At 56.6% G+C, this 57,671-nt stretch carries 48 protein-coding genes (1 of these 48 cut by a window edge); 25 read left to right on the top strand and 23 right to left on the bottom strand.

Going from position 1 to position 57,671, the window contains the following annotated elements; translation table 11 throughout:
* A protein-coding gene (locus tag HDF14_RS12970) for an alpha-galactosidase D (RefSeq protein ID WP_313899561.1) crosses the window boundary here: on the top strand, positions 1–1,805 show its 3' portion. It extends 298 nt beyond the left edge of the window; only the last 1,805 of its 2,103 coding nucleotides appear in the window; its start codon lies off the left edge, out of view; the stop codon is at positions 1,803–1,805.
* A 72-nt stretch (positions 1,806–1,877) separates the two neighbouring features.
* Here HDF14_RS12970 and HDF14_RS12965 read toward each other — a convergent pair whose 3' ends face one another.
* Positions 1,878–2,936: a LacI family DNA-binding transcriptional regulator gene (locus HDF14_RS12965; protein ID WP_183977274.1), complete on the bottom strand. Its 1,059-nt coding sequence runs from the start codon at positions 2,934–2,936 to the stop codon at positions 1,878–1,880.
* Between the two features lie 362 nt (positions 2,937–3,298).
* On the opposite strand from HDF14_RS12965, the gene HDF14_RS12960 reads away from it, so the two are divergent.
* The 3 genes from HDF14_RS12960 to HDF14_RS12950 are packed head-to-tail and all read left to right on the top strand — an operon-like array spanning position 3,299 to position 7,720.
* Positions 3,299–5,332 (top strand): hypothetical protein, encoded by a 2,034-nt coding sequence (locus HDF14_RS12960; protein WP_183977272.1) that lies wholly within the window; start codon positions 3,299–3,301, stop codon positions 5,330–5,332.
* A 31-nt stretch (positions 5,333–5,363) separates the two neighbouring features.
* A complete protein-coding gene (locus tag HDF14_RS12955) occupies positions 5,364–6,500 on the top strand; it encodes a hypothetical protein (protein ID WP_183977270.1) in 1,137 nt (378 codons plus the stop codon).
* The gene (locus tag HDF14_RS12950) at positions 6,497–7,720 is read left to right on the top strand and encodes a hypothetical protein (protein ID WP_183977268.1); all 1,224 of its coding nucleotides are present in this window, start codon (positions 6,497–6,499) and stop codon (positions 7,718–7,720) included. The genes HDF14_RS12955 and HDF14_RS12950 overlap by 4 nt, the downstream gene beginning before the upstream one ends.
* Before the next feature lie 30 nt (positions 7,721–7,750).
* Here the strand turns inward: HDF14_RS12950 and HDF14_RS12945 are convergent, their stop codons facing one another.
* The 4 genes from HDF14_RS12945 to HDF14_RS12930 form a co-directional block, all read right to left on the bottom strand.
* Positions 7,751–8,476 (bottom strand): SGNH/GDSL hydrolase family protein, encoded by a 726-nt coding sequence (locus HDF14_RS12945; protein ID WP_183977266.1) that lies wholly within the window; start codon positions 8,474–8,476, stop codon positions 7,751–7,753.
* 51 nt (positions 8,477–8,527) lie between these two features.
* Positions 8,528–10,774 (bottom strand): alpha-galactosidase, encoded by a 2,247-nt coding sequence (locus HDF14_RS12940; RefSeq protein ID WP_183977264.1) that lies wholly within the window; start codon positions 10,772–10,774, stop codon positions 8,528–8,530.
* A gap of 11 nt (positions 10,775–10,785) precedes the next feature.
* Positions 10,786–13,215, bottom strand: coding sequence for a glycoside hydrolase family 95 protein (locus HDF14_RS12935; protein ID WP_260698221.1), 2,430 nt, complete (start codon positions 13,213–13,215; stop codon positions 10,786–10,788).
* A gap of 147 nt (positions 13,216–13,362) precedes the next feature.
* Entirely contained in the window at positions 13,363–16,860 is a 3,498-nt protein-coding gene (locus HDF14_RS12930) for a TonB-dependent receptor (protein ID WP_183977260.1), read from the bottom strand.
* A 372-nt stretch (positions 16,861–17,232) separates the two neighbouring features.
* Here HDF14_RS12930 and HDF14_RS12925 point away from each other — a divergent pair, with 372 nt between their 5' ends.
* Positions 17,233–18,882: a sodium:solute symporter family transporter gene (locus HDF14_RS12925; RefSeq protein ID WP_183977258.1), complete on the top strand. Its 1,650-nt coding sequence runs from the start codon at positions 17,233–17,235 to the stop codon at positions 18,880–18,882.
* A 50-nt stretch (positions 18,883–18,932) separates the two neighbouring features.
* On the opposite strand, the gene HDF14_RS12920 is transcribed toward HDF14_RS12925, so the two are convergent.
* On the bottom strand, positions 18,933–19,733 hold the full coding sequence (locus HDF14_RS12920) for an IclR family transcriptional regulator (protein ID WP_183977256.1): 801 nt from the start codon (positions 19,731–19,733) through the stop codon (positions 18,933–18,935).
* 190 nt (positions 19,734–19,923) lie between these two features.
* Positions 19,924–20,394, bottom strand: a complete 471-nt coding sequence (locus HDF14_RS12915; RefSeq protein ID WP_313899560.1) for an enolase C-terminal domain-like protein — start codon at positions 20,392–20,394, stop codon at positions 19,924–19,926.
* 393 nt (positions 20,395–20,787) lie between these two features.
* Here HDF14_RS12915 and HDF14_RS27205 point away from each other — a divergent pair, with 393 nt between their 5' ends.
* The 4 genes from HDF14_RS27205 (at position 20,788) to HDF14_RS12895 (ending at position 23,571) form a co-directional block, all read left to right on the top strand.
* Positions 20,788–21,171, top strand: coding sequence for a histidine biosynthesis protein HisIE (locus HDF14_RS27205; RefSeq protein WP_183977254.1), 384 nt, complete (start codon positions 20,788–20,790; stop codon positions 21,169–21,171).
* Between the two features lie 15 nt (positions 21,172–21,186).
* A complete protein-coding gene (locus HDF14_RS12905) occupies positions 21,187–21,378 on the top strand; it encodes a hypothetical protein (RefSeq protein WP_183977252.1) in 192 nt (63 codons plus the stop codon).
* Positions 21,379–21,602: 224 nt separating this feature from the next.
* The gene (locus tag HDF14_RS12900) at positions 21,603–22,850 is read left to right on the top strand and encodes a DUF362 domain-containing protein (RefSeq protein WP_183977250.1); all 1,248 of its coding nucleotides are present in this window, start codon (positions 21,603–21,605) and stop codon (positions 22,848–22,850) included.
* 22 nt (positions 22,851–22,872) lie between these two features.
* A complete protein-coding gene (locus HDF14_RS12895; RefSeq protein WP_260698220.1) occupies positions 22,873–23,571 on the top strand; it encodes a hypothetical protein in 699 nt (232 codons plus the stop codon).
* 1,357 nt (positions 23,572–24,928) lie between these two features.
* On the opposite strand, the gene HDF14_RS12890 is transcribed toward HDF14_RS12895, so the two are convergent.
* On the bottom strand, positions 24,929–28,315 hold the full coding sequence (locus HDF14_RS12890) for a vitamin B12-dependent ribonucleotide reductase (protein WP_183977248.1): 3,387 nt from the start codon (positions 28,313–28,315) through the stop codon (positions 24,929–24,931).
* 540 nt (positions 28,316–28,855) lie between these two features.
* Here HDF14_RS12890 and HDF14_RS12885 point away from each other — a divergent pair.
* The gene (locus HDF14_RS12885) at positions 28,856–30,367 is read left to right on the top strand and encodes a glycosyltransferase family 39 protein (RefSeq protein ID WP_313899559.1); all 1,512 of its coding nucleotides are present in this window, start codon (positions 28,856–28,858) and stop codon (positions 30,365–30,367) included.
* Positions 30,368–30,480: 113 nt separating this feature from the next.
* On the opposite strand, the gene HDF14_RS12880 is transcribed toward HDF14_RS12885, so the two are convergent.
* Positions 30,481–30,957: an HNH endonuclease signature motif containing protein gene (locus HDF14_RS12880; protein WP_183977246.1), complete on the bottom strand. Its 477-nt coding sequence runs from the start codon at positions 30,955–30,957 to the stop codon at positions 30,481–30,483.
* Between the two features lie 88 nt (positions 30,958–31,045).
* Positions 31,046–31,333, bottom strand: a complete 288-nt coding sequence (locus HDF14_RS12875; protein ID WP_183977244.1) for a Dabb family protein — start codon at positions 31,331–31,333, stop codon at positions 31,046–31,048.
* 76 nt (positions 31,334–31,409) lie between these two features.
* On the opposite strand from HDF14_RS12875, the gene HDF14_RS12870 reads away from it, so the two are divergent.
* The 3 genes from HDF14_RS12870 to HDF14_RS12860 are packed head-to-tail and all read left to right on the top strand — an operon-like array spanning position 31,410 to position 33,648.
* The gene (locus HDF14_RS12870) at positions 31,410–32,030 is read left to right on the top strand and encodes a thioredoxin family protein (RefSeq protein ID WP_183977242.1); all 621 of its coding nucleotides are present in this window, start codon (positions 31,410–31,412) and stop codon (positions 32,028–32,030) included.
* 56 nt (positions 32,031–32,086) lie between these two features.
* Positions 32,087–32,737, top strand: a complete 651-nt coding sequence (locus tag HDF14_RS12865; protein WP_183977240.1) for a carbonic anhydrase — start codon at positions 32,087–32,089, stop codon at positions 32,735–32,737.
* Positions 32,734–33,648 (top strand): bestrophin family protein, encoded by a 915-nt coding sequence (locus HDF14_RS12860; RefSeq protein ID WP_183977238.1) that lies wholly within the window; start codon positions 32,734–32,736, stop codon positions 33,646–33,648. The genes HDF14_RS12865 and HDF14_RS12860 overlap by 4 nt, the downstream gene beginning before the upstream one ends.
* 58 nt (positions 33,649–33,706) lie before the next feature.
* On the opposite strand, the gene HDF14_RS12855 is transcribed toward HDF14_RS12860, so the two are convergent.
* A complete protein-coding gene (locus HDF14_RS12855) occupies positions 33,707–33,967 on the bottom strand; it encodes a hypothetical protein (RefSeq protein WP_183977236.1) in 261 nt (86 codons plus the stop codon).
* 136 nt (positions 33,968–34,103) lie between these two features.
* On the bottom strand, positions 34,104–34,988 hold the full coding sequence (locus HDF14_RS12850) for a magnesium transporter CorA family protein (RefSeq protein WP_183977234.1): 885 nt from the start codon (positions 34,986–34,988) through the stop codon (positions 34,104–34,106).
* 269 nt (positions 34,989–35,257) lie between these two features.
* On the opposite strand from HDF14_RS12850, the gene HDF14_RS12845 reads away from it, so the two are divergent.
* Positions 35,258–35,881, top strand: coding sequence for a DUF2007 domain-containing protein (locus HDF14_RS12845; RefSeq protein ID WP_183977232.1), 624 nt, complete (start codon positions 35,258–35,260; stop codon positions 35,879–35,881).
* Positions 35,882–35,961: 80 nt separating this feature from the next.
* Here the strand turns inward: HDF14_RS12845 and HDF14_RS12840 are convergent, their stop codons facing one another.
* The gene (locus tag HDF14_RS12840) at positions 35,962–36,813 is read right to left on the bottom strand and encodes a JmjC domain-containing protein (protein ID WP_183977230.1); all 852 of its coding nucleotides are present in this window, start codon (positions 36,811–36,813) and stop codon (positions 35,962–35,964) included.
* Between the two features lie 203 nt (positions 36,814–37,016).
* A complete protein-coding gene (locus tag HDF14_RS12835) occupies positions 37,017–37,805 on the bottom strand; it encodes an ABC transporter ATP-binding protein (protein ID WP_260698218.1) in 789 nt (262 codons plus the stop codon).
* 24 nt (positions 37,806–37,829) lie between these two features.
* Between HDF14_RS12835 and HDF14_RS12830 the strand changes: the two genes are divergently transcribed.
* The 5 genes from HDF14_RS12830 to HDF14_RS12810 all read left to right on the top strand — a co-directional run bounded on the left by HDF14_RS12830 (position 37,830) and on the right by HDF14_RS12810 (position 43,010).
* Complete coding sequence (locus tag HDF14_RS12830) at positions 37,830–38,435, top strand: hypothetical protein (protein ID WP_183977228.1); 606 nt, start codon at positions 37,830–37,832, stop codon at positions 38,433–38,435.
* A 560-nt stretch (positions 38,436–38,995) separates the two neighbouring features.
* Entirely contained in the window at positions 38,996–40,543 is a 1,548-nt protein-coding gene (locus tag HDF14_RS12825; protein ID WP_183977226.1) for a beta strand repeat-containing protein, read from the top strand.
* Between the two features lie 76 nt (positions 40,544–40,619).
* Complete coding sequence (locus tag HDF14_RS12820) at positions 40,620–41,033, top strand: hypothetical protein (protein ID WP_183977224.1); 414 nt, start codon at positions 40,620–40,622, stop codon at positions 41,031–41,033.
* A complete protein-coding gene (locus tag HDF14_RS12815) occupies positions 41,033–41,713 on the top strand; it encodes a C39 family peptidase (protein ID WP_183977222.1) in 681 nt (226 codons plus the stop codon). Before HDF14_RS12820 ends, HDF14_RS12815 begins: the two co-directional genes overlap by 1 nt.
* A gap of 16 nt (positions 41,714–41,729) precedes the next feature.
* Entirely contained in the window at positions 41,730–43,010 is a 1,281-nt protein-coding gene (locus HDF14_RS12810; protein ID WP_183977219.1) for a transporter, read from the top strand.
* 17 nt (positions 43,011–43,027) lie between these two features.
* Here the strand turns inward: HDF14_RS12810 and HDF14_RS12805 are convergent, their stop codons facing one another.
* Positions 43,028–43,495 carry a hypothetical protein gene (locus HDF14_RS12805; protein WP_260698217.1) on the bottom strand — a complete coding sequence of 156 codons (468 nt, stop codon included), beginning with the start codon at positions 43,493–43,495 and terminating at the stop codon, positions 43,028–43,030.
* 130 nt (positions 43,496–43,625) lie between these two features.
* Between HDF14_RS12805 and acpS the strand changes: the two genes are divergently transcribed.
* From acpS to HDF14_RS12785, 4 genes are all read left to right on the top strand, one after another.
* Positions 43,626–44,006 (top strand): holo-ACP synthase, encoded by a 381-nt coding sequence (acpS, locus tag HDF14_RS12800; RefSeq protein WP_183977217.1) that lies wholly within the window; start codon positions 43,626–43,628, stop codon positions 44,004–44,006.
* 221 nt (positions 44,007–44,227) lie between these two features.
* Positions 44,228–45,313 (top strand): MlaD family protein, encoded by a 1,086-nt coding sequence (locus HDF14_RS12795; protein ID WP_183977215.1) that lies wholly within the window; start codon positions 44,228–44,230, stop codon positions 45,311–45,313.
* A 358-nt stretch (positions 45,314–45,671) separates the two neighbouring features.
* On the top strand, positions 45,672–46,940 hold the full coding sequence (locus HDF14_RS12790; RefSeq protein ID WP_183977213.1) for a beta-propeller fold lactonase family protein: 1,269 nt from the start codon (positions 45,672–45,674) through the stop codon (positions 46,938–46,940).
* 105 nt (positions 46,941–47,045) lie between these two features.
* Positions 47,046–48,401, top strand: a complete 1,356-nt coding sequence (locus tag HDF14_RS12785) for a lactonase family protein (RefSeq protein ID WP_183977211.1) — start codon at positions 47,046–47,048, stop codon at positions 48,399–48,401.
* 138 nt (positions 48,402–48,539) lie between these two features.
* Here the strand turns inward: HDF14_RS12785 and HDF14_RS12780 are convergent, their stop codons facing one another.
* Together HDF14_RS12780 and pyrH are read right to left on the bottom strand one after the other, a co-directional pair.
* Positions 48,540–49,730 carry an acyltransferase family protein gene (locus HDF14_RS12780; protein ID WP_313899558.1) on the bottom strand — a complete coding sequence of 397 codons (1,191 nt, stop codon included), beginning with the start codon at positions 49,728–49,730 and terminating at the stop codon, positions 48,540–48,542.
* A gap of 185 nt (positions 49,731–49,915) precedes the next feature.
* Positions 49,916–50,620 (bottom strand): UMP kinase, encoded by a 705-nt coding sequence (pyrH, locus tag HDF14_RS12775; RefSeq protein WP_183977209.1) that lies wholly within the window; start codon positions 50,618–50,620, stop codon positions 49,916–49,918.
* Positions 50,621–50,810: 190 nt separating this feature from the next.
* Here pyrH and HDF14_RS12770 point away from each other — a divergent pair, with 190 nt between their 5' ends.
* Together HDF14_RS12770 and HDF14_RS12765 are read left to right on the top strand one after the other, a co-directional pair.
* Positions 50,811–51,272, top strand: a complete 462-nt coding sequence (locus HDF14_RS12770) for a hypothetical protein (protein WP_183977207.1) — start codon at positions 50,811–50,813, stop codon at positions 51,270–51,272.
* Between the two features lie 533 nt (positions 51,273–51,805).
* The gene (locus HDF14_RS12765; protein WP_183977204.1) at positions 51,806–52,768 is read left to right on the top strand and encodes a hypothetical protein; all 963 of its coding nucleotides are present in this window, start codon (positions 51,806–51,808) and stop codon (positions 52,766–52,768) included.
* A gap of 103 nt (positions 52,769–52,871) precedes the next feature.
* On the opposite strand, the gene HDF14_RS12760 is transcribed toward HDF14_RS12765, so the two are convergent.
* The 6 genes from HDF14_RS12760 to rplM all read right to left on the bottom strand — a co-directional run bounded on the left by HDF14_RS12760 (position 52,872) and on the right by rplM (position 57,338).
* Positions 52,872–53,456, bottom strand: coding sequence for a beta-class carbonic anhydrase (locus HDF14_RS12760; RefSeq protein ID WP_183977202.1), 585 nt, complete (start codon positions 53,454–53,456; stop codon positions 52,872–52,874).
* A 71-nt stretch (positions 53,457–53,527) separates the two neighbouring features.
* A complete protein-coding gene (locus HDF14_RS12755) occupies positions 53,528–53,968 on the bottom strand; it encodes a hypothetical protein (protein ID WP_183977200.1) in 441 nt (146 codons plus the stop codon).
* A 355-nt stretch (positions 53,969–54,323) separates the two neighbouring features.
* Complete coding sequence (locus HDF14_RS12750; RefSeq protein ID WP_183977198.1) at positions 54,324–54,986, bottom strand: translation elongation factor Ts; 663 nt, start codon at positions 54,984–54,986, stop codon at positions 54,324–54,326.
* A gap of 145 nt (positions 54,987–55,131) precedes the next feature.
* Positions 55,132–56,067 carry a 30S ribosomal protein S2 gene (gene rpsB / locus HDF14_RS12745; protein ID WP_183977196.1) on the bottom strand — a complete coding sequence of 312 codons (936 nt, stop codon included), beginning with the start codon at positions 56,065–56,067 and terminating at the stop codon, positions 55,132–55,134.
* A gap of 295 nt (positions 56,068–56,362) precedes the next feature.
* Positions 56,363–56,758, bottom strand: coding sequence for a 30S ribosomal protein S9 (rpsI, locus tag HDF14_RS12740; RefSeq protein ID WP_020712730.1), 396 nt, complete (start codon positions 56,756–56,758; stop codon positions 56,363–56,365).
* 76 nt (positions 56,759–56,834) lie between these two features.
* Complete coding sequence (rplM, locus tag HDF14_RS12735; protein ID WP_183977193.1) at positions 56,835–57,338, bottom strand: 50S ribosomal protein L13; 504 nt, start codon at positions 57,336–57,338, stop codon at positions 56,835–56,837.
* Between the last annotated feature and the right edge of the window lie 333 nt (positions 57,339–57,671).

The following is a 57,671-nucleotide window of genomic DNA, read 5'->3' as shown; positions in this document are numbered from 1 at the left end:
TCGCGATGATCCAGCATATTCACGCCAACGGGCAGAAGTTCGGGATGTACCTGAACCCTGGCGTCGGCACCGATCAGGTCGCAGCCAATAAGCCTATCCTCGGAACTCCCTATCACCTACAGGACATCATTGTGAAGCCGGCAACCATCGCCAACGCCTTCGGCGGAGGCGACAAGATCGACTACACCAAACCCGGAGCGCAGGAGTACATCAACTCCGTTGTCGATCTCTACGCCTCGTGGGGTGCGGACTTCATCAAACTCGAAGCTGTCACGCCGGGCTCCTATAACGACGACACCAGCATCGACAATCGCCCCGACGTAGCCGCATTTTCAAAGGCGATTGCGCAGAGTGGACGTCCAATCTGGCTAACAATATCCTGGGCGCTCGATCAGGATTACATCGCAGACTGGCAGGCGACCAGCAACGCGCGGCGCATCGAAGGCGACGTAGAGTGCGAGGGAGATTGCCCCTTTCTGACGGAGTGGAATCGTATCCAAGTTCGCTTCCTCGATCTTCCGAGTTGGGAGTCGACCGCGGGACCCACGCTCGGATGGAACGATCTGGATTCTCTTGAGATCGGTAACGACGCGACCGATGGCATCACCCCGCTGGAGCAGCAGACGGCGATGAGCCTCTGGGCCATGGCCAACGCTCCGCTCTCCATTGGCGGCGATCTAACGAAGATGTCAGCGACAGGCAAGAAGATTCTCGGCAACGACGAGGTGATCGCCGTCGACCAGTCGGGCCATCCCGCGAAGCAGGTTCGCGCAGGCTTTACGCCGATCTGGGCGTCGAATCTGGGCAATGGCGAGTATTACGTTGCTCTCTTCAACCTGAACTCCATTCCGACGCGCGTGAGCCTGCCGTGGAGCGATCTCGGCTTCGCCGCTACGCTTACCACGCGGGACCTGTGGAGCCACACAGAGCTCGGACCGTCGCTGCTTGAATACTCAACCGTTGTCCCCGGTCATGGCGTTCGTCTGCTAAAGGTGCGCGGTGTAGTGAAGGTCCCTCCGGCCAAGTCCACCAGCTATGAGGCGTACCAGGCCACGCTCACCGGATCAGCCCAGGTCGCCGATTGTCCTCTGTGCTCGGAGGGCAAGAAGGTTGGTTTCATCGGCATCGGCCCGAACAACAACGTTTTCTTCGACGATGTGAAGGTCGATCGCGACGGCGTCTACAACATGGAAGTCGACTCGGCTACGAACGGTACCCGCTCTTACATCATCAATGTCAATGGAGGTCCCGCAATCACTCTCAACTCCAGCGGTGGAAGCGGCAACGTTCCCTCCAAGCTGACGATTCCCGTGAAGTTGAAAAAAGGCGACAACAGCATCGAGTTCGGAAACCCCATCAGCTATCCTCCCGATCTCGACCGTATCGTGATCAGTGGAAATGGGACCGCGCCCTATCCCGAGACGCAAACCTACGAAGCGGAGCTGGCAGCGCTCAGCGGCTCTGCAAGCGCTGGGTTCAACGGCAACGCCTCCGGTCTGGCGAAGGCGGGCAACATCGGGGGCGGGCCCGGAGACAGTGTGACATTCGCGGATGTCGAGGTGCCATCCGCTGGTACCTACAACCTTGAAATCGATTACTTCACGCAAGGGCCACGGTCGTTCTCCGTCACCGTAAACGATCAGCCGGCCAAAGAGCTCGACCTCAATGGATACAGCTTTGGCACGCCGACGAGCACTGTTATCCAGGTCCAGCTTACGGCCGGCAAGAATCAGATCGTGTTCGATAACCCCTCGAACTACGCTCCTGATTTGGACTCAATCACCATTTCGCCACTAGTCTTCTAGTCGTTACTCAACGCTTCGGGCCTCTTCGAAAATAGAAGGGGCCTTTTTTCGTTTGCATCGAGAGCAGCTCAGCTAGCGAGACTTCGTCATTTTACGAAGTGGACGGCCTGTCGATTGACGAACGATAAGTTCAACCGGAATGTATAGCTGCCTGCCGAGACCGTTTCGCCCGACCCGCATCTCCTCCAAAGCTCCGTGACAGCTTTGGGCGATAAGCTTGCGAGAAACGCTCATGGTTGTCAGACTCGGCGATACCAGATCGTCCAGTTCGATGCCATCGAACCCGACTATAGAGATCTCATTTGGGACAGAGATGTTCAATGTACGTGCCGCCCGAAGAGCTCCCAGCGCAGTCAAATCATTGACTCCAATGACAGCAGTTGGCCTGTCCGCCAGGAGCATGAGGTTGCGCAACTCACGGTCTCCTCCGTCCGCACGATAGTTTCCATAGCGGACATACTCATGGCGGACTGTAATTCCGTGCATCTTGAGGGAGGCTTGAAAGGCATCCAACCTCAACTTCGAGATCATGAGCCCCGATGAACCGCCAATGAAAGCGATTTTTCGGTGCCCAAGGTCCTTCAAATAACCGATCGCCTGCCTCATTCCCTCCTCATGCATCAGACTCACGTCACTGAAGCAAGGGCCAGTTCTGCGGCTATCAATGGCCACCGTTGGAACCTTGCGAAGCGTCAGCAATTGATACGGCTCCAGTTCGTCGAGCGATGGTAGAACCACGACTCCGTCGACAAGTCTCATTAGCAACTGACGGACCGATGTAAGCGCTCCACCAACACTGGCCTCTGCGTTCGCCAGCAGAACAACCTGCCCGTTGGCTGAGGCGAGAGCCTCAAATTCTCGAAGAAATTCTGAAAAGAATGGGTTTGTCAGGTCCGGAACGATAACGCCGATAGCATGGCTCTGCCCATACTTTAGTGTGCGCGCTGAGATGTTTGGGACGAAATTAAGTTTCGCTACTGCGCGTCGCACCACGAGCGCGGTCTCCTCTGTCACCAGCGAGGAGCCGTCCAGAGCGCGCGAGACCGTGGCTACTGACACTCCTGCGTGTCTCGCCACATCTCGCATCGTCGCAGGCTTTTTAGGTCCTGATTTCTCGGCATTCTGGCGCATGGATTCCGTCTCCGCGACAAAAACTCTGTTGCTGAACTTCAAATCGAGACGATGAATCTCCCGCTCAGTCTACCCGATTGTCGAGAGCAAACCGGACGAAACGATCCGTTAGGAACGCTTTGCGAAGTTGACACACTTCAAAGCGCCGCTATATTGTGAGTTTGCATGTAACCGGATACATTTTAGAGTGTAAAACAGTCGTCAGGTTGACTGACCTGATGCTTTGACTGCAATCGGGTGGTCGCAGACCTCTTTTTGAGAGAGCATCCATGATTCTGAATCGAACTTCCGCGGCATCATTAGTCTTCTCTCTTGCTCTCGTGTGTGGGGCGACCAATTGCATTCGCGCGCAGAGCTCTAACGTGCCCTACGCGGAAACTGTCGCGGTGAAGGTCGATTCCAGGACGGGAGAGATCACTCTGAGATGGCGGGACGGGAGCGAGTTACAGGGGCTCACGTCAAATGTAACTCTTACAGACGGACGTTTGCTTACCACTGACACCTATACGGGTCATAGAGTCATCAGCGGCTCGCACGAGATCACGATCGAACATACTAAGCTCGGGCTGCCTACACTGATTCAGCGTGTCTATATCCCAGCCGGAAAGCCGTGGGTAGAGATCCAAGCTGAACTGGATTCCTCGACCACCCCTGTTGCGACCAATCGCTTCGTCGCTGTGCGGGTACATGGGGAAGGAGCATTCCAAATCGTGCATGAGGACGCACTGCGTGTGCTTCACGTACCGTATGACAATGACATGTGGTTTCGGTTCAATGCTGTAGCACTACAGCAACCCGACCAACGTATCACAAGCAACGAGGTGACGACGATCTACGACAACGCAAGCCGCCGCGGCTTTGTGTTTGGATCGTTGACCCACGATGTCTGGAAGACCTCGTTGACTGTGCAGGCGCAGAATGGGTCGTTGAAAGACCTCGAGGTCTTTGGCGGTTTGCAGGGGCAGCTTGGCGAACGGAGCGATACGCACGACTTTGTTGCTCATGGCGTCGTGAGCGGCAAGAAGGTGCTGTCTCCCCGCGTGATGGTGGGAGAGTTTAGTGATTGGCGCAATGGTATGGAAGCTTATGGCAAACGGAACGCCGAAATGCATCCGCCGCTCGGCTGGGCCGGTCCGCGTCCGCTGGGGTGGAATAGTTGGGCGGCATACGCAGACAAGATCAATCGCCAACGCTACATTGGCTCCGCACAGTTCGTACACGACAAGCTGAGCCCTGAAGGATTCTCGCGGAAGGCGGTCTACATCAACTTCGATGCGTTTTGGTCCAGTCTCGACGGAGTAGCGCTTGAAGACGCGATGGCCACCGTGAAGTCGATGAAATCGAGCGACGGCACAGTTTTCGAACCCGGTATCTATTGGACGCCATTTGCTGCCTGGGGCGGCGATCTCGACGCATTCGTGGAGGGTACGGATGGGAAGTATCGGTATCGCGACATTCTGCTTAAAGGGCCTGATGGCGCATTTTTGCCGACGGTCGACGGCGGCAAGCCTATTGATCCAACCGCGCCGGGCACGCGTCTGCGGACACAGTTCTATATCGACATGCTTGCGAAGATGGGCTTCAAATATCTCAAACTCGACTTTCTCAGCCACGGCGCATTGGAAGGCGTACACGCTGATCCTGCGATTCAAACCGGAACCGAGGCTTATAACCTGGGCATGCAGGACGTCGTGAAGGCGAATGCCGGGCGCATGTTCTTGAGTCTCTCCATTGCCCCACTGTTCCCTTCCGGCTATGGCCACGCAAGGCGACTCTCATGCGATACCAAAGGTCACATTAGCGGTAAAGATCAATCCACGGAATATATGTTGAATGCGTTGACGTACGCCTGGTGGACGGACGAAAGCCTGTACCTCATCGATCCTGACCACATCCCATTAGGGACCAAGGCCGATGAGGGCGCACGCAATCTCGTGGAAGCTCAAAGCCGCCTTCTATCGACGATCATCAGCGGGGGCATGATTCTGGATAGTACGCGGCTGGCGGACGATCCCGACGGGCAAGCAATGGCGCTGCAGGTATACAACAATCACGCCCTAATGAAGGTGGCCGATGAGGGGAAGGTCTTTCGCCCCGTGGAAGGCGACACAGGGGATGTTGCCGCAAAGATGTTCGCGCGACAATCTGCTCACGGATACTACATTGCCGTCTTCAATTACGACGACAAGGAGAAACACACCATCCAGGTGAATCTCGATCGCATCGATTCCAAATTCAAGGGCTCCGTTGTGCGCGATGTCGCCTCCGGTGTCTCCACACCAATGTCAGGAAGCAACATTGCAGTCGTTCTAGCACCCTCTGAGTCGCGCCTGATCGAGGTATTCGGCTCGAGCGAAGGGATGCGAAGCGACAGCAAAGCGCGAACAGTGAAGTGAGATAGACATGGGACGCGAGTGGAGCAGAGAGATGTTCCGTATGTCTTGTGAGCGAGCGATCAGCCGTCGCGAGTTCTTGCGCTCAGCCGCCGGCATTGGCACTGCTACAGCGATGTTCTTTGGATTGCCATTACGAGCGGCAGCCCTTCCTCCTATGCCTAAGACAATCGTTGTGACCTTTGGTGGCGGAGCTCGAGATGAAGAGACGTTCGCTCCTGAAGGTCAACGTTACATCCCTCGTTTGCTCGAAGAGCTTATACCACAGGCTACGTTCTATACCCAGGTAGTCAATCGGGGAATCCTAGGCCACTATGTTGCCAACGCCGGCCTTGCAACCGGTTGTTACGAAACTTTCGACAACTTCATGCCGATCGCGCCGAGCAACCCGACGATCTTCGAATACTACAGGCGGGATCGGCAACGACCAGCATCGGACGTTTGGGTGATTGCTCCCAGCAACGGCTTTGACCACATCGGCGAGAGCAATCACACGCTTTATGGCCATGGGCTCGGCGCGACAGTTGTGCTGCCCAAGCAACTGCTCACCCTCGCCAACCATCACGCCGTCGCCGACTGTGACCAGCTGCTTCGAGACAACTACGAGTCGCCTATCGCTTCACCACTTACAGCCAAACGTCAAGATTCGCTGCATGGAATGGCGGAGTTGATGAAGCTCTCGATGGACGATTTTCTCGCACATGCGCGCAAGTCCCAAAGCCCTGATGAGTTGTCGCTTTATATCGCTCAGCACGTAATGCAGACAGTAGCGCCTAGCCTGCTTTGGATCACCCTGCATGACATAGACATTGCCCATTCCGGCGCCTTCTCGCTGTACACCGAAGCAATCACCCGAACTGATAGCATCTGCGCGGATTTGTGGAAGAGTATTCAGAGCAACCCCGAGTATGCGGGCAAGACAAATCTGTTCCTACTGCCGGATTTCGGCCGGGACTCGGACATGAGCCCCGGCGGCAATGGGTTTCAGCATCACCGTACCGGCGACGCACTCTCTCGTACCACCTGGCTTATGGCAATGGGCCCAAACATCCGCCAGAGCGTTACAGTCGACCGTCCCGTGCAGTCCGTGGACCTGGTGCCTACGCTCGCACACTTACTTGGCTGCAACGCGCGATTCAGCCGCGGGAGTCTACTCACAGAGGTTCTATGATCGCCTCGCCAGCTTCGCTCCAGTCGTCCGACTTCGCGAAATACCCTTCGCAGGCGCGTGACCTCGCTCAACGATACCTGCCGACGTTGACTAGATTGCCGGTTGCCTTCCTCGCTGTGTTTCTTCGAGAGCTGATGGGTTATGACTGGCAGTTCCCTGTCGAACGCGCTGAAACAGAGGCGCAACTGCATACGTTAAGAAACAGGGGCGACCTTCCCAATCTTCAGCAGACTCTCGCTCGCTTCGATTCACTCCCGATCGCCCCATGTTTTCAACGCACTGGATGGGCCGCGCAGCCTTCCCGTGCGGTGGAAGAGATGACAGCATTTTTATGGAGCGCGGGGGCCATGGATGCCTTTCATGTGGCCGGAGCAGCTTACGGCGATCAACTCGCGCAGATTCGTGTGCAGCAGGAGAAGGTCCGGGATCGACTTTGCATCGTTATCGTTGGCCGCGATGCGACCGGCGAACAAGATCTGTTTCGTCATCTACGTCCGCATGGAATCTGCTTCGAAAATGTCAGTGCTGGAGGCGGCCTGAAGGCAGTCATGTCGCTTTTGGAGAAGCGTGCACAGGCTGACCCAGTTCCTTATGCCCACTGGTATGTAGACGGCGGAGAGACACACGATAGTGGCGCCCGAGCAGGTGTCAACTCCATCTCATACGGAGACCTCGCGCCAACGCGGCGCAACTTGCTTCAATACATGGTCACTGCACGCTCGTTAGGCTCGGTTGGTCCGGAAGAGCTGCGCAGCAGGATGATGCAGATGGGGCCGACACAACTCGGCAACTCTCAGGGCGGTTCAGACGAAGTCCTTCGCCACTTCGAATTGAGTGTACTGAAGGAGGGAGCCGGCACACAGATTTTCAGCACGACGTTCGTGCAGTGGACAGCTCGTGAGTTGTTGCGACGTGCACGTCCAGACACTTTAGTACTACGCTATGCGCCTCGACAGGCAGACCGACCGATGAATGAGCTGATTTCCGTCGAAGATGGCGAACAGGAGCTCGACCCCCGCGGATCCCTGGTTGACGCTGAGATGGGGGCCTACTACACCTGGATCAACCTGAACCGACTGCACGGTGAGGAAAACTGCCGTTTCATTTCATGGCATGAGTCAGGCACAACCGCCATCGCGGTGTCTCCGGCTCTTGCGAAAGGGACAGTTTCGACGCAGACCTGCGATGTTGAGCAACTTCTTCATTGGTCGTTGGGATAAACCACCGAACAGTATTTTCCGGAAGCCGCCTCACTTCCGCAGGGCCGTGCGAATCGTGTCGGCGGCCTGATCGCCCATAAGGGCCGCGCCAGAGTGCCCAAAATGCACTGTGTCCTCATAGGTGTCCAAGTGCTTCATCATGAGTGAATGCTGGTCATCAATCGTGACTCCAAGCGAAGAGAACAACGCTTGTGCAATCTGGTTCCGCTCGTTGATTCGCTCATTCGTGGCACCGTTGAAGGCCTGGATCTGCACGGGCGTGATCGTCGCCCAGACCAACGCATGGTGACTCGGAGCGATCTGCTCAACACTGTGCAGCAGATCAGGCAACGCAGTTTTGTACTGTGCCTCCGAGTAATCCCAGCCATGCATACCGTTGTTGAAGTGAATCACCCGGAAAGTGACATTCTCCATGGCTGCGAATTCCTCAATTTGTCGCAGAAGCCGCGGATCCCCCACTGAGGTGGACACGGCCATGAGATAGACATTCGCAACCCCTTTCAAGTCTTTCGTAACTTCAGGAAAGTAGTTACGCGTGATGGAATCTCCGAGCAGCAGCACGTTGGGAAGAGCCAGATCTGCGTGCGATGGCCGCACTTCCCACGTCCACTCAATCTCCTCCGGAATGGAAATCTGTTTCTGCGCCTCGCCGAGCAGCGTCGCGCAGGCGAGCAATGCGGTTATCGCAATGGACCAGTAAAGAGCTTTGTGGTTTCCATAGTGAGTCAGGTTGCGTGAACGCGTGGACGCGTGCAAATTATCCTCCTGATGATACCTATTTTGAACCCAGCGCATGAGCGCTCATGATTACTTCGTCCGGGTCAAGGTGAATGCCACCGCCTGAAAATCGCCGCGGAGTCTGAGATCAAGCCCATGATGCATCCAGTATGAGCCAGAAGCAGTGATGGGCGTTCCGTCGTCAACGTTTCCGGCGATCATGGATAGCGTGTAGGTTGCGTTCTCTTCGAGCCCGCGCAGCTGCACGAGTGGAAATGGATAGAGCTCGCGGCTGGAATGAAGGAAGGCAAACGTGACGGCTTGTTTGCCATCCCGTGAGACGGTCTCCGTGACGGATTGCTCGCTGTTGTTCTCCGAAGCAATCAGCCGGTAGAGAGAACCGCGCTGGACCGTTTCACGAATGGATTTGTACGCAGCTACCATCGCCCGGGCCTCGTCCACGTCTTCACGCGTCCATTTGTTCAGGTTGGCTCCGATGCCGAGCGACCCCTGCATGGACGACAAGAAGCGATACTCGAGTGAGAGCGATCGATTGTTCACCCAAGTGGGTGAATCCGTCACCCAGGCGGCCATGACTCCGGGCGAGTACGCATAGCTGAAGCCGTTCTGGATGAACAGTCGATCGTAAGCATCAGTGTTGTCCGAAGGCCAGACTTCATCGGTGAAGCGCATGACACCCAGGTCAACGCGGCTGCCGCCACCCGAGCAGGACTCAATCTCGACATTCGGATGCTTCCGCCGCAATTCGACGAGAATGGAGTAGAAATTATTGGTGAAGTCGACGTAAACGTTCTTCTCGGAGTCGGGCGCAGCCGCGGGCCAGCCGGGTTCGGACCAGTTACGGTTGTAGTCCCACTTGAGAAAGGCGATGTCATTCTCTGTTAGCAACTTGTCGAGAAAACTATAGACATACGCCCGCACATCAGGCCGGGCGAGGTTGAGCACTAACTGGTTGCGGCCCTCCGTACGCGGACGTCCCGGAAAATTCAATACCCAGTCAGGATGCTTGTGATAAAGATCGCTATTTGGGTTCACCATTTCAGGCTCAACCCACAGACCGAAATCCATGCCTAACGAGTTCACCTTATCGATGAGCGGCTTGAGACCATGGGGGAACTTTTGCTGGTTCACGTACCAGTCGCCGAGGCCGGAATGATCGTTCTTGCGTTCGCCGAACCATCCGTCATCCATCACAAAGCGCTCGACGCCGATGCTTGCCGCTTTTTCGGCGAGCACCATCTGGCCAGCCTCATTTACGTCGAATCCAGTCGCCTCCCACGAGTTATAGACGACGGGTCGCAGGTTTGGGTTGGGATGACGGGGCAAGATCGAGTCGATTTCGTAACGGTGCATCAGCCGGGACGCGCCACCGATGCCGTGGCTAGAGTAGCCTCCATAGAAGTCGGGCGTGGTCAGTTTTTCGTGAGGCTTCAGCAGATAGGCGAAGTCGAAGGCATTCTGGCCGCCGGTGACGCGTACTTGTTGGAGCTGATCCTGCTCCACAGATATTTGCCACGACCCGCTCCAACCGAGCGCCCCAAACCATATCTCACCTTGATCTTGATCGCCTGCGCCTTCGCGGTCGATAGCAAACCACGGGTTGTTTTGTGCGCCGGTAGTACCGCGGCGGCTCTCCAGCACGGTTTTACCCGGCTCTATATGCCTTTCCTGCACGTTCCACTCCCCTGCCCAGCGGCCGGTGAGATAGCGAAGCCGATAGTCTGTGCCACGTGGGAGATTCCAGGTACCAGCTGCAATCTGCTCCACCGTGAACGGAACGCCGGTGCGATTCTCTATTGTCGCCGAGCGGCGAAGGATTCCCGTCTCTCCATCGGCCTGATAGTTAAGCGTGACGTATACATCGCGTGAGATGTCTTTCGTCACGATGGAGAGACTATCTCCATCAATACGATTCGAGACGTATTTCAGTGCAAGATCCCGATTGCCATCAGGAAAGGTGATCTTCAGATCTGGGTCGACATAGAGTCCGCCTCCCCACCCTACATACTCCTGTGGAGTGACAGTAACTGGAAGTTCGAACGATGAAGGCTCCGGCATACTGTGTGCAGCGGCGAAATGATCACTTGCAGCGAGATGTCCGCCCCAGTACAAGTTCTGGAGTCCCTGCACTTCATTAATACCGAACACATAGGTGCTGTCAGCGGCGTCGATGCGAAACACACCGGTGGTGGAATCGAACTGGATGGTCGCCGGCGTAGTTTGGGCGCTCACGTTGACGGTGAAACAACTAGACAGAGCAAGCACCAGAGCGGCAATACGTAGATGAAGAGCCGAAATAACCGTACAACACTGCATGGATACAACTCCTACGTTTGGGTGCGAGAGTCGGCGACGTCGGGCGCTTTGTCGAGAAAGCTCTGCGGTCGCAACCGGACCTGCTGACCGGCTTGAAGATGAAGGTGAGTAACTTGGTCGCGATAGCGGATCGGAATTGACCCGCTTGCTCTCGCGGTGATGGTAGCTGAGCTAAGTTCGCCGTTGCGCCATTTCACGGCTACCACGTAACTTCCTCGTGCACAGAGACCGCGGAAGGACCCATTTCGCCACATTGCCGGCAACGCAGGTAGTAACTCGATCTCGCCTCCATGGGACTGCAAAAGCATCTCGGCAATCCCAGCGCTTCCAGCTGTATTGCCGTCAATCGCGAAGATATTCGAATCGGCTCCGGCTACGCCCGCACTGGAGTAGGTCATTAAATTGTCGTCCGCTGCCTTTGCGATAAGACCTACGAGATGCCGGTGAGCTTCTTCACCTTTGAGTAATCGCGCGTAGTAGACCACCAGGTTCGCTCGGCCCCACTCGCTCTGCTCCCAGTGCGGCGCGCTCATTCGACGCTGGATAGTGACTTCTGCTGCACGGGCTAAGGCAGGAGTGGTGCGCGGCGAGATCTGATGCTCGGGATAGAGCCCCGTGAGATGAGAGGTGTGCCGATGGTTCGGTTCGGCGTCCTCAAAGTCTTCCATCCACTCCTGCAACTGGCCGTGCCGGCCAATCTGCAGTGGCGGCAGCTTCGTACGAGCTGCCTCTACCCGCGAGCGCAGATCGGCGTCGATCGATAACGTAGCGCAGGCCTCCACGATCATGCTGAATAAGGCGTGGACGAATACGCGGTCGATCGTATTTCCCATCGATTCCGAGGCGTGTTGCCCGGACGGAGTGATGTACCAATTTTCTGGTGAGTCAGAAGGTCCAGTCACAAGCCAGCCATGTTTCGGCTCCTCCACCATGTAAGCGAGAAAGAACTCAGCGGCTTCACGGAGTACTGGATACGCCCGGGCGCGGAGAAATTCTGAGTCACGTGTGAACTCGTAGTGTTGCCACATCTGCGTGGCGATCCAAAGGCCGGCTGTCACTACGATGCCCCATCCTGTGCCGCCCGGGGCAGTATAACCCCATGGATTGGTGACCGTATGCGCGACCCAGCCGGGTGAGCCGTACATCTCCTGTGCAGTCGCCTTGCCCGCAGAGGCAAGACCTTCAATGAGCCCGAACAGCGGAGCATGACACTCCGAAAGATTGCAGACCTCTGTGGGCCAGTAATTTTGTTGAGTGTTGATGTCTAGATGGAAGTCGTCGGTCCACCCCATGCTGCTGGCTAGCCCATCATTCCAGATACCCTGCAGTGCAAGCGGGAGGACTGAGTCTGCGCGGGAACCCGCAATCGTAAGATAGCGGCCGTACTGGAAGAAGAGAGTAACAAGCTCAGGATCGTCACCACCATCCTCAATAGCCCTACGACGTGTATCTGTTGGCTGCAGCCGCGCGCTTTGGGAGCTTGGTCCCAGGTCCAGCGACACGCGGCGATACAGAGGACGGTAGTCCTCAAGGTGCGCCTGGCGAAGTTGCCGGAACGACTTGGCTGAGGCTTTTCGCAGAGCCTCACGAGATGCCTTCTCCGGGCTATCTCCGCGAAAGCTCGTGCCGGTAGCAAGCAGAATCATTACGGCGTCCGCGCCTGAGACGGCGATGGCCTGGCTCATCGCGGACATCGTGCCTCCGCGGGCAAGCACCTGGGCTCGAATCTGGATTGCTACCCCGTCTTGACCGCTGCTGTGCTTATCCTCGAAGCAGCTTCCTTTGAGTACTAATGTGTCTTGACCCTCTGTACTTGTGGTATTTGGAATCTCGCCCTGACTGAAGCTCATACGAAAGGAGATCGCACCTCGTTGGCTAGCGGTCAGCTGTATTGCGATTACACCGTCAGCATGGGTTGCGAAAATCTCACGCATATATTGAACGCCGCCACATTTAAAACGAACTGCAGCGATAGCATCTTTCAGGCTCAGCGATCGCTTGTACTCCACCGGCTGGTCAACGTGCTCGAATGCAAGTTGCAGATCCGGCAGCGGCAGGTTCGTACCGAAGTTCTTCATGCATCCCGGGAGGTACTTACTGCATAGCGTCTGCGCTTCGTCGTACTTGCCTGCGAAGAAGAGCTCACGTATCTCGCGGATGTGCGGGAGCGCCCCTGGATTGACCTCACCTGTTGCGGTGGCGCCGGACCACGCTGTCGAATCAGATAACGCGATCCTCTCGTTTTGAATGCCGCCGAAGACCATGCCTCCAAGACGTCCGTTGCCAACAGGCAGCCCCTCAAGCCAGCGCCTTGCCGCCTGCTTGTACCAGAGTTCTTCAGCAATTGCCGTCGAGCCATTCTCCGAAAGAGCGCCGGGGGTATGTTGCAGGGCAACCAGAGCCAGACTACCTTGCACGAAACTGCGTCTGTCGATACTCAACCACCTCTCCTCATCTGTTCGACTCCGCTTCATCCCAAAAGACGCCGATACCTCCGACCGTCGGAGGGCGCAAGGTTAGAAAACAATAGACTCCGTAGAGATGCAGGAACCAGGAGGGCCGTACAGAGAACCGGCCCTCCTGGCGAGTTAGAACGCGTACTTCAACGAGAGCTGAAGGAAGCGAGCATCAGGTGTGTTGTTCTGGAAAAACTTCGTTCCCGTGATCTGACCGGCTTGCGGTCCGATACCGGTCGCAGCAGTTCCATTCGTTGGGTTTCCATTCGTTGGGTGGTTGAGCAGATTGAAGGCATCGACGCGGAATTGCAGCGATTGTTCGCGGAAAGTGGGGAAAGTCTTGAACAACGACATGTCCACCCGCGAATAGCCGGGGCCGTAGATCTGGTTCGAGCGACCACCAAGAAATGCGACAGCGGACGCGTAATCCGTGACGACGGTTGAACCTGTAATGAGGTTTCCGGGCAACGGATTTACGAAGGCGCAGGGGTTATACCAGTTCGTCCGTGTTTTGACCTTTGTAGGACAAGAAGTCAAGCTGGGGTTATTGGCCGTGTCTGGAGTTCCACCCGACTTGAAAGGATCACCGACGAGGAGGGCACGCGCGGTTCCACCATTCGCAGTAGAGATGCTCGGCGACACAGTGAAAGGAGTGCCGGTTTGCACTGCGAAGACCACGCTTGTGGACCAGCCGCCGACGGTATATTCCGCGAGACGGGAGTTGTTCAGATACGCACGCCCCTTCCCGAACGGCAGTAGATAGTTTCCGTTCAAAGTGAAGCGGTGACGAATGTCGTACGGCGAGTTCGTCCATTCCTGTCCGTACGGAATTAGTGCCATGTTGCGGTCGCCGACTGCGGTCGAAAGTCCGCCCGCGTCGCTTGTGTCATCGAGCGCGTGCGCATAAGTGTACGTCGCAAGGAACGTCAGGCCGTGTGACGTACGCTTCTCCAGCTTGGTCTGAAGTGAGTTGTAGTTGCTGTCGCCGCCGAAGTGGATCGTTCCGATTCCGCTGAGGTCGGGGAATGGCTGGAACTGCTGCGTCGATACACCTGGAGCGAAGAGACCGCGTATCGTGTTGGGATCGTAGTAGGTCGAGAGGTGCCTGGACGAGTTGGCGACATAACTGACAGTCGCCGCAAGGTTCGGGGTGATGGACCGCTCCACCGCGAGGCTGTAGTTAATGGTGTAGGGCGTCTTGATGTTCGGATCGATACCGTGCAGACCGGGAAAGGACACAAAGTTCTGAAGTCCAACCCCTGTGGCTGCTACCAGGCCATTCTCCAGCGAGATGCCCTGAGACAACAGCGATGGACAGGCACCTAAAGCACAGTCCGGCGTTGGGAGATTGGCTCCGTTCGCCCAGGGGAAGTTCGTTCCAAGGTTGGTATTGCCCTGGCTCTGCAAACCACCGTAGAAGAGTCCGAAGCCGGCGCGGACAACGGTCTTCTCATCGGTCCGGAACGAAGCACCCAGACGCGGCGCGAAGTTAACGCTCTGTCCCGACGCCAGCCGATCGTTGTCGTTGTACTCTAGCGATACGTGATCTTTGGCCAGCACGGCGAGGAACGGCGCGCCGAGGTCCTGATTGCGTGACCGACTGGGAAGCTCGTAGATGCCCGTTCCAGTACCGACGCCCAGATTGCCTGTCGAGATGAAGTTCGCCTGGTTGCCTGCGTTCTCCTTGTATGGCTCATAGTGATCATAACGAAGGCCAACGTTGAGCGTCAGCCGTGGCGTGACCTTCCAGTCATCCTGCAAATAGGCTGCGTTGTACCACTGTGAGTCATTGATCGGAGGGCTGTTCGCAATGGCGGCAGAGTTCATCTGCCCAAGCAGGAAATCTGCCGGACCTGCGCCTGTTGTGATGGAACTCCCCACCTTGCCCGTGTACTGTCCATTGAAATAGTACTGGCCAATCGGGTTCGGAGCATAGCGATCGAAGACACGAATCGATTGAAACGACACGCCCGCCTTAAGGGAATGGTTTCCAATGGTGCGCGAGACGTTGTCCAAAATTTGATAGACATTCTGGGCCTCGTCCTGTGTGCCTACAGATCCCCACTGGTTGATCTGGATCGGGCCATAGCCGAAGTAGCCTAGTGGAATGCCACCGAGCCCGGGACCGTTGTTGGGAATGCCACCCAGCCCAAGCGATGCCGCCAGGGAGTAGTCGTTGGCGTTGGGTTGGTGGTATTGCGAGACAATCCAGTTGTAGCCAAAGCGGAACTCGTTGAGGAGGTTCGATGTGAAGGCATGGGACTCGCTGAGCATGAAGTTTTCAGCCAGATTCGTATCGTTCGCACCGCCAAAGCCGCCGCCATCCAGTACCGGACCAAGCGGCAGACCGTTCGTCTTGATCTCGTGCGCGTAGCTGAAACGCACGTAGGCCTGGTCCTTCGCGCTTATATTCCAGTCCAGTCGCTGATCCCACTGTACCGTGTTATCCGTCCGAGCGAGGTTCACACGGTAGTTGTTGTAGGTCAGTCCCGGCACGCCGAGGTTCGGCTGTGGGTACAGGTTGATGATTTTCTGCGCAACGGGATCGATCTGGTTCGGGCAAAGCGCATTGTTGACACCGTTACAGGAAAGCGTCGTCGTGCCACCCGAATTCGGGGCATAGAGCTGAACCGGCACACCCTGGTTGTTGAGGCTGGTATTCAGCAGTTCAGAGAAGTTACCCGTGCGCATCAACGCTGTTGGAACCGTGGTCGTGGTGGGTAAGGCTACCGAGATTCGGTTGGCCTCGACGTCGCCGAAGTAGAACAGATGGTTCTTCCAGAAGGGCAGGCCGATCGTTCCGCCGAACTGGTTCTGGTGATAAGGCGAGATCGTGCTTGCGTCCCAGTCCTTCGAGTCGAGATTGGTATTACGGAGATACTCCCAAAGATCACCGTGGATGGCGTTAGTTCCAGACTTTATGCTGGCGTTCATCACGGCGCCTGCGGAGTGACCAAACTCTGCGCTGAAGTTGCTTGTCTGAATGCTGAACTCGGCGAGCGCATCCGGCGGCGGGCGCATTACAAAGCTTGAGCCGTTGAGGAAGTCAATCAGATTGGTGTTATTGTCGACGCCATCCAGAACAAAGTTGTTTTGCTCGGCGCGCTGGCCGTTCGCGACGAAGTCGCCCGTACCGCTACCGCGGGTGCCTCCGAACGGAGGAGCAACGCCAGCCGTCAATTGCGCGATGTAGACCCAGTTGCGACCATTCAGCGGCGTGTTGTTGATCGTCTCGGTGCTGATGACCTGGCCTACCGCCGCTTCCTGCGTCTCCAGGAGAGGGGCACCAGTTGTCACCGTGACTGTCTCGCTTGCGGCGCCCGCTTTTAGCTTCAGGTCGATGTTCAGGCGCTGCTGTATATCGACGTGCAGGTTCGCCTCCTTCGTCGTCGAAAACCCAGGAGCGGATGCACTCAGTGTGTAGTCGCCTATCTTGATCGGAGAAAAGACGTAGACACCGCTCTCATTGGCTTGGCGTTGCAGCGCCAATCCTGTCTCCGGGCTTGTAAGCGTAACCCTCGCATTTGGAATCGCCGCACCAGAAGAGTCCTGCACGACACCTGTGATCGCGCCCTGATCCACCTGGGCATGTGCTAAACCGCATAGGGATAGAAGAAGCAGCCACGCCATTGGCCATGACTTCCCTTTCACCAGAAGACACTCTTCAGATTCTAGAACCACGTTTTCGCCTCGCATAAGTATTTGCCTCCAGCATGCGCCGTCGATTTGCTACCTCGGCGCTTTGCTTCTGACTTCAGTAATTCCTGGGACCCCTGTCTCTCGAGAGGGTTGAATCGCATGAATCGACATCTTTAGATCCCAAAATGAATCCGGTTACATTTCGAGGAGAAAAATACAGAAACTCAATCTCGTTTGTCAATGAAAACTTAAACGCACAGGTGAAACTACACTAAGCCACTTGCAGCGCCACATATTAACTTCGCCCCTAAGGCTTCTGCTATCCTTCGCCGGAAGTAGATTGACGCTTGAGGTGTGAAGCAAATGTTGAGGTCAGCGTGCCGTGGGTTGATCGATATTGCGTCCATGCTCCAGTTTATAGATGCTCCAAACATACGGGAAGCTCGGACCATCCTGGAACTACTACTGCCCGGATATCTCATAGCATCTCTTCTGATCGGATGGGCCGCGAGGCGTAGATTTCGAGCGGCGAACTCTTATCTCAACGCGACTCGATCCCTGCCTTCGGGTATTGTCGTGCTCTCTTATGTCGCAGCTAACTGTGGAGCATTCGAGGTCATAGCGCTAAGCGCCGTAGCAGCGCAGTACGGGGTATTAGCGTTTCACTTCTATCTGATTGGAGCTATCCCAGCAATCGTTTTTTCGGCACTCCGATTCCTGCCACTCTACCGTACCCTTTCAATCCGGAGTATGCCGCAGCTCCTGGAGATTCGCTACGGGCCGCCGATGCGCCTCCTGAATGCTTGCGTTGTCGCCAGTTCCCTGCTCCTGCTCGCTGGCGTGTCGCTTTTCGCTGTCGCCCAATTTCTGGAGGTGGCCGCCGGCTGGAGCTTCGTCACCGGAGCGGCCACCACTGCTACTGTCGTGCTTGCTTATATCCTTTTGGGCGGACTCCGCGCGACTATCTACAACGAAATACTGCAGCTGACCGTTGTGCTTCTCGGGCTTGTCCCCATCGGCTGTCTAAGTGTTCGGTACCTGCTGATTGCTAAGAGAACGAACCATATCTTGCTTGGCCACCTATGGGTGGGTCTGCCGACCTCGTCTGTGTCCAGTCCATTTGATGTTCTTGGGCTGATAGTGGGATTGGGATTCGTCCTCGGATTCGGATACTGGTGCACCGATTTCGTGCTGATGCAACGCGCTTTCACTGCCCGGACGGAGTTAGCCGCACAACAAGTTCCTCTGTGGAGCGGGTTTGCGAAGCTCGTCTTTGCCATTCTCGTCGTTTGTCCGGGATTAGTTGCAGCCCGTCTCTTTACCCAACTCGGCACTACGGCACGGTACGAGCAGGCTATCCCGCTGCTCATGCAAAGCGCATACGGTCCCGTCATGCTGAGCATCGGGTGTACCGCTCTTACCGCCAGCCTCCTGTCAGGGGTCGCAGCTAACGTGGCGGCATTCGCTTCCGTATGGACAGAGGACATCTATCGCACGCAGTTACGTCCGGGCCGTCGCGAAGAGCACTACCTGTTCGTCAGCCGGTGTGCAATTGTTTTTGCTGCCACTCTCGCAGTATTCGATTCCTCCATCACGTTCTACTTCAGCTCCATCATGGAGCAAGTGCAGTTGATCTTTACCATCTTCGGCACCCCGCTCTGGGCGATTTTTCTGATCGGCATAGTCTCTCCCCGCGTCACAACCCGCGGCGCTTTCGCTGGCTTCTTTGCTGGAATGAGCGCCTCGATATTGCACCTGATCTTTTCTGTCTCAGGCTTTCTGCGCTACGGAACGATGATGAGCGCCAGCTTTCATTCCGCCATATACGCCTTCCTGACGACCTGCGTTGTCGCAGTGTGCGTCAGCGTATCTGTACAGTCGGATTGCGAATCTGGAGATGGTTCTGCACGGTGGTCAAAGTTGCAGTCAGATCACCGGGTGTACCGGTCCACGTGGGTACTCGCGACCATACTTATGGTCCTTTTGCTCGAACTCAACTGGCTTCTCCGCTAAAAGACGTGGTTGCGGTGCGCGCCCGCGCCAAGCGCATCGTTTCGCAGTCTTCAACTCGCTGGAGGTTTCCCGCCGATAGCATAAGTAATCTCCAGGCAAGCCTGCTTCAGGATCCTACTTGCCTCGGGAAGCCCTACCTTGGACTCGTTGTATTGAATGTAAGGAACTGTCAGAGCTCCGATTGCCGAGGCACGCTCATCGAAGATCGGGCAGCTGATATTAACAACACCACGAACCAAGTAACTCGGTTGGGCCTCATGCCCTTGCCGGCGAATGCGGGAAAGATGTTTCTTGAGATCTTCGGGAACCTTCTTACCAGTGATGCTCTTCCATTCGGTCAGAGTGCGTTCAAGATCATCCTCTCTAAGATGGGAAAGAATGACGTAACCAGACGCCGCCTCCATCAAGTCCACCGTCGAGCCAAGCTTGACGTAAAACCCCACTGGCGTCGGTGCATTCGCCTGCGCAAGAATCGTAACCTGGGCACCTTCAATAATGCCCATGTGACACGATTGATTCATTTGTTGCGTGACACGATGGATCACCGGCAGAGCCTCGGTGATTAATCGCTCCGTCGGCGGATGCTCTTGCACCAGGGAGAAAAGTTTCAACGTGAGCGCATAACGATCGCCGTCGCTTTGTGCGATGTATCCTCGCTTTTCCAGGCACACCAGCATGCGGAATATTTCAGACACGGTGCGATTGAGATGGCGTGAAATGTCGCTTTTGCTTAGGCCACTCGGCTGGTGAGCGAGCAGTTCAATGACATCCAGGCCCTTTTCCAGAGCTGGCGTAGCATAAGTATTCTTGGATTGTTTAGACGCAGTCTTCGCGAGTTTTCCAGATGCCATATGGGAAGGGTCGAGAACGCACTCAGAATAGCAGACTCATTTGCAATCTATGCCAAGTGGCCGACGAGTTCCTCTGACCAATAGGTTCCGTGCGGAAACGCATACGTCTGCAGCGAGTCAGGTTTGATCTCGATGCTATAGCCTGGCGTCTCCGGCATATAGTATCGTCCCCGTCTTACGTCGACCGGGGTCACAAAATGCTCGTGCAAGTGGTCGACAAATTCAATGACCCGCTCCTGCATCGTTCCTGAAACATACAGGAAGTCGAACGCTGAAAGATGCTGCACATATTCGCAGAGCCCAACACCTCCCGCGTGTGGACAGGAATGCCAAATTGCTTGGCCATCAGAATGATCGCTAGGTTCTCATTCACGCCTGCCACGCGGCAGCTATCGATCTGACATACGTCAATCGCCTGCGCTTGCATCAACTGTTTGAACATCACCTTGTTGTGGCAATGCTCACCAGTCGCAATGCGTGTGGGCTTTGTCTCGCGGCGAATCCGCGCGTGCCCAAGAATATCTTCCGGACTGGTCGGTTCCTCCATCCACCACGGTTGAACCTCCTGCAACGCACGAATGCGTACGATGGACTCTTCCACTCCCCACTTCTGATTCGCATCGATCATTAGCCGGGTCTCCCAACCGATCGCCTCTCGCACAATGCGGCCACGGCGAAGATCGTCTTCTGGATCTCCTCCGACTTATGCTGGCCTGCATCTCGTGGATGCCTGACTTGCTGAAGGTTTTACATGCGTTTTCGGGGGAAATAGCGAGCTTAGACAGTGGGATTTGAGTCGTAGACATGGGCTTCTCCTTTCAAGGTTGTTTACCCGTGCCGTAAAGCAGGTCGGGACGCGTCCGCAAAATACTTCTCGGGACCCTCTGCAGGGCACCGAAGAGGGGTGGAAGGAATTTGCGGAATTAGCGGCGCGCGCCTGTTAGGCATTACGGGGGAAACAATTAGAAGAGGAAACAAAAGATTTGTGCGCTTACCTCGATATGCCTCTACAATTCGTAACTGCGAATGTACATAAAGACCGAGGGATTTGAAAATGGCTGAAAAAACAATAGTGGAGAAGGCTGCAGAGGCGGTCGGGTACGGAATTGCAATGGCGGAAGATGTGGCAGGCTCCGTCAACAACGCAGTGGGTACAGCCGTGACCGCGGTTACCGACGTTCTGACGAAGTCATCGGCGAAGAAAGCCCCTATCAAAGAGACTGTGCGAAAGGCCTCTGCGAAGAAGGTTGTGGCAAAGAAGGCAGCAAAAAAAGCTCCCGCCAGGAAGGCCGCGAAACAAAACGTGACAAAGAAAGCTGTGAAAAAGGCACCGGTGAAGAAGGTCGTTAAAAAGCCAATAGCCAAAAAGATTCCGGCTAAGAAAACTGCGAAGAAATCCGTAAAGAAGGCTGTGAAGAAGGCGACCGGACGGCGGTAAAAACTGTGAGGAAATATGGCGAATGACAAGGCGAAGAAGAAGGCAGCGAAGAGAGTAGAAAAAGCAGTCCGGAAAGCTGTGAAGAAGGGCTTAACCGAGAATGCGGTCGGGAAGGCCGTATCGTTGGGCATAGGCAACGGAGTCAAGAAGAAGCCTGTTGGCAAAGCGGTTGTGGGGGCTGATGCACGGGAAGCAAAGACGGCCTGACCACGAGAAGAAGCGGTATGTCTGTGGTGTAATCGGACTCTATGGACCCCATTACGCCCGGAATTATTAGCAACCTTATTACGCATCCCCAACGGCCCCTCGTGGGCGCACTGCCATGGTCGTTCCACTTTCTCAGATCTTCGCGCAGGGACGGGCATACTCGCGTCTCGAGCCGTTCAATGGCACCACGGAACACATGATTTACCGAGAAGGAGTAGCCACAAATGAAAATGACGCGCCGACATTTCGCCCTTTCTATTGCAGCTGCCAGCAGCATGCATTCTTCCTTATTCGGATCCACGCTTTCCCCACTGGGTGTTCCCCGCGGCGTGGTTCCCGGCCGAGTCACCTGGGCCCACGATCCGGCGGCTGTGACTTGGGATGGAACAGGTTCCTGGTGGGCGGACGCCAACAACAACCAGGCTGCAATTGATCGCATGGTCTCCTGCTCCATCCGAGGTCTTACAAATCAAAGGAGCGATGCCCAGGCATGGAGCGCCATCTTCCACTATTTCAATCGCACTCATGATCGTGGCAACGTCGGATACAAGGCCGGCGAGAAGGTCGCAATCAAACCGAACCTGAACAACACAACGGATCATGGCACGATCGACCGTCTCAACTCGTCGCCCCATCTGATCCTTTCGCTCGTCCGGCAGTTGACCGGTCCGGGAAAAGTGCCGCAATCGTCGATCACCATCTTCGATACCAGCCGGTTCATCCCCGGCAATCTCTACGACAAAATTTACGGTGAGTTTCCTGGCGTCGTGTTCGTGGACCATATAGGCGGCGACGGGCGCCTGAAGGCCGAGTTCAAGCCCAACGCGATCCCTTTCTCGGTTACCAGCCGCAATGCTTCGGGTCTCGATACCACGGTCGTCGAGGCCGCCTACCTAATCGATGCGGCATTGCTAAAAGGACATGTGAGTTCAGGGGTGACGCTTTGTGCTAAGAATCTGTTCGGCGCCACAAGCATCAATCCCGACTGGCGCAAAAACGCGCACGACGGCTTCCCTCCCAACCATGACGGTTCCCCAAGTTACTCCGCATTCGTCGATTTCCTGGGTCATAAGGATCTTGGCGAGAAGACCATGCTCTTTATCGTCGACGGGCTCTATGGTTGCTCGAACGCGGATGGACCACCAAAGCGCAAATGGAAGATGGCCCCTTTCAACGATGCGTGGCCGAGCAGCATTTTCATGTCGTTGGACGGTGTGGCGGCCGATTCGGTCGGCTTCGATTTTCTGACCTCGGAATGGCCTGATCTCGTGGATATTAAGAATGCAGACAACTATCTTCGCGAAGCCGCTCTGGCTAATGATCCACCTTCGAAGACTTTCTACGACCCTGAACGCGATGGCTTCCGATGCCGCAGCCTTGGCGTACATGAGCATTGGAACAATGGAACGGACAAGAAGTACTCGGGCAATCTCGGAAAGGCGCACGGGATCGAGCTTTTCCAAGTGGGCTGATCGGGACCAAGAGGAGATGAAGATGAGCAGGAACGTCTTGTTCTTGTGCTTGACCGCAACATCGGTATTAGCGGCAAGTGCGTTTTCCCAGCCATTTTTGAGCCAATATAAGGGCATGCCCTATCGCGACAGCCGCTATCAAGACGGCCCACAGAAAGTACCGGGTCGGGTGTTGTGCGCCTATTATGATCTGGGCGGCGAAGGAGTGGCGTATCACGACACTGACTCAAAGAATCACGGCAGCGGAGAATTGAATCCGGCCGATGGGACCTACCTCAATGAGTTTCGCATCCATGAGGGAGTGGATACTTCATATACGAAGTTCGACCGGAAGCCGGATCCGTTTGACGACAACCCCTTTGACAAGATTGTCCCTCCTCGAGACTTGCCCTATGTTGGCTGGACCGAACCCGGAGAATGGTTCAACATCACTGTCGACGCCGCGCGGGCAGGAACTTATGCTGCCGATTTTCTTCACACCTCCAATCGTGGCGGAACAATCTCTATCGACGTGAATGGAAAAGAGGCAACAGGACCGCTGCAGGTCCCAACAACATATGACTCTGCAGACCCCGTGGCTTGGCGTCAGTGGCATCACTGGAACTTGGCTCCGAAGTTCTTCAAGATTCGCCTTAGCAAGGGGAGGAATGTTCTCACCGTCCACATCTTGACCGGCGGCAACATGAATTTGGCGTATTTTAACTTCAAACAGGATCACTGACGAAAGGGATGCAAATTGTTACATCTCGGCTCAACCGTCCATTACATGGAGCATCAGCAGCTTCGGTACTCGAGAACGAATCGCAACGAATTCATCCGCGGTGGGTTTCACTTTTTCAGTGGCCTCGCGAACGTCCCTGTAATCGCGGAGCCCACCTCGAACGGCTATGGTGCGCTGCAGAACAATCGGTTCTCCGGGATCCCGCGAATCCTCGGTTTCACGCGGTCTCCGCATCCCTGGCCTACTGAGAAGGCAGAGGATGGGTTTAGTGTGCATTCTTCCCCACTTCTTGTGAGCGTCCGCGAGAAGAGAACGGATGGGCCGTTGTCCAAGCGGACATGGCTACGCTCTTCGAAGCACCTAAACAACCCCATTGAGCAGGACCATCGTAAAGCCGGCTTGTCGGACAGGTGCCCGAAAGTCAGGGGGGCTCAACTGGTCTATGCAACATCCGCGAGAACGGATATCGAGCTTCGTTTTGCTGGCAATAAGAGAGGCTCAGTACGTGGGAGCGATAACGGCCGTGTGGGAGCAATAAGGGAACAATAACTGGTTCTTAGGGCGTTTTGGGGGCCTTCAGGGGGCGACGGAGGCCTTCAAAAACCAATACGTTACATGATCGTTTAAAAATGGCATGGAAGAGGTCATGGGTTCGATCCCGATCAGGTCCAGAAGACAACCCTTCAATACCAGGTACTTACCGACACTACGCTGCCGCCTTCCACAACAAGAAGGCTCAACTTCGTCATCAAGAAAATCAGAGTTCATTGTGCGGTAACCGCGAGCTACACCCCTTCCCGTTACTGGGAACCGCTTGGATATTCGTGGCTTGATCTAATGAAATTTATTGAATTGAGATTGTTAGAGTGTGACGTCGTCGCGTATGCGGGCTTGAACCTACACCGGCCGAGTTTAGGAAACAAAAGCCCCATTTGAAACCGAATGGGATTTTTTAATGACTGTGAACCCCAAAATAGACTCATGTCACCTTTGGGTTTACTCAGTAAATATTTTAGTATCAGCTACTTACACGACACGGAGCCACTTTCATTTTATCGATCTCCACTTTCATCGAAAGTGGTTCCGTACAGTTGTGTGGGTTGAGCATAACCTTGAACTTGCGTTGCTTCAACAACCTGCGAAAGGCTGAACCCCATAAGGCTGAGGAACCGAACCCAAAAGGCTGAAGTTCCACGATGAAGTTACGCATAAGGCTAAATTTCGCATCGGACACGGCGGTCGATTCTAGTCCTGACGAGCTAAGTATTTGAATCAAAGTAGGATACGATCCACTACCCGCGTAGGAATCGGCTTCCAAGCGCTTCTTCCAAGTTCCCCTCTACCTTCGTCACGCCATTTAGCTGCAGCCGGAGGTGCTGCCGCAGCTCATGCAGCGGTAGCAGGAACCGCTGCGGGTCATGATGGCTCCGCAGGTGGCGCAGGAGGGTGAGTCGCCCATCTCGTACATGGACTTCATGGCGTCGGAGGCGTGGTAGATGCCGCGGTCTTCGAGGGACATGGGGGATTCGAGTCCGCTGCGGGCGCTGAGGTCGGGCGCGATTCCCTCCTGGGGTGGGGTGGTGGGGTGGGTGTGTTCGTGGCTGTCGTAAGTGCTAAACGCAGATCCCTCCGCTTCGCTGCGGGATGACAACAAAGGAGACGGCGAGGATGGTTCAGCGGCCGGGGCGGAGGCGTTGAGTTCGACGCGGTTGGCCGGGCTGGTGACGGTGCCTTGGACGGGGATGGCGATCTGGGCCTGTGGCTGGCTCTGGGCTTGCGGGCTTAGGCCGGCGAAGAGGTCGAACTGGTGTCCGGAGAGGAAGCGGATCTGGATCCAGCGGAAGATGTAGTCCATGATCGACTTGGCGTAGCCGATCTGCTCGTTGCCGGTCCAGCCGGAGGGCTCGAAGCGGGTGTGGGCGAACTTCTCGCAGAGGACACGGAGAGGGACGCCGTGCTGGAGAGCGAGGGAGACGGCGGTGGCGAAGGAGTCCATGAGTCCGGAGACGGTGGAGCCTTCCTTGGCCATGCGGATGAAGATTTCGCCGGGCTGGCCGTTGGGGTAGAGGCCGACGGTGATGTAGCCCTCGTGTCCGGCGAGGCCGAACTTGTGGGTGACGGAGGCGCGCTCGGCAGGGAGTCGGTGGCGGACGGCGCGGGGCGGTGCCTGCGAGTCTGCGGCGTCGGAGTTCTGGAGAGCGGCTTCGGTGATCTGCTTGAGCTGGGTTTCGAGGTTGTGGATGCGGATGTGGGCGGCGGTGGCGGTCTCCATGGCCTCGGTGAGCTGAAGTTTGACGGCGGCAACTGCAGGTCCTTCGACTTCGGCTGCGCCTTCGCTCAGGATGACACCGTTTTTGTCCGATGCGGCTTTTTCGGTGGTTGAGGCTACGGCGTTGGTGGCGCGGGTTCCCTTCTTGTCGGCATCGGTTTGGGCGGTGACGTTGAGGGGCTGGGTTCCCTTGGAGTTGTCGCGGTAGATGGCTACGGCCTTGAGGCCCTGGCGCCAGCTCTCCATGTAGGCTTCGGCGATGTCGTCGACGGAGCAGTCCTGGGGGAGGTTGACAGTCTTGGAGATGGCTCCGGAGAGGAAGGGCTGGGTGGCGCCCATCATCTTGATGTGACCCATGTAGGAGATGCTGCGGGTTCCCTTGGAGGGCTTGAAGGAGCAGTCGAAGACGGCGAGGTGCTCGGGCTTGATGGCGGGCGCGCCTTCGATGGTGCCGGTGGCGTCGATGTAGCTGACGATGGCGTTGACTTGCGCCTCGTCGTAGCCGAGCTTGATGAGGGCTGAGGGGACGGTGTTGTTGACGATCTTGATCATGCCGCCGCCGACGAGCTTCTTGTATTTAACGAGGGCGAGGTCAGGCTCGATGCCGGTGGTGTCGCAGTCCATCATGAAGCCGATGGTGCCGGTGGGGGCGAGGACGGTGACCTGGGAGTTGCGGTAGCCGTGCTTTTCGCCGTGGGCGAGTGCGCCGTCCCAGGCGTGGCGGGAGGCTTCGATGAGCTGGTCGAGTTGGGGGACGAAGAAGGGCTCGGCTGAATTTTTGGAGCGGCCGATGTTGTTGACCTCGGCGCGGTGCATGCGGATGACGTCGAGGAAGGGCTCGCGGTTGACGTAGAAGCCGGGGCAGGCTCCGCCGGCGATTCCTGCCTGCTGGGTGAGGGGGGTGGCTGCGCCGAGGGGCGGGCAGGTTTCGGCGATGCGGGAGGACTGCCAGTAGGCGTCGCCGCAGAGGATGGAGGTGAGGGTGGCGGCGAAGTCGCGGCCGGCGTCGGAGTCGTAGGGAAGACCGAAGGCCATGAGGAGTGCACCGAGGTTCGCATAACCGAGGCCGAGGGGGCGGTAGTCGTGCGAGTTCTTCGAGATCATCTCGGTGGGGTAGCCGGCGGAGTCGACGATGATCTCCATGGCGGTGGTGACGATCGCGATGGCGTGGCGGTAGCTGGGGATGTCGAACTGTCCGCCGGGGGTGAGGAACTTCAGGAGATTGAAGGAAGCAAGGTTGCAGGCGGAGTCATCGAGGAACATGTACTCCGAGCAGGGATTGGAGGCGTTGATGCGTGCGGTGTTCTTGCTGGTGTGCCAGCGATTGATGGTGGTGTCGTACTGCATGCCGGGGTCGCCGCACTGCCAGGTGGCTTCGGCGATGTTGTGCATGAGGTCGCGGGCCTTGTACTCCTTGACCGGGGTGCGCTCCTTGACGGTGCGGGTGACGAAGGTGCCGTCGGACTCGACTGCACGCATGAATTCGTCGGTGACGCGGACGGAGTTGTTGGCGTTCTGGAAGAAGATGGAGCTGTAAGCTTCGGAGTCGGGACCGCTGCCGTCGTAGCCAGCCTGCATGAGATGCCAGGCCTTCTGCTCTTCTTTCACTTTGCATTGGACGAAGTCTTCGATGTCAGGATGATCGGCGTTGAGGATGACCATCTTGGCGGCGCGACGGGTCTTGCCGCCGGACTTGATGACGCCGGCGAAGGCGTCGAAGCCGCGCATGAAAGAGAGCGGGCCAGATGCGGTGCCGCCGCCGGAGAGGGTTTCCATGGAGCCGCGGATGTTCGAGAGGTTCGAGCCTGCGCCGGAGCCCCACTTGAAGAGCATGCCCTCGGTCTTGGCGAGGGTGAGGATGGAGTCGAGTGAGTCCTGCACGGAGTTGATGAAGCAGGCGGAGCACTGGGGCTTGGTGTAGCCGGTGACGGAGAACTCGACCTTGCCGGTGGTGGCGTTCCAGTGCCAGTTCTGGGCGTCAGAGTTGGGCTCGAGGCGGTCGCAACCTACGTTGAACCAGACCGGCGAGTTGAAGGCTACCTTCTGGTTGAGGAGGAGGTGGGCGAGCTCGGCGTAGAAGGTGTCGGCGTCGGCCTGGGAGGCGAAGTAGCCGTCGGCGATGCCCCAGTCGCGGATGGACTCGGCGACGCGAGTGATGAGGGCGCGGACGCCGGATTCGCGCTCGTCGGTGCCGTTGAGGCCGTGGAGGTATTTGCTGGCAACGATGTTGGTCGCGGTCATGGACCAGTCGGCGGGGACCTCGACGTTCTTCTGCTCGAAGATGGTCTTGCCCTTGAAGTCCTGGATGATGGCGTCGCGGAGCTCCCAGACGATCTCATCGTAGGGGGAGATTCCCGGCTTGGTGAAGTGGCGATCAAACGTCAGACCGGGAGTGCGCTGATTCTTGAAGCCGGCTGCTCCGGATGCGGTCTGGGCGACGGTCTGTGTCTGGGTCTGGTTGGGAATGGTGGCCATGGGGAGTACTCCTTCTAATTTGATGAAAAATCTGGGGTGCCGATGCTCCCGAAAGCCGTTCGACCGGGAGGTAAAACTGACGAGTAGAGCGCTGGATATTTATCCGGCTTGGCTGAGCCGGCGGCGTTCTGAGTCGTGAAATGTAAGGAACTTTGGCCGTCTTTTGCGTGGCTGCAGTCGTGAAAGTAACGCCCCTTATGGGGTGTGTCAAGTATAAAGCACAACATGTTGTGTTGGCTGTGCGAATACCCCTATTTATGCGGTGTTAATGTGTCAAAACGGTAAAAACCTTGGTTTTTGCTGTGGATTTTGCGAAATCAGCACGATAGGTGCGGATTTACTGATCTGTAATAGGTCAGTTTTGAGGGTAGGCGCGAACGGGTCGGATGGCAAGGCGCATGTGGTGTGGATGAGGGTGGAAATGTGGGAAAGAGGACGGCTTTCCGGAAGGAGTTCTGGGATCGCGAATTGACCAAAAACAGAAAGGAGTGAACTCGCGTGTAATGTGTTGCGTAGCGTTTGGCTGACGGAGGATTTCTGGTGCAGACAGAGATTGGCTCGGGGAAGGAGGCGCGAACAGAGACCTTAGTGCTGATTGGGATTGCGTTGGCGGTGATGCTGATTCACCTGCTGACCAATGGGCGGTATGGATTTCATCGGGATGAGTTTCAGTTTTTGAGCGATGCGCGGCACCTGGATTGGGGGTTCGTTGCATATCCGCCGTTTACTCCATTTGTGGAGCGGCTGGGGTTGCAGTTGTTTGGGGTGTCGATGGTGGGTTTGCGGCTGTTTTCCGTGATTGCGCAGGCGCTGGCGATTCTAGTGACGGGGCTGATGGCGCGGGAGTTGGGCGGGGGGCGGCTGGCGCAGGTAACCTCGGCGCTGGCGGTGGCGACCTCAGGATTGCCGGTGTTCGAAGGAACGGAGTTTCAATACTCCTCGTTCGATTATCTGTGGTGGGTGTTGATCGCTTATTGCGTGATTCGGTTGTTGAAGACGGAGGATCCGCGATGGTGGCTGGCGATTGGTGTGTTTGTCGGCATGGGGCTGATGACCAAGTACTCGATTTTGTTTTTCATCGCGGGGATCCTGGGCGGGATGGTGTTGAGTTCGGCTCGGCGTCACTTCGCGAGTGGGTGGTTCTGGGGTGGCTTCGTTGTGGCGCTGATGATCTTTGCGCCAAACTTTTTCTGGCAGGCGCGGCATGGATTTATCTCGGTTGATTTTTTGCGTCAAATCCATGCGCGGGACGTGAGGATAGGGCGGGCGAATGGTTTTGTGAAAGACCAGTTCGTAATCTGCGTGAACCTGGCTACAGCTCCTATATGGATCGCGGGGGTGGTTTATTTTCTGCGCAGCGAGCGGTACCGGATGCTGGGGTGGATGTACCTTATCCCGTTTGTACTGTTTTTTGTGGGTAAGGGGCGGGGGTACTATCTGGCAGCGGCCTATCCGATGCTGCTGGCGATGGGCGCGGTGGTTTGGGAGAGAAAGGTCGCTGGGCTTACGCGAGTGTGGCGGCGGGTTGTGCTTGTGGCTGGCTTTACTGCGATGACGGCCTACGGAGTATTTATTTATGCAGTTCTGGTGCCACTGGCTTTGGATGGGCCACTGAAGCAATTTGCGCTGAAGAATAATGGCGATCTGCGCGAGGAGTTCGGGTGGAATGAGCTGGTACAGGCGGTAGCAGGGATTCGCGATTCTTTGCCAGCCGAGCAGCGAAGTAATGTTGGCGTTGTGGTGGGCAACTATGGAGAAGAGGGCGCAGTGGAGATTCTCGGCCCTGCATACAAGCTGCCGATGCCGATCAGTGCGACGAATTCGGCGTGGCTGCGGGGATATCCTGCGGTGCCGCCGTCAACGCTGATCGTGGTGGGCTATTCGCGCGAGGCTGCGGACAGAGCGTTTACTTCCTGCAGGCTGGCGGGACATAACGGGGACTCGGAGGGTGTGAAGAACGAAGAGAGCCAGGGGCATCCGGATATTTTCGTTTGCGGCTCACCACGCCTGCCGTGGCCGGAGTTCTGGAAGGAGTTTCAGAATTATGGGTGATCGGCTTGAATTTGAATGGTACGAGCAAATACAGGGATCCTTCCCCTTCGACTACCGCTCAGGGTCGGGATGACGGCTTCTATCTAATTCTGCTTCCTCGTGATTTTTCGTACTTAGACGGCGCGGGTAAGGCGGAGTCGCTGGCGGAGTTGGGCGGTGGCTTCGCGGTGGCAGAGGAGGCAGAGGGTGCGGAGGTTGTCGAGGTCGCACTGGCCGCCTCCTTCGGCGACGGGACGGACGTGGTCGGCGTCCCAGAGGCTGCGGCGGGCGGTGATGGACTTCATGCCGTAGAGGCGGAGGCCGGCGGCGCGGGCGCGGCCTCGGGCTCGCTTGAGGGCGCTGTAGGCGGCGATAGTGTCGATCGCGCAGACGGAGCAGATGCCGCGGTCGCGGGAGAGGACCTGATCGCGGAGGTAGCCGGGGTCGGTGCGGAGACGCCACTGGTGAACGCAGTAGTCGCTGCAGAAGGTGCGGCGGCGTTTGGCGAGGATTTCGAGTTCGCACCAGCGGCAGAGGGGCAGATTGTTGGGACCGATGGGAAGAGCATGGCGCGTGGTGCGGCCGCCGGCGAGGGTGCGAGGGACGATCATGCTGCTTCGAGGATAGGGTACGGCGAAGACCGGGGAAATTGTTGAGGCTGGTTCTGTTCTATCTCGAAGGAGCTGGGTTGGACTGGGATCAGACTTCGAAGTCTACTTCCAGGGGTTCGATGAGAGGAACGAGCCAAGAGAGAAGTTGAAGGTGGACGGGATGGTTGTTGTAGGCGTCTAACGACTCGCGATCCGCAAACTTCATGACGCCGCCGAACTCGTAGCCCTGGGATCGCGGCGAGAAGTTGGCACCGACGTTGGTTTCGAGGATGGCTGGTATCTGTAGATGGAGTTCGTTGATCTCGTCGTAGGCGCGCTCTTTTTGAGCTTCTGTGGTGTCGGGTTTCCAGCGGAAGCAGAAGGTGTGGATGATCATGGAGGTATAGTAATTTGGCCCGCGGTTCGTGATGTAACAAGAGTTGGCTATGATCGTTGAAGAAGTGGAGGGTGCAATGTCCAAGACACAATCGGCGATGGTGGCCCTGGGGAGTACGGCTCCAGCGTTTGAGCTGATGGATGTGGTGAGTGGGAAGGCCGTGGGACGGGACGATGTGTTCGCTACGGCCTCGGAAGATGCGCGGGCGGACGCGGCGAACTGCTCGGCGACGGGATGCCACGGAATGCTGGTGATGTTTCTGTGCGTACACTGCCCCTACGTGAAGCATGTGGAGGAGGAACTGGCGCGGATTGGGAAGGACTACGAAGGCAGGATTGCGATCGCAGCGATCTCGTCGAACGATGTGGAGGCTTATCCGCAGGACGCACCGGAGGAGATGAAGAAGCAGGCGGAGCGGCTGGGATTTCGTTTTCCTTATCTATATGACGAGACGCAGGAGGTGGCACGGGCTTATGACGCAGCCTGTACGCCGGACTTCTTTCTGTTCGATGCGGGAATGTCGCTGGTGTATCGCGGGCAGTTGGATGATAGCCGGCCACGGAGAGGCGATTCGGGGAACGATATTCCTGTGACGGGGAAGGATCTGCGTGCAGCTATGGATGCGGTGATTGCAGGGAAAAGGCCCGATCCGAATCAACGGTTCGCTGTTGGATGCAGTATTAAGTGGAAGCAATAGACGCGGGCCGGCCCGACAATACAGGATAGAGCTAACGGTTTGTGAAAGGGAGAGCTATGGACGCTGTTTTGGAAGAGCTGAAGGCAGGAGTTCGGCGGTTTCGGACGAAGGTTTATCCGAACCATGAGCAGGAATACATCAAGGCGGCCAGCGTGCCCCAGACACCGCACGCGCTGATTGTGACTTGCGCCGATTCACGAATTGATCCTGAATTGATTACACAATCGCGACCGGGCGATGTATTTGTAACTCGAAATGTCGGAAACCTTGTGCCGGCTTATGGCGAGATGCTGGGCGGCGTGAGCGCGGTGATTGAATATGCTGTTTCGGCGCTGAAGGTACAGCATGTAGTGATATGCGGACACTCGGATTGCGGGGCAATGAAAGGGCTGCTGAATCCGGATAGCCTGGAGAAGTTGCCAACAGTGAAGAGCTGGCTAAAGAACGCACATGCAGCGTTGAGCGTGGCGAGTTCGCTGGCGGAGACCGACGAGAACAAAGAGGGGCGGCTTCGGCGACTGACAGAGGAGAATGTGCTGCTGCAGATGCAGCATCTGCGGACGCATCCGTCGGTTGCGGGCGCAATGGCGCGTGAGGAGCTGACGATCTCTGGATGGGTGTATGACATTGGCAAGGGCGAGGTGAGGATCTCGGAAGACGGCGGCCGCGTGTTTGTGCCTGTTGCGGTTGAGGGCGAGAGCGAATGATCGTTCCTCGCGGGCGACAGCTAAGAGCGATGCTGATGTACGTGGGCAAGCCACTGCTGCTGCTGGTTCTGTATGACCTGGCGGTGGTGGCGGCGTATAAGGTGTTGCATTGGGACTGGGTGGCACTGCCGCATATTCCGCTGTCGCTGTTTGGTTCCGCAATCGGCATTATTGTTGCGTTTCGAAACCAGTCGTCCTATGCGCGGTGGTGGGAGGCGCGCATTCTGTGGGGTTCGGTTGTGAACAACTCGCGGAGCTGGGCGCGGCAGGTACTGACGGGAATGTTCTCGGTGAAAGCCGACGAAGCTGCAGAGATGAAGCAGATGCAGCGGCGAATGGTTTATCTGCAAATTGCTTATGTGCATGCTCTTCGTCAGCACCTGAGAAAGCTGGAGCCATGGCCGCACTTGGCGCCACTGCTCGACGAGCGCGAGTTGGAGGCGCTGCGCGTTGAAAAAAATGTTCCTCTGACGATTCAGGAGTGGATGGGCCAACTGCTGCTGGAGTGCCAGATTCGAGAGTGGATCGACGCCCTGCAGTGGCGGGCGATGGATGAGAGCCTGAATGATCTTGCGGATGCGCAAGGTGGAGCGGAACGGATTAAGAACACACCGATGCCGAAGGTGTACGACTACTTTCCGCAGCTCTTTGTTCAGATCTACTGCGTGCTGCTGCCATTGGCTTTGGTGACGAGTATGGGATGGTCTACGCCGCTCGGTTCGACGCTGGTTGGATTTATTTTTCTGGCGCTGGATAAAATAGGACGCGATTTGGAAGATCCGTTCGAGAATACAATTTTCGATGTGCCGCTGACTTCGATTACGACAACAATTGAGATCAATCTGCGGCAGTTACTGGGAGAGACGAAGTTGCCTCAACCTGTCGCGCCGGTGGATGGCGTGGTCTGGTAGTGTGTTCGATGTTTTATAAGTGGCCCCGGCTCTGTGCCGGGGCTTTTCACGTTGGGGATCAGGCGTGGGTAGTGCCGTCGGAGCCGTGGAGTTTTACGAGTTTGTTGTAGATGCCGAGGATGAGGAAAGGTGCGGCCCATTGGCCAACGAATAAAGAGGTGTGCGGTTTCTTTGCAGCCTGGAAGCCCACAGAGACAGCCATTGATCCCAAAGCCAGAGCGAGGTACACACTAGAGGGAACCTGTGCGGTGACCTTTTCGATGGCTGCGGTCAGCTGATCTTCCTGAACATCCCCTTGACTTACACGATAGTCGGTCATAACAAATCTCCTTGGCGGCGCTGCCGTCATATAACGAGAGAGATGCCGAATGAGCTACGGGTGGGCCCAAGAGTTTTGTTAAGTTTTGCTTGGTCAACAGGCGTCTAGATTGCGTTGATGGGGTGGAGACGATTGCCTAGAGCCAGTCAAGCTTGCGAAGGACATAAAGGAGGATCCCGGTGACTACGATAGTGATGCCGATGATCCATTCGGCTCCGTGAGGGGATTCTTCGAAGGGCAGACCTTTGAGGTTCATCCCGTAGACGCCGGAGATGGCGATTGCAGGTAGAGCGACGGTGCCGAGGATTGTAAGGACCTTGACGACCTCGTTGGTGCGATTGGAGACTGACGAGAGGTAGATGTCGAGGGTGTTGTTGAGAAGATCGCGCTGGGTTTCGACCGAGTCCAACAGCCGCGCGACGTGATCGTAGGTGTCGCGGACATAGGGCTGATTCTCAGCATCGATGATGGTGTTGGGGTCGCGCTGAAGGTGGAGCGAGGCGTCACGGGTGTTGACGAGGACACGGCGAAGGTCGATAAGTTCGCGCTTGATGGCGAAGACGGATTGAAGGATCTCGGGGGAAGGATCGTCAAAGACTTTGTCTTCGAGCTGGTCGATGCGGTCGTCGAAGTGGTCTATCGCGGGGAAGTAAAGATCGACGATGGTGTCGAGGATGAGGGAGACGAGTTTGGCGGGGTGCTCGTCGTCACCGTCGCGACGAGCGCGGGCCAGAGCCTGCTCGGTGGTTGGGCAGGTGGGATCTGAAATGGTGATGAGGAAGTCTTTGCCGGCGAAGATGTCGATCGGGGAGAACGAGGGCATCTCTTCGCCAGGGTTATCGAGGTCTGGGATGAGGCGGACGGGTTTGAAGACGGCGAAGGTGTAGGCGGCGCCAGAGTCGACCTTGACGCTTTCGTCATGATTACGAGCATCTTCGAGATGTAGGGGATGAAGGTTGTATTGTTTGGCGAGTGCGTCGAGCTTGGGGTCGTTGGCGTCCTCGAGTTGATACCAGGGCATGGGGTTCCTTGTCTCGCTTTGTGATTCGACAGTGGGCCGGTTGCTTGGCGCGACCAACGTCAGGGTTGTAACGGCTGCGCGAAAAGCAATAGCGTCGCTATAACAGGAAAAGATTCAGCGCTGCGCCATGTCCGGCGGTCTTCATGCGGGAGTTATATCATCACAACCTTGAGACTGCATCAACCTGGCTGAAGAAGAGTAGTGCGGCTCGAAATTGCGGTCGAACCTCATTGACTGGTCGATCAACAAGTTTGATAGCATCACCAAGCGTGTTCAACCCCTTTCTTCGCGAGCCAGAACCTACGTTCTCCGATCTCTACCGTCCCATATCTGAGGTTGAATTACGAAGCCTGCTGGCGGATTGGCATTCCTTGATTCCCGAAGCGCGTTCCGCCCTGGCCGCAGAATTTGCTTCTAGAAATCTCGCCTTCGAGGCTCCTGCGCTCGAAGAAGACGCACCACCCGACTTCCGCGAACTCGTCACCATTCGAAGCTATCGCGATCTCTCCGAGGCCATCGTCGCTCGAGCAGTCATCGAATCCGCGGGGATCTTCTGCTTTTTAAGAGACGAGAACCTCATCCGCCTCGATTGGCAGGTCTCGAACTTCATAGGGGGAATTCGCCTTCAGGTTGCAGCTTCAGACGCCGAAGCCGGTCTAGCGTTGCTTTCGCAACCCATCCCGAATGAATTTTTCATTCCTGATGAACAGGAGTTCTCGCAGCCTCGCTGTCCCCGCTGCACCTCCACCGACATCACGTGGGAGCGTAAAGGTCGCAAAGCTGCTCTCGCGTCGCTCTATCTATTCTCTTTGCCATTTCCTCGGGGTTCCGGGTCTTGGCACTGCAGTTCCTGCGACCTGCATTGGGTTGATGAAAACCCGTCTGGAGAGTAGCGAAAACCAGCGTTACACATCAAGCTGCCGAGCGTGGCCTAGCGAAGCAACCGGCCGGAAGACTGCCGAGTCAGAACGACTCATTTGGGGTGAAGGTTCTTTAGCTTCTTGGTGATGCTTCTGGCTCCAGAGAAGACTGCCATCTTGGTGTTGTCGATGACCTTGCTTTTGCCCGGCGGCGTTGGGTTGATACCGAGTTTGCGCAGCTGGTGATTTACGCGGAAGAGATCCCTGTCAAATGCAATCGATTCATAGCCGATGCTGAGCGACATGGAGGAAGTGGGGCCGCTTTCGACCATGTGCGGGAAGTGCATCGGAATGTGAACGCCGGTTCCTGGCTCCATATCGAAACGCATGGCGCGCGACCTGATCTCTTCGTGGAACGCGATCTCGTTTTTCGCCCAATACTTTTCGATATCGAGGTCTTTGAGAATCTCTTTGTCGCTTCCGTCGAATATGTAGATGGTTTTGGTGCCTTGGATCTGCAGGAGGAAGCTGTCTTCGCTGTCGATGTGATAGGGAGTGAATTCGTTTGGAGACGTGAGGAAGAGAGTCTCCATGGGTGCGCGGTACTCTTTGCTGAGATCGACATGCGTGAGCTCTGAAAGCTCGTGCGTCATAGTTTCGAGGACCTTGTCGTACCTGGGCTGAGTGTGAATGAAGCTGAGCTTCATCCTCATCCGGCTGAGGTCGGAGTGACGAAAGGCCTCGACGAGGCTCGCCTTGTGATCCTCGCTTCCCCACTCTCTGAATTTCCTATCGAGATAGAAGAAGCCGGATTTGGTGCTGTCACGACTCCAGATTTCGGCGAGTTTTTCTACGGATTGAGTGGAGAAGAGATCGTTGGAGTCGAGGTTGTGGGAGAAAAGAAAGGGCTTTCGCCTGAAGTAATCTGAAAATTCTTTTTCTGATTGGAAGTACGTGTAAGTCACAGGGGCCCCCCGGCAGATCGCAAACTCGCTAATCTGGTTCGACAAGCGAATGGTACAGGGACGCAGTATCTACTTCAATTTTAAAATGATTCGTCCTATGCGATTTGGCAGTACTTTCGCGGGCTTTCGCGTAAGTAACCAAGCTGGTAGTTACTATTTTTATTAGAAATAGTAACTACTTTTGGCAGTATGGAGAAGGGATGTTACCGCGTAACGGTCTCAATATGAGTGATTTCGCCGTCGCGCATGTGAAGGATGCGATCGGCGATCTGGGCGGCCTCGGGGTTGTGGGTGATCATGAGGACGGTCTGATTGAGCTCGCGGCTGGATTGGCGGAGCATCTTGAGAACTGCGTCGGAGTTTTTGGTGTCGAGGTTGCCCGTGGGCTCATCGGCGAGGACGATGGCTGGGCGGTTGATGAGAGCGCGAGCGATGGCCACGCGTTGTTGCTCGCCGCCGGATAGCTCGTTGGGACGATGGTCGAGGCGGCCCTGGATGCCGAGCATCTCGGTGAGGTGTGTGAGGAGCGGACGGTCCAGCTCTCGTTTGGTGGTGGCGCCGAGGTTGGCGATGTCGTGAGCGATCTCGATGTTGCCCATCGCAGAGAGGGTAGGTAAGAGGTTGAAACGCTGGAAGATGAAGCCAATCTTGGCACGGCGGGTGCGGGTGCGCTCGGCGTCGGTGAGGGTGGCGAAGTCGACGCCGTCGATGAGGACCGAGCCGGTTGTGGCTCCAGTGAGGCCGCCGAGAATGTAGAAGAGAGTGGATTTGCCGGAGCCTGAAGGGCCGACGATGGCAACGAACTCGCCGGGGGTGATGGCGAAGTTGACCTTTCGGAGAGCAGGCACCTCGAGCTTGCCGGAGCGATAGGTTTTGCCCAGATCGCGGGCGAGGATGACGGGCGTTGGGGTGCTGCCATCGGGCGTCGAGTGTAGAAGCGTTGTGGAGGAGGGGTCGGGCTGGGGGGACAACGTGGAAGAATGAGAAGACATGTATGTCTATGAAGTTTATCGCGAATGGGGTCGGGCGTGAGGCCGGCGGAGCTTTTGCTGTGGGGATTGGCAGGCTGGACGGCCCTGGGATTTGCTGGGGTTGGGTTGTCGCGGTTGCGGGGCGAACAGCTTCGAGTGCGCCGTGGAATAGTGTGGCTGGCCGGAGTCTGGGCGATGTATCTCGTGGTGCTGATAGGAGTTTCGCTGGTTCAGAAGCAGAAGGTGGTGGCAGTCGGACAGCCGCAGTGTTTCGACAATATGTGTTTTACGGTGACTGGGGTAGAGGAGGTGAAAGGATTTTTGATTCACGATCAGCGGCGGCTTGTGCGAGTGACAGTTCGGGTTACAAATCGGGGACGTTCGGCGAAGAGTGATGGTTTGATGGAGGCTTATCTGGTGGATGCGCAGTGGCGGCGTTGGAAAGAGTCGACTGGAGTCAATGGAGTGGGGCTCACGGCAAAGGTAGCTGCGGGTGACTCGGTGATCAGTCAACCCGTCTTCAAGTTGGCTGGCGACGCCACGGGCTTGAAGCTGGTCTTGACGCATGGGTGGAAGCAGTCGGGCGTATTGGTGATTGGTGACTCTGATAGTTTGCTGCACCGGAAGACGGTCGTGGAACTTGGGCGCTGATCGAGGACCTGTTAGTCCGGGATAGAGGCGTTACTGCGTGGACGGCGTGTAAGTTACCGCAGGTCTATGCAGAAGAATTACTGCAGTGGTATGTGCCGCGACGGAACTTTTCCCTTGAAAATTGCAAGTTGGTGCATGATGTGAAATGAACAACTTGTAAATCTCCAGTGGAATGCGGGTTGCAAATTGGCACTCGAAATGCACATATAGCGATGTCGGAGGTCTTTCGAAGATTTCTGAAACGGGCTCTATCTGTTGCGCACTATAGATGCAAAACAGAGACGACAATTATTAGTAATGAAGGGCTTCACGTACGGATTGCATTGATACCGCGATTGGCTTGAACGGCAGCCTCATCGCATGTACGTCTTACGCTTTTTACGTTTTTCGCTGGTTTCATTTCAGCTTGAGTTGAAGCCTTAATCCAACATTTCGGTGATGTCCCAGCTGCGTCGATCCGGTTACGGCGCGTGAGCAGCTTGGTGCGTCAAATTGTCCCTACGCAGCCGGCTCTGCTGCGCAGACGGACGCGTTCGCCCAACAATGCCCAGGAGGCAGAAGTGAATAAATTAGCTTGCACTCTCGTTACTGCATCGGTTCTCGTCGGCGGCTCCGCCTATGGCCAGAACAAGCCCAAACCATCGAACGACAAGCAGACCAAGCAGGCGCTCCGTGACAACCAGTTGGACACCATCACGGCAGGCGCGAGCGACTCTTCGATCGCAGCGAATAACTCGACTGTCACCTCCAGCAACACAGGATCTGTGGATGTGAGCGGCAGTGTGTTGAGCAGCGCGAGCGGAATCAACATTGTGAACTCCAGCGATGCCATGGTGGCCAATGGTGTCAACGTGTATGACAGCAGCGATACCTCGGGCAAAGGATCCGATGTTACGCAAGGCAACGATATCTCTCAGGGTTCGGACTCAACGGCGACGCTTTCCGGCTATCACCGCGGCAAAAACAGCCAGTTGACAGTGAATAAGAGCTCGAACGTCGCCAAGACGAGCAGCTCTTCGGCGAGCCTTGACGCTGCCGAAAATAGCAGCACCACGAACAGCAAGGCGAACACTAACGATCTGTCCAAGACGAACAGCACGACGGACACGTTCGACTCAAGCAAGAGCTTTGCTCAGAATGCCAGTGCAAGCAAGAGTTCCTCGGCGACTGAGTCGGCTTCCGCCGCGGCGAATGCCAGCAAGACAAGTGGCACGACCAACGCCTTCGCCACGAACGCTTCTCTGACGGCGGGTTCGACGCAGTCGCTTGGCGCCACTCTGACCACAGCGGCAAACGCAGCAAAGAGCGCCAATGGCACCGCAAGCGGTGGATTCACCGCGAACGGCGCATCGGCTGATCCCGGAGGGAGCGCCTCTACACTTGGCAACTCGACTTCGAACAACACTTCTTCGAGTGGCGGAAGCACCTCGGGGACGGTTGGAAGCGCAGCCAACAACACTCGTGCAGCGAATGGTGGATCGTCGTTCAACGCAACCGGCAACGGCTCGGCGACAGACACGACCGCTTCAAACAGCGCCGCCTCGCTCAACGGCAGCCTGAACGCTGCTTCCAACAAGACCCTCGCAGCAAACGGCGCAACGACAGACAACTTTGCAACCAACAAGTCGTCTTCGGAGGCCGCGCAGGAGGCTGAGTCCGCTTCTGGAACCAAGTCTTCGACGGCTGCCGAGGCGTCCAACGCATCAAGCACAAAGAGCGTCAGCCTCGCACATAACTCCTCTCTGACCCACGATGTGTCTTCTTCCGATGACTTCGCTACCAGCCAGGCTGCCAGCCTGACGACGAGCGCTTCGGATTCGAAGTCGCTGACTGCAGTGAAGAGCACGGCGGTAACTGACAACGTTCAGGGTGCGGTCACTCTCGCCGATGCAGCTGCGACTAACATCGCAGTCGATGGGTCGACGATCAGCACGACCAACAACTACAGCATGACGCTCGCCGGATCGGCTGAGTCGAATGCGAAGGCGATCAACATCGTCAATGCGGCAGGCGGCATGGTTGGGAATGGCGTGAACGTTGCCCATTCGTCAGGCATGAATCCTATCCCGTCACTCACTCAGGTCAATAGCATCTCGCAGATTCACTAAAAACAACGACAGAGCGGGACTCCGCACTTGTGGTGGAGTCCCGGGCTGTCCTTGTACACGGCTTTGAGGAGGATGTATGAGTCGTCTTTTAGTGATTGCGAGTCTTGCGCTGCTGAGTACTGCAGGACTAGCCCAAAGCTCAACCAAGCATGCGGGCCAACCGCTGAACGACGCTGCCATGGATCGAGTCACGGCAGCGGGCGTTTCAGCGGGGTTGTCGAATGGAGTCGTGCAGTTTCAAGGATCGGCAGCAACACCTAACGGCCTGGTGACAGGTGCGGGTACGTTGCAGGTGCTGACCGGGCCGTTGACCTCAACGACCAATATGGGCACGTTGACGTTGAACGGCAGCGCGCAACAGAATCTGAGCTCGCTAGTCAACATCAACGCGGTGAACTCGAACATCAATGTGCTGCTGAATTTGAACGTCAATATGAACTCGACGGTCGGATCTATCGTGCAGTCCAACCTGGGCGCCGGAAAACACTGATGAACTGTCTTCGATCCATTTTTTTTGCTGGATTGGTTAGCGTTGTTCTCTTCCCCGCCCCCGCACGCGGCCAGAATACCGGCACCGCGACGGGGGTGCAGGGAAGCAAGAACATTCGAAGCCTGGAAGAGATTCGTAATGAGGGCGTGGTGAAGCAGCGTTGGGATGTGAGCTGCGGCGCCGCAGCATTGAGCACGCTGCTCACTTACGACTTCAAAGACAATACGCCCGAGACTTCGATCGTGGTTTGGCTACTGCATCGCGTGGATGCTGGTCGCGTGCGCTCTCGCGGTGGGTTTTCTTTGCTTGATCTGAAGCACTTTGCCGAGGCTCGCGGATACCACGCGGAGGCTTTTAGCGGCATGACTGTTGAAGATCTTGCGCTGGAAAAAACTTCCGTCATCGTCCCGATACGAGTGAAAGGGTTCGACCACTTTGTGGTGATCAAGGGCATATATGCCGGACATGTGATTGTGGGCGATCCGGGATTCGGCAATATGACGATGCGAGTGGACCGGTTTCAAAAGCTGTGGAAGAACGGGATTGTGTTCGTAGTACATCCACCGGACGACAGAATGATTGGGGAAAGAAATCTACCGGCGGCGGCTGGGCTGGTGCCAGATGAATCGCTGATCTCTCGCAAGATCGGGGTTGTCGCTCCGAGCAACTATTTGTACTGAGGGGAAAGGTGCGTCAATGTCGCTGCAAAGATTCTTACCAGGCATTGTGTTGATGGCGGTTGGCGCGGGACCGCTGCTGGCGCAGACAACACCCACTAAAGGACAATCGCAGCCACAGGAGGTTGCCAAGGCCACGACCCCGGGGAGAGATCCGACTGATTTGAAGCTCCAGGAGGCGCTGCGAGAGCGCGATGCCATCATCCGCAATCTGTTGGAGCGAATGAATGAGTTGGAGTGGCGCGTCAATGGTGGATATACCACCCCGGCGAGAGCTGATGAGCGTCCTGCATTACCGGCTGCTTCAAGCAGTCGCGTGATCAATTCGGTCGTGTCGACCTCGACCTACGACACCACGGAGCGGCAGGCGACGGAGGCACTTGATCAGGCTTTGATTGTGCGAGGCGGATTACTGCTACCTTCCGGGACGCTGGAGATCGACAACACTACCTCTTATTTCAGTGCCTCATCGGACCATCTGACGGTCAATGGATTTGCGTTGCTGCCGGTGCTGGTGGTGGGCGATATCACTTCAGAGCGCGTGCGGGGAGACTACCTGTTGCCGAGTATGACCGCGAGACTGGGGTTACCGCATAAGTTCCAAGGTGAGTTTGTCGTCCCCTATGGATATGAACAGATTCGAACGGTGGACGCTACAAACGTCCAAACCTCATCGAGCAGCTTCGGGTTGGGCGATATCGCTGCAGGGCTTTCACGGCAGCTAACGACCGAACATGGAAAAGTTCCAGACATGCTGGCGAACGTGCGTTTTAAATCGACGACGGGAAAAGATCCGTACAACTTGCAAAGCAGCCAGTTGGCTCTCGGAACCGGGTTCAATGCTATTCAGGGGAATCTGACTGTGGCAAAGTCCAGCGACCCGGTGGTGTTCTTTGGGAATCTCTCTTATACGGCTAACTTGAGCGGCACCCACACGATTTCAGCAAACGATCCGAATAACCCCGCCGCGACGATGGTAGGACACTTCAACCCGGGTGATGCAATTGGCTTCCAGTTAGGCTCTATTCTGGCGTTGAATCCAGAAGTGTCGATGACGGTGGGGTGGGATCAGCGATTTACACGCAGCACCACATTGAACGGAGTTGATATTCCGGCGTCGTACTTAGTAGAGGGTTCGTTGCGATTGGGAACAAGCTATGTCTATGCGCCAGGGCGAACGATCGATCTGAGCTTTGGCGTGGGGCTGACACCGGATACGCCGAATCTGCAGTTCTCTGTGGGGGTTCCGTTTCGGTTGGGGCTGTGGGGGCAGAAACCAAGGAAGCTAGACGTGCATTAGGCCTGATGCAGGAAAGGTCATGCGCGGTCTCCGGCAGAGAGGAACAGAGACTGAAGGGTGGCGTCTTCGAGGAAGCTGATCTCCAAGCGTATGGTCACGATCTGGCCCAACTCAGACGGGGCGGTGAGGTTTTTGCGGCAGGTGCAGAGGTGGGTAAAGCCGAGGTGTCCGGCGCGGGTGAGCTCGAGGCCGGAGGCGATGATGGATGCGTAGAGGTCGACGACGGCGCGGAGCTGAATCTCGACGCGGAACTCCATGGTGGTGGGAGAGAGCGTTTTGCGGTTGAGGAGCCAGCCTCCGCAATCTGCAAAGGCTGAGGTGAGCGAGGGCAGGATACCTTGGCGCTCTTCGTAGCTGAAGCCCTGAATATCAAGCGATTGCATGGGATGTTTTGAGCCTCTGCCGATCGAAGTGTGTATGCCGATAGCGTGTTCATCGGAAGGGGAGGGGGGAAGCGTGAGTCTCAGGCGGGGTACGGTGGTCATGTGGGTATCCGGATTTGATGATGTTGAAAAGAGATGACTTGGGTTAGAGATTTGTGAATCTGCATGTTCTGTCGCGTTTGTGTACCGCTGATTTACGCGGGTGTAGGAGGATAGTGGGAGCGAGGTCTTTATGGTGCTGGGAGTGGGAACGGATTTGATGGAGACGAAACGGATCGAAGTGAGTATTGACCGGTTCGGAGAGCGATTTTTGGAGCGGGTCTTCACCACAGGAGAGATCGCCTATTGCCTGCGTAAGAAGAAGAACGCGGCTGAAAGCTTTGCGGCTCGGTTCGCCGCGAAAGAGGCCGGGGCAAAGGCACTGGGCACGGGGATCAGCCGGGGAGTCACGTGGAAAGAACTTGAAGTCCGGCGCGAGGCGAATGGCCGGCCGACGCTGCACTTGAGTGGGCGTGCAGCAGAGTTGGCGGGGGCGATGGGAGTGCGCAGGATGCAGCTAAGCTTGACCCACAGCAGAGAGTTGGCGATGGCGGTCGTGGTGGCGGAGGATTGAAAGGCAATAGGTTGTGGAAGTTGAAACCAATCGAGCGATTCGCGCATCCATTCGAAATCGAGCACTTTAACGCGATGCGGTCCCTGGAGTTTTCTTGGGTCGATGGGGTGCGAGGGTAATGTATTCTCCTAGTTACTGACACCCTGATCGCGCTAGAGGTGGGAGCGGCAATGTAACGCCGTGTCGGTGGATTTTTGTGAAAACGATCTTAAAGGAGAGCTATGCCCAGCCAGCAGGAGGTACGGTGGTCGCAGTTGAAGGTGGGCGTGATTGTACTGATTTCGACGATAGTGCTGGTGACGCTGCTGTTCCTGATGACGAGCTCGTCGGGGCTGGGAATTTTCTCGCATAAGCTGACGGTTACGACGTTCTTCGCGAATTCGGCCGGGCTAAAGACAGGTGCAGCAGTGAACCTGGAGGGCGTGACGATCGGGACAGTGAAAGCAGTAACAATTGATAATGCGCCCGAGCACAAGCTGACTCCGGTGAAGGTTGTAATGAAGATGAACGAAAAGTTCGCCACCAACCTGAAGAAAGACTCGAAAGCTTCACTGTCGACGGTGGGAGTGCTGGGCGATACGGTAGTGGATATCAACAGCCAGTTTGCCGTCGGGCCGCCGCTGCAGGACGGGGATGTATTGAAGACGCTGGAGACGCCGAGTTTGACCGATGTGGTGAAGGCGAGCCAGGGGACAATTGAAAGTCTGAATGTAATTCTGGCGAAGGCGAATGTGATCGTCGACAACATTCAGTCTGGTAAGGGCACCATTGGGCAGCTGATCAATAATCCTGATCTGATTAACAAGGTGGATAATACTGTCGATCAACTGCAGAGGCTTGTGAAGAATTTGAATGCTGGGCAAGGGTCGGTCGGTAAGCTGCTTCACGACGATACTCTCTATAACAACTTGAATGACACTGTTGTAAAGCTAGAGAATATTGCGGATGGCATTAATAGTGGTAAGGGGACCGCGGGTAAGCTGATCAAGGACGACACCCTTTACACAAATCTGAACTCGTCTTTGGCTCACGCGAACTCGTTGCTGGCTGACGCGGATGCTGGTAAGGGCGGCCTGGGGCTGATGCTAAAGGATCCTAAGTTTCGCCAGGACCTGAGCAACACACTAACGCAGGTGAATACGCTGGTTACCGGCGTAAATGATGGTCGTGGAACTCTGGGCAAGCTGGTGACTGATGACGCTGCCTACACGAACCTGAATAAGTTGCTCGAGGCGAGCACAGACTTGGTGAAGACAATTCGAAGCGATCCGAAGAAGTATTTGACGATTCATCTCAAGATCTTCTAGGAGATGTGCTGCGAGCATTGAAGGGTTCGGGCTTTGGCTTGAGCCCTTTTCTTTGGTGGAACACTAGCGCTGCGATGCGTTGTCTTGTTCGCAGCTTCGACTTTTGGGGAAGCACGATCGTAAGTGAGGGACAAGTTCTTCTCCATCTTCGGAGGGATATGTTCTCTACGGGGCTGGAATGAGGCGGTAACCATGGTGTGGTGACTGGCTGCGAGAAGGATAGATCAGTCAGAATGAGCGCCATAAGTGGCACAAAGTCGCGACAGCTTCTACAATAAGCGAAGGAATCGTACCCTACAGAGTTGCTCGCGGCAAAAGGTGGACGGAAGACGTTCATTGGCGAGGATTAAGGAAGCGCATGAAGTTGAGCAGGATTGGCCGTGTAGCAATGGCCTTGGTAGTGTCCGTAGCGATGGGTCTGGGCATGACGGCGTGCGGTGGTGGCACGATTGGGTTCATGTGGGTTCTTGGAACGCAGTACAACCAGATCGCAGGTTTCAAGATCGATGACTTCACGGGAAATCTGACGGCAATTCCTCACTCGCCGTTCACCTCTGGCGGGGCAAACCCGGTGTCGATCGTGGTGAAGCCGGGCGGCCGCTTCATTTACGTGGTCAACAGGGGCGGTGGGAACGGACCATCCGCGGGTTTGCCGTGCGGCACTGCTGGCAGCATCAGCGAGTTCAGCGTTGGCGGCCAGGGTGTGCTGACCTTCCAGCAATGCTTCCAGAGCCAGGGGACCAACCCTGTCTGGGCGGCTCACGATTCGACGGGAAATTTCCTGTATGTATTGGACCAGCAGGCTCCGCCTCCGACCGGGACTCCGGCCGACCCCAATCCTCCGGCTCCTTCGAATGGGGACATCACTGTATTCTCGATTGATCCAAATACAGGGCGGCTGACCCTGGTGTTGAACCAGCAGATCAAAGATCCAGTGACGGGTCTGCAGATTACTTACTTCCCCGTTGGGCAGACGCCGACAATGTTGGCTGTAGCTGGCTCGTGCGTGCTTACGCTGAACACTGCCGACCAGACGGTCTCACCCTACGCTGTAGGGACATCGGGGCAGCTGACGTTGACGACAACGCAGAAGTTCAACTCGGGAGCGGTGCGGCCGACGTCGATCATTACAGGCGGAAGCAACGTCTATATTACCGATGCAGGCGCCCCCAACGCGAACAGCCCAGGACAAGTTCTACCCTTTACTGTCGGCGCCACCTCGTGTTCGTTGAACACGATCACAGGTGGAGCGGTTGGGAACATCTCTCCGGCGGCGAATCCGGTTTATTCTCTGGTTGATAGCAAAAATAAATTTGTATATGTTGCGAATCAGTCGACGACCAATACAACAAATCCCAACAGCTCGATTTCAGCATTCACAATTCAGACGACCGGACAGCTACAGGAGCTGAACGATCCCGGGAACAACCCATACACAGTGGGCGCGGGACCGGTTTGTATGGTTGAGGATCCGTCATTTCAATACGTCTATACGTCAAATGGAGATGGGACGGTGACTGGCAAGCAGATCTCTACGACAGGCACGCTCTCGGATCTACGTCGAGGATCTACCTTCACGGCGACCGGACAAGCGACGTGCCTCGCAGTAAGCGGAAACGTAGACTAGCTGGCAGGACGGCAGCTGGAGAATCATGGCAGGGTGTCCACATGAATCCTGAGTAGCGGGACAGCAGGAACGGGCGGAAACGATTTGCCCCGGAGTTAGGTAAGCATGAAGTGGAATAAGATGGGCCGCGGGACCGTGGCCTCGATTTTATCTTTTGCGTTGGTGAGCGTTACGGCATGCAGCCGTGATTACACGCTGGCGTATGTATATGTGACGACTGCAAAACCGTTGACGAGCTCGTCTCCAAACGGTGGGATCAATGCGTACGCGGTGGACTTCCAGATCGGTTCGTTGACACCGCTGGCGGATTCACCGATACCGGCCGGTAGAAATCCTCTGACCCTTGTGGCTTCGCCGAACGGGTTGAATCTCTATGTCGTCAATCACGACGATTCGACGATCGGTGAGTATGCGATCGGAACCGATGGAAAAATTTATCTGCAGAACACCTACAACGTGACGGGCAGCAACGCTACCTCGATTGCAATGGATGCGGCGGGAGCATTTCTTTACGTCACATTCCAGTACCAGTTGGGGCCACAAGGACAACAGCTGTACTCGACCGCGTCGCCTGGGCCAGGTGGCGTGACGATCTTCCCGATCAACAAGGATGGCTCGCTCGGAGCGGCTGTTGCAAATACGACGGTTGGAACGACGACCTCTCGCAACTACGTTCCGGTTGGCAATACGCCGGTTGGGATTGTGGTCAGCCGTCCTCGTTGTGAGCCAGCGGCTTCTTACAATGCGGGAAATCCGACCTGCACGTTGACGGACGGTTCAGGTTCGGGCCTCCAGACCGTGTTTGCGTACGTTATCGACCAAGAGACTCCGACTACGCCGAAGGCTGCGTTGCTCAGCTTCTCACAGAACATGTCGACTGGCGTCTTGACTCCTACTCCTGGGACAACGATCACGACGGATGCTACGGGAAAGACAGTGGCGGCTGGTTTTGGCGCGGGGACGACGCCGAGTGCCATTGCCGAAGACCCCTCTTCCCGGTTCGTGTATGTCACGGATCAGGCTCAAAACGTACTGTTTGGAAATACGACCAATGCGGATGGTTCGCTGACGCCGATGATCAACAACCAGTTTCCGACAGGCATATTCCCAGTCGGAGTGACGGTCGATCCGCGGGGCAAGTTCCTGTATGTTGCGAACTTCTCGTCGGGCACAGTTGGCGCGTATACGATCGACCAAAACTCAGGCAATGCGACGGGGGCAATTACATCTGCTTCGACGGCTACCGGGACAGGTCCGACGTGTGTGACGATCGAACCGGCTTTAGGCATTTATCTCTATACGTCGAATAACCTGGAGGGCGACGTCTCGGCGATGCAACTGGCTCCCCAAAATGGAACGTTGAAGCAGGTGCAGAATACGCCGTTCCCATCGGGCGCATTGCCTACCTGTGCGGTGGCTGTAGCGAATGGTTCTCATCCGACACAGATCATTGTTGAGTAGATTCCAGCCTGTCCTACCTGAAAAGCCCCGCAAACGCGGGGCTTTTTGCTGCGCGGTTGTTGAGATGACCTCATTGGTGGATGGAACGCTTTGCGAAACCGACAGAACCAGCGTCGATGCTTCTCGCGGAGATCTCGTTTAGGAGGAGGAAGAAGAAGGCGAAAGGGTTCGGCCTTTGTGTGAAAATCGGCGAAGGATCGCGCGACGAGCGGGAGTTTCGACAAAGTAGAAGGTAGCCAGAGCAAGCAGGATCAGAATCCCATACGAGAGCCATGGATCGAAAGCGAGCAGGTGCAGACGCTCTGGAACGTGGTAGGTGTGGATTAATTGGAAGACATTGAAGTGGAGGAGGTAGAGGCAGTAGCTACTTTCGCCGATAAGCAAAAGTGGACGCCATGAGAATAGCGCCGAAATCGCATGGGGGCCGCTGAGGCCGAGCATCAGGGCTGCAAAGACCGGGGTCATGAGACCGCCGTGCATCAGGAGGTATGGCGTGCGAAGGACGAGAGTGTAGAAGAAGATTCCGACGAGCGCCAGGCTGACGAAGGAGAGCAACAGGCGTTGACGTGATGTGATGGTCAGGGCGTGTTGGAGTTTGCCTAGGGTGACACCAATGAGGAAGGTGCAGACGTAGGGGAGTGGGGTGTACTTGAGGAACCGGATGAGTTGGGTGGAACTGTAACGGTCAACTGGGCCGACGATGTGGTCAGGGTTGAGCCAAAGGTAGAGCGAGTGGGGGATTAAGCCCACGATCCAGAGCGCTATAAGGAGAAGGATCAAGTGCGCCGGCTTCTTGGGCCACGGGATGCGAATGAGCCAGGGGAAGGCGGCATAGAGGACGACTTCACTCGACAGCGTCCAGGCAACGGTGTTCCAGAAGGTAGCGACGGAGGGGCTCCAGCCTTGGAGGACAAGTGGGGTGAGGATCATTCCCTGCCAGAACTCGAAGTGGGAGCGGGCGTGCCACTCGTCCTGCACCATGCGGAAGGAGATGAGGAGAACGAGCAGGTAGACAGGGTAGAGGCGGGAGAAGCGGGCCAGCCAGAACTCGCGCTTGACCAGAGTCTTCGCGCGGTCGGCGTAGTTGTAGGTGAGCACGTAGCCAGAGATGAGGAAGAACACGCCAACGAAGACATAGCCATTGTTGATGATGGGGTAGAGAAAACCGAGGTGCGGCGGTGTGAAGTGAAAGAGAATGATGAAGATGGCGAGCAGGGTGCGGATGCCTGTGAGAGCGGGCAACGGCGGTTTGCGAGTGGTGATGGCCGCGGGTGGTTGGGCAGGACTCTGCGGCTGCTCGATCTCTGGTTCCAGAAGGATTGGGTTCACACGTTGGTCCTGCTTGAATTGGATGCTGCTGGGCTGTATTCGCTAAAGCCGTTTCCCCAGATTTGACGCGGAGAATGGCCATTTAGATGACAAATTCAACGTCAGGCGAACAGGAGGCGGAAACGGCAAAGCAGATTCTCCTCGCGAATGGAAAAGTTGGAGGAACTTTGCTCGGGGCATTCGACTCAGGCCGTGACCAGAGAGCCGATTTTATCGCCACTGACCACGCGTACGATGTTGCCGGGCTCGCGCATGCTGAAGACCATCATGGGCATGTTGTTGTCACGGCAGAGCGATACTGCCGTGGTGTCCATGACGCGGAGGTTGAGGCGAAGCATCTCGCTGTAGGTGATCTGGTCGAATTTTGTGGCTTTGTCATCGACCTTGGGGTCTGCGGTGTAGATGCCGTCGACGGAGGTGGCCTTGAGGAGGATGTCGGCTTTGATCTCCATGGCGCGGAGGCTGGCGGCGGTGTCGGTGGAGAAGAACGGGTTGCCGGTGCCGGCGGCGAAGATGACGATGCGGTTCTTCTCAAGGTGGCGCATGGCGCGGCGCCGGATGTAGGGCTCGGCGACCTCGTGCATCTCGATGGCGGACATCACGCGGCAGAATAGTCCTAGCTTCTCGATGGCGTCCTGGAGGGCAATGGCGTTGATGACGGTAGAGAGCATGCCCATGTGATCGGCGGCGACGCGGTCCATGTCGATGGCCTGCTGGGCGACGCCACGGAAGAAGTTGCCTCCGCCGACTACGATGCCGATCTCGCAGCCGAGCGCGTGAACCGCGGCGATTTCGGCGGCGATTTTGTGGATGAAAACGGCATCGATGCCAAAACCCTTACCTGCGGCCAGAGCTTCGCCTGAGATCTTGAGAAGGACTCTTTTGTACATGTCAGGACTAAGTATCGCATGGTGCAGTGGGGAGATTATTGGGCGATTAAATTCGTGGCCATAGACGGCTCGATGCAGAATTTGTTTACCACTTCGGATGCACTTGTAAATATTGTGCACAACTTTGCGGGGTAAGGTGGGTATTGATGGGGTGCGGGCACGATACAACGCAGCCCAAGGAGAAAAATAGATGTTTAGCAAAGTACGTTTGATGATTTTGACCGCCGGTTTTGTGGCGGCAGCGGTGCCGATGACGGTGCAGGCGGATGTTCCGGGGCCACACCCGGCTTACTTGCATGCGCTGAGCGATCTGCGAGCGGCGCGGCACTACCTGAACGATGGATGGGCGTGGGGTCCGGTGAAGCACGACGACAATGAGGCGGTTCACCACATTGACGCTGCCATCAACATGATCAAAGAAGCTTCTATCGATGATGGCAAAGGTCTGAATGATCCGTTTCACATCGATACAGGTTTGAGCCCGCATGATCGGTTCCGCAAGGCGAATGAACTGCTGGCCGCGGCGCACCGGGATCTGGAGCATGCGGAGGATGTACCGCAGGCACGTCAACTCCGGAATCGTGCGATCGGCGAGATAGATTACGCGCATACGATTGTCGACAACGCGAATCGGACGGCTCACTGGGAGTAGTTGCTGTCGATTGAAACAAAAGAGGGGAGCGATTACGCTCCCCTCTTTTGTTTGTTCCAAAGCAGCCGATAATCGAAGTTCGGGATTTCTCCTTTGTGAGGGTACCCTCCCCCCTCCCCCTTGAGGGTATTTTGTGAGGATGTCTTTTGCTTTGTTGGGGTTACAGCTGAGGGGTGTCTGCAAAATATTCATACCAAATGGGTTACGCCTAAAATACTTGCTTTCAATAGTTTGCGACACTCAGGAAAAAGCAAAAGCCCCAGAATGATCTGGGGCTTTTCTGTCTCTGAATCTATTTTAGCTGATTCGATATAACTCATACGCCACGCGATTCTGCTGGATTGGCGGGGGGATTTGATCATTGAGGGCTTGACAGGAATTTATGGCAGCGCTGAGAACTAAGATTTTGGTGGCGGCGGAGTGTTTAAGACGCAAGGGATCGGGTGTAGACGGGCTATGATAATTCGGACTTCAGCCACATCGTCCCTGGGCCCCCTTTTCTCTCGCGCCATATCTGATTTGGAGGAGAAGCTATGTGTCGCCCCTCGCGGTCCTTTAGAGGCTTTTATTGGCTGGTGTGCTTTGTTGTCATGTTTGCCTGCATCTTGAGCGCAGACGCGCAGAACCCGGATGCCCTTTCCCCGTATTTCGAAGGCAAGCAGGTGACGGTGAAGATCGACATGCCAGCCACGCAGAAGGGGGTGGATATCTATCCGAACCGGCAGCCGCCGTTGGATGCGAAGAGCTACGGGGACCGGATGAAGCAGTTTGGCGTGTCGCTGCAGAGGGGCGATTCGGTGATGGTTACAAAGGTGAAGGTGAATAAAGACAATGTCGAGTTTCAGCTTGCCGGCGGGGGATATGGGACGGCGGGAGATAACACGGATACTTCAGTGCACTTTACGCCAGCAGATAAGAGCAGCCGGGAGAAGGATCTGGAGAATCAGATCAGCAACGAAAGCGATCCGGATAAGCGGCGATCATTGCAGCGTGAGCTGGACAGTGTGAGGAGGGATCGAGAGAGACGCGATGCCTACAACCAAGCGAGAGCGCAGGACGACGCGGCGAGAAGGACGGACCAAGTTGGCATGAAGCGCCAACAGGGTGGATCTCGGTTCAACATCCGCGTGAATACGAAGGCAATGGGGGATTCGCTGACGCCTCAGGTGATTCAGGATGCTCTGGCGCAGTATGTGTCGTTTTCTGGCAATGCGGCTGGCGGGCCGGCGGGCGGGCATCCGAATGCGAATGGCCCGGGGGGAGATACTGGATTGGCCACTCGTCCGGCTGATCAAGGGGCGGATCAGGCGTCGGGATTGAAGAAGGGCCTGACCAGAGAGCAGGTGGAGGCTATGCTTGGCCCGGCGGTAGAGGCACATGACCGAACGGAGAATGGGATGTCGATGACCTCGTGCACGTATAAGAGCGCGGATGAGAAGGTGCAGGCGGATTTTGTGAATGGGGTGCTCGTGCAGTACTCCGTTTCTTCGCGTTAGATTCTTCCGTTTATAGACAACCGCTGCGCGCGGAGCGGTCACTTCGTGACGGGTATACCCCTTCGGTTGGCGCTCCCGTTGGTCGCGATGAGATATCTTTTGCCTAGCTAGGGGCACGGCCTGCTGTGGTGGCGGCGGGTACCTCGATGAGTTTGCCGGATTTTACGTCGTAGATGTAGCCGTAGATGGGAATGGATTTTGGCACGAGCGGGCTGGTGCGGATGCGGGTTACGTCGGCGAGGACAGACTCGGCCTGATCTTTGATGGTGAGGAATTCGATGAACTCGGCTGCGGTGGAGCCGGGGCCTTTGCCCACGTCTTTGAAGCCTTCAGCGGTGAGGGCTGCGGTTTCGAGGCTGTTGGCGAGTAGGCCGCGGATGACGTCGTTGGTGAAGAACTGCATGCCGCAGTCGGTGTGGTGGATGACGAAGAACTCTTTGGTGCCGAGAAGCTTATAGCTGATGACGAGGGAACGGATGGCATCGTCGGAGGCGCGGCCGCCGGCGTTGCGGATGACGTGAGCGTCTCCTTCGGCCAGGCCTGCGTATTTGGCGGGGTCGAGGCGGGCGTCCATACAGGTGAGGATGGCGAAACCGCGGGCTGGCGGGAGGGCAAGGTTGGCTTTGTTGCCGAAGCTCGAGGCGTACGATTCGTTGGCGGAGAGGACTTCGGTGAGGATCTTGCTCATGATGGTGTCTCCTGGAGGTGGTTTTTCGCTGGTGCGTCGTGGTGAATTGATGGTGGGATGGTGGTGCGGATTTACTCCGCGTGGGGATCGACGACGTGGATGGGCAGATCGTAGTGGTTGGAGGTGAGCTCCCATCGACGGTTCTCTTCTTTGCGGAGGATTCTTTGATCGGAGAAGAGTTGGTGGAGAACTTCGCCTTCGTGAGTGGAGGAGGGCTGGTCTCTGTAGGTGATGACGACGCGGTAGTCCCAGCGACTGTCTTCCGAGGTATGCAGACCGGGGCCGTAGACTGTGTAGCTGGTGACGTAACCTAGCTGCTGCTCACGGTCGAGAGCGGCGATTTGATATTTGCGGAAGAGAGACCACCACTCGTCCTGGTGGCCGTACTGGACTCGGTAGACCCACTCGACCAGATAAGGCTTTGTGGGGGCGGGCGGTGCCGGTTGGGCCTTGATTGTGATGGGTGCGATGAGGGCGAGGGTGGCGAGAGAAAGACTTGTGAGTCTGCGCATCGGTGTTGCCTCCGTGATTTCGTCGTTGGGTATCGGCGCTGGCAAAGCGACATGAGAGCGCTTATGGATGCTCGACTGACGATTGATCTGGAGGGTTCTGTGGTGCCCTGAGGTGTCGTCAGCCTAGAGGCTGGACGGACAACAATAACGGGTTGCAGAGGCGAAGTGCATGGTTGGAGATTAGTGGAGGTGGGGTGTGGCGTCAAGGGAGGTGGCGCGCGATGAAAAGCAGATTCCTCCGCTTCGCTGCGGAATGACAACCAAAAAGGCATGACAAAAGCAGAGGCAAAAGGATTGAAAGCAAGAGAGCCCGGGACGATGCCCGGGCTTTTTGTGTAGCGATGATGGTTACAGATTAGGAGGCGGCTTCTTCGGTGGTGGCTGCCTTGGCCTGGGCTACGGTCCAGTCGGTGGCGCCTACCTTGAAGCGGGCGAAGCGACGGACGCTGATGTTCTCGCCGAGCTTTGCGACTTTGCTGGCGATGAGCTGGCCGATGGTCTGCGAGGCTTCCTTGATGAAGGGCTGGTCGAGGAGGCAGAACTCTTCGTAGAACTTGGCGAGCTTGCCGGTGAGCATCTTCTCGATGATCTCGGCGGGTTTGCCGGAGGCAGCGGCCTGGGCGCGGTAGACGTCCTTCTCGCGCTCGAGGTCTGCTTCGGTGACATCCTCGCGGCTGACGAAGCGCGGGTCAACGGCGGCGATGTGCATGGCAACGTCGCGGAGGAGTTCCTGGAAGTCGTCGGTGCGGGCTACGAAGTCGGACTCGCAGTTGAGCTCGAGGAGAACGCCGATCTTTCCGCCGGCGTGGATGTAGGTTCCGACTGCGCCTTCGTTGGTGGTGCGGGTAGCCTTCTTGGCGGCCGAGGCCATGCCGCGCTTGCGGAGGACGACGAAGGCGGCTTCCATTTCACCGCGGGCTTCCTGCAGGGCTTTCAGGCAGTCGCCCATGGGGGCGCCGGACTTTTCACGGAGTTCTTTGACGAGTTTTGCGTCGATCTTTACGGCGGTTTCAGTCATGATGAGTTTCCTTGGGAGTGGCGGTTTCTGCGAAAGGGGGCGCGGGCTGGATGCCCGCGCCCCCACCAAAATAACAAGAGGCGGTTACGGCACGGCTAATGCCCTGCCCTTTCCTTGTGGCGACCTCTCGGCACGAAGAGATGCGTTAGACGGCGGCCTGGGCGGAGATGGACTCGGTCTCTGCTTCGGGCTCGCTGGCGGCTGAGGGCGCCTTGCGGATGTTTCCGCCGAGGACTGCAGCGAGGTCAACGGTTTCGTCTTCGTCGGCGGCAGCTTCTACGGGCTCGGCAGCAGCGTGGATCTCGCCGGGCTCGATCTCGCCATCTTCGCCGATGTACTCGGGGGAGACTGCGAGGGGCTGAATGTCAGCGGACTCGGTGGCGAAGGCCTTCTCGGAGACCATCTGGACGCCTTCGTAGGCGGAATCGGCGATCTTCGTGGTGAAGAGGCGGATGGCGCGGAGGGCGTCGTCGTTGCCGGGGATGACGTAGTCGACGACGGTGGGATCGCAGTTGGTGTCGACGACTGCGACGACCGGGATGCCAAGCTTGCGGGCTTCGGCGACGGCGATGGCTTCATTGTTGGAGTCAACGATGAAGAGGGCGTCGGGAAGGCGCTTCATGGTCTTGATACCGGCAAGGTTGGTCGTGAGGTGCTTGCGCTCGCGCTCGAGCTTGATGACTTCCTTCTTGGTGAGGAGTTCGTAGCGGCCATCGGTCGACATATCGTCGAGTTCGGTGAGGCGCTTGACGGACTTCTGCACGGTGACCCAGTTGGTGAGGAGACCACCGAGCCAGCGGCTGTTGATGTAGGGCATACCCGCGCGGGTGGCTTCTTCAGCGATGGCGTCCTGCGCCTGGCGCTTGGTGCCAACGAAGAGGATGAGCTTGCCGGTGGAGGTGAGATCGGTGACGAACTTCGAAGCCTCTTTGAACATCTTGAGGGTCTTCTGGAGGTCGATGATGTAAATGCCGTTGCGCTCGCCGAAGATGTACTCCTTCATCTTGGGGTTCCAGCGCTTGGTCTGATGCCCGAAGTGAACGCCAGCTTCGAGCAGTTCTTTCATAGTGATATTTGCCAATGTAGCTCCTTGGTTTAAGACAGCCGGACCGGTGCTCCGGTGCCTGGATTAATCCCGCGTGCGGGAGATTTGACTCCTTGCCTCACGATGCTCTGGGAGGGTGGTGCTGAGCGGTGATTCCTTTTCGCCGCTTTGAAACAGGGCCCGTTGTGCTGCGGTGGAAGCCGGGGCTGAAGCCACGGCTTCCACCTTGAGAACAAAAACAACAGCAAGTACAGAAGCAGATCCCCTTCGGGGATGACAACCAGAAAAGCAACAACGCTTCCGACAACCAGAAAAGCAACGACAACCGCGATTAGCGTTTGCTGAACTGGAAGCGAGCGCGAGCGCCCTTCTGACCGTACTTCTTGCGCTCTTTACCGCGCGAGTCGCGGGTAACGAGGCCTTCTGCCTTGAGCGCCTTACGGAGCTCGGGGTTGAATACCATGAGGGCGCGTGCGATGCCGAGTTTGACAGCATCGGCCTGGCCCATGACGCCGCCACCCTTTACGGTGGTGATGACGTCGAAGGTTTCGCCGATGTCGGCGATGCCGAGCGACCGCTTGGCGGCTGCGCGCTGTTGGGCGGTGACGAAGTAGACGTCACACTCTTTTTTGTTGACGGTGAATTTGCCGCTGCCTGGACGCAGGAAGACGCGTGCGATCGAGGACTTGCGACGGCCGGTTCCGTAGTACTGAATCAGATCTGCCATGGTGCTCCTTGAACTTTTGAAAACCCGGGGCTGATGCCCCAAACTTCGTTAGCTCCCGAAGATCGGGAGGGGACGCTTAGCCTTCGAGGGAGTGAGCCGGATGAGTCGGCACCATGACCTTGGAGGTGAGAACCTTGGGCGCGTTGGAGGCATGGAAGTCCATGGCAACGGGCTGCTGGGCGAGGTGGGGATGCTGTGCTCCCTTGTAGACCTTGAGCTTGGTGGCCATCTGGCGGCCGAGCTTGGACTTGGGAAGCATGCCCTTGACAGCCTGCTCGACGATGGCTTCGGGGCGACGGGCGAGAAGCTTGATGAAGGACTCTTCGCGAAGACCACCGGGGAATCCGGTGTAGCGGCGGTAGAGCTTCTGGTCAGACTTGAGGCCGGTGAGCACGATCTTTTCGGCGTTGATGATCACGACGTGATCGCCCATATCGATGTAGGGGGTGTAGAGCGGGCTGGTCTTGCCGGCGAGGACGGAGGCGGCCTGTGTGGCGAGACGGCCCAGGGTCTTACCGCTCGCATCGAGCAGGTACCACTTGCGCTTAATGTCTTTGCCACTCGGAATGGTGGTAGGCATCGGTTGGGTTACTCCTTGTTTCTGCCGTCTTCAGTGTTCGGCGTGGTGCATGAAGAAAATGGTGCCGTTGATGATTCGCTAATAGGAAAAACTGAAAAAACCCGAAAGAACGTTTGCTCCAGAGCAAGGCGACGAGCGGGAAGGGAGAAATGCTCTCCAAACACGCGGAACAAGCCGCTTAAGCTGAACTACGCACAAACCTATGGGATGGGTGCTTCAGGGGCGGCTATGTTGAAAGCTGCTCCCCAGTGGATCCACCACGGATGCCTCACTGACCTGACTCGCCTGGAAACGGTAGTGACACAGACGTACAGACGCGAGACTGCGCGAGAT

The sequence above is a fragment of the Tunturiibacter gelidiferens genome (genome assembly GCF_014201335.1).
In the GTDB taxonomy this organism is placed as follows: domain Bacteria; phylum Acidobacteriota; class Terriglobia; order Terriglobales; family Acidobacteriaceae; genus Edaphobacter; species Edaphobacter lichenicola_E.
Note: the sequence above shows the minus strand (reverse complement) of the source record. Positions and strands in the feature narration are given on the sequence as shown.

Bases quoted from the DNA above. Each gene is read 5' to 3' on its own strand.
- HDF14_RS12965 (WP_183977274.1), bottom strand. From the start codon at position 2,936: ATGCGCCAGAATGCCGAGAAATCAGGACCTAAAAAGCCTGCGACGATG.
- HDF14_RS12955 (WP_183977270.1), top strand. From the start codon at position 5,364: ATGTTCCGTATGTCTTGTGAGCGAGCGATCAGCCGTCGCGAGTTCTTG.
- HDF14_RS12950 (WP_183977268.1), top strand. From the start codon at position 6,497: ATGATCGCCTCGCCAGCTTCGCTCCAGTCGTCCGACTTCGCGAAATAC.
- HDF14_RS12940 (WP_183977264.1), bottom strand. From the start codon at position 10,774: ATGCAGTGTTGTACGGTTATTTCGGCTCTTCATCTACGTATTGCCGCT.
- HDF14_RS12930 (WP_183977260.1), bottom strand. From the start codon at position 16,860: ATGGCGTGGCTGCTTCTTCTATCCCTATGCGGTTTAGCACATGCCCAG.
- HDF14_RS12925 (WP_183977258.1), top strand. From the start codon at position 17,233: ATGTTGAGGTCAGCGTGCCGTGGGTTGATCGATATTGCGTCCATGCTC.
- HDF14_RS12920 (WP_183977256.1), bottom strand. From the start codon at position 19,733: ATGGCATCTGGAAAACTCGCGAAGACTGCGTCTAAACAATCCAAGAAT.
- HDF14_RS27205 (WP_183977254.1), top strand. From the start codon at position 20,788: ATGGCTGAAAAAACAATAGTGGAGAAGGCTGCAGAGGCGGTCGGGTAC.
- HDF14_RS12905 (WP_183977252.1), top strand. From the start codon at position 21,187: ATGGCGAATGACAAGGCGAAGAAGAAGGCAGCGAAGAGAGTAGAAAAA.
- HDF14_RS12900 (WP_183977250.1), top strand. From the start codon at position 21,603: ATGAAAATGACGCGCCGACATTTCGCCCTTTCTATTGCAGCTGCCAGC.
- HDF14_RS12895 (WP_260698220.1), top strand. From the start codon at position 22,873: ATGAGCAGGAACGTCTTGTTCTTGTGCTTGACCGCAACATCGGTATTA.
- HDF14_RS12890 (WP_183977248.1), bottom strand. From the start codon at position 28,315: ATGGCCACCATTCCCAACCAGACCCAGACACAGACCGTCGCCCAGACC.
- HDF14_RS12880 (WP_183977246.1), bottom strand. From the start codon at position 30,957: ATGATCGTCCCTCGCACCCTCGCCGGCGGCCGCACCACGCGCCATGCT.
- HDF14_RS12875 (WP_183977244.1), bottom strand. From the start codon at position 31,333: ATGATCATCCACACCTTCTGCTTCCGCTGGAAACCCGACACCACAGAA.
- HDF14_RS12870 (WP_183977242.1), top strand. From the start codon at position 31,410: ATGTCCAAGACACAATCGGCGATGGTGGCCCTGGGGAGTACGGCTCCA.
- HDF14_RS12865 (WP_183977240.1), top strand. From the start codon at position 32,087: ATGGACGCTGTTTTGGAAGAGCTGAAGGCAGGAGTTCGGCGGTTTCGG.
- HDF14_RS12860 (WP_183977238.1), top strand. From the start codon at position 32,734: ATGATCGTTCCTCGCGGGCGACAGCTAAGAGCGATGCTGATGTACGTG.
- HDF14_RS12855 (WP_183977236.1), bottom strand. From the start codon at position 33,967: ATGACCGACTATCGTGTAAGTCAAGGGGATGTTCAGGAAGATCAGCTG.
- HDF14_RS12850 (WP_183977234.1), bottom strand. From the start codon at position 34,988: ATGCCCTGGTATCAACTCGAGGACGCCAACGACCCCAAGCTCGACGCA.
- HDF14_RS12835 (WP_260698218.1), bottom strand. From the start codon at position 37,805: ATGTCTTCTCATTCTTCCACGTTGTCCCCCCAGCCCGACCCCTCCTCC.
- HDF14_RS12830 (WP_183977228.1), top strand. From the start codon at position 37,830: ATGGGGTCGGGCGTGAGGCCGGCGGAGCTTTTGCTGTGGGGATTGGCA.
- HDF14_RS12820 (WP_183977224.1), top strand. From the start codon at position 40,620: ATGAGTCGTCTTTTAGTGATTGCGAGTCTTGCGCTGCTGAGTACTGCA.
- HDF14_RS12815 (WP_183977222.1), top strand. From the start codon at position 41,033: ATGAACTGTCTTCGATCCATTTTTTTTGCTGGATTGGTTAGCGTTGTT.
- HDF14_RS12810 (WP_183977219.1), top strand. From the start codon at position 41,730: ATGTCGCTGCAAAGATTCTTACCAGGCATTGTGTTGATGGCGGTTGGC.
- HDF14_RS12805 (WP_260698217.1), bottom strand. From the start codon at position 43,495: ATGACCACCGTACCCCGCCTGAGACTCACGCTTCCCCCCTCCCCTTCC.
- acpS (WP_183977217.1), top strand. From the start codon at position 43,626: ATGGTGCTGGGAGTGGGAACGGATTTGATGGAGACGAAACGGATCGAA.
- HDF14_RS12795 (WP_183977215.1), top strand. From the start codon at position 44,228: ATGCCCAGCCAGCAGGAGGTACGGTGGTCGCAGTTGAAGGTGGGCGTG.
- HDF14_RS12790 (WP_183977213.1), top strand. From the start codon at position 45,672: ATGAAGTTGAGCAGGATTGGCCGTGTAGCAATGGCCTTGGTAGTGTCC.
- HDF14_RS12785 (WP_183977211.1), top strand. From the start codon at position 47,046: ATGAAGTGGAATAAGATGGGCCGCGGGACCGTGGCCTCGATTTTATCT.
- pyrH (WP_183977209.1), bottom strand. From the start codon at position 50,620: ATGTACAAAAGAGTCCTTCTCAAGATCTCAGGCGAAGCTCTGGCCGCA.
- HDF14_RS12770 (WP_183977207.1), top strand. From the start codon at position 50,811: ATGTTTAGCAAAGTACGTTTGATGATTTTGACCGCCGGTTTTGTGGCG.
- HDF14_RS12765 (WP_183977204.1), top strand. From the start codon at position 51,806: ATGTGTCGCCCCTCGCGGTCCTTTAGAGGCTTTTATTGGCTGGTGTGC.
- HDF14_RS12760 (WP_183977202.1), bottom strand. From the start codon at position 53,456: ATGAGCAAGATCCTCACCGAAGTCCTCTCCGCCAACGAATCGTACGCC.
- HDF14_RS12755 (WP_183977200.1), bottom strand. From the start codon at position 53,968: ATGCGCAGACTCACAAGTCTTTCTCTCGCCACCCTCGCCCTCATCGCA.
- HDF14_RS12750 (WP_183977198.1), bottom strand. From the start codon at position 54,986: ATGACTGAAACCGCCGTAAAGATCGACGCAAAACTCGTCAAAGAACTC.
- rpsI (WP_020712730.1), bottom strand. From the start codon at position 56,758: ATGGCAGATCTGATTCAGTACTACGGAACCGGCCGTCGCAAGTCCTCG.
- rplM (WP_183977193.1), bottom strand. From the start codon at position 57,338: ATGCCTACCACCATTCCGAGTGGCAAAGACATTAAGCGCAAGTGGTAC.